The sequence below is a fragment of the Cryobacterium tagatosivorans genome, from assembly GCF_004402215.1.
In the GTDB taxonomy this organism is placed as follows: Bacteria; Actinomycetota; Actinomycetes; order Actinomycetales; family Microbacteriaceae; genus Cryobacterium; species Cryobacterium tagatosivorans.
This window is the reverse complement of record NZ_SOEZ01000014.1, coordinates 1-53,635: the sequence shown is the minus strand read 5'-3', so window position 1 is coordinate 53,635 and position 53,635 is coordinate 1. Positions and strand designations below refer to the sequence as shown.

Sequence of the window (53,635 nt, the reverse complement as noted above, 5' to 3'; positions counted from 1 at the left end):
ACCAAATCTGACAGCCGGCGATCAGAGACCGGCTTCACCCACCCTGTACGCGCCATACCGTCAACGTAACACGAAAGACCTTAACTGAACGGTATTGCGGCTAGCCACGAATCCCGCGAGGCCCGTCGCCAGGCCCGTCGCCAGGCCGGTCGCCGGCCCGCCGTCGACTCCGGCAGTCAGCCCAGCGGCACGAGCGCGGCCGGCCCCATCGGGTCCGGCACGTCCTCCGCGTTCGGCAGGCTCGTGATGAACCGGAAGAACACCAGCGCCAGCAGGGTGGCGATCCCACCCCCGATGATGAACGGCAGCGCGAGGTCGACCCGGGCGACGAGCCCGCCGAGCAGGCTGCCTAGCGGCATCGCGCCCCACAGCAGCGTGCGCCAGGTGCCGTGCACGCGGCCGAGCAGATGCCCGGGAATGATGCTCTGCCGAAGCGACATGACGAGGATGTTCCAGACCGTGATCGACCCGCTGGAGATCGCGAATGCCACCCCGACGACCCACCCGTTCGGCCAGACGCCCATCAGGACGAGGGTGGATCCGCTCAGGATCAGCATCAGTGCCATCGCCCGGCCGGCGTTCAGCCGGTTCTTCAGCGGAGCGGTCAGGACCGACCCGAGGATGCCCCCGGCCGCGCCGGCGAGCATGAACACACCGAACAGGGCCTCCGGCAGGCCGAGGGGCCCCAGCACGAACAGCACAGCGCTCGCGGTCGCGAACGAGAAGGCGAGCCCGCCGGTCGTGCTGACCAGCCAGAGCGTTACCAGCATCCGGCTCTTCACGATGAACCGGTAGCCGTCGACGAACTGGCGGTACCAGGCCACCTGCGGCGCCTCGAGCAGGGCCGCGTGCTGGCGGCCCGACGCGACCTTCGGCAGCAGCAGGGCGAGCACGGCGGCCACAGCGAAGGCCAGCGCGTTCACGCCGAGCGGGATGAGCACGGACACCGCGAAGAGCAGGGAGGTGAGCGGCCCGGACAGGAAACTCTGCACGACCAGCTCGCCGGCCTCGATGCGCGAATTCGCCCGCGGCAGGTCGACCCGGGCGACGATGCTCGGCACCACGGCCCGGGTTGCGCCGTCGTACACCGTCTCGAAGGCGCCGTAGGCGAAGATCACGATGTACAGCCACCAGATCGTCAGGCCGTCCGTGGCGCTGAGCACGCAGAGCACGACGGCCAGCAGCATCCGCACACTGTCTGCCAGCGCGAGCGCCTTGCGCCGGTCGATGCGGTCGATCAGGATGCCGGCGGGAATGGCGCAGAGCAGCCAGGGCAGCATCGCCATGGCGGCGATCCCGCTGATCAGGAGCGGGTCGTCGGTCAGCCGCGCGGCCAGCAGCGGCATCGCGGTGCGGGCGATCCCGTCACCGAGGTTGCTCGCGATGCTGGCCGTGAAGAGGTTGGCGAAGGCGGGACCGAGCCCGTGTTTCGCCGGCGCGGGCGCGTGACCGCCCCGCGCATCCGCGGCGCTCGCACCTTCTTCCCGTGCATCGGGCGCGCTCGCCCGCTCCCCCCGCGCATCCGTCGCAGCCGCCTCCCCCGGCTCGCTCACCACCTCGAGTGGATCTTCTCACGCAGGAGACGGTCGTAGATGTCCTGCACACCCTCGTTGAAGGCGAGGCCGAGGGGTTCCGCGCTTCCGGCCGCGGCGTTGGCCTGCGCCTGCGAAATCGAGCGGGCGCCGGGGATGACGCTGCTGACGCCGTCGATCTGGGCGACCCAGGCCAGCGCCGCCTGCGCCGGCGTCAGGCCGGCCGGCACGAGCGCCGCGAACTCCGCGGCGGCGGCCAGGCCGGTCTCGAAGCCGACCCCGGAGAAGGTCTCCCCCACGTCGAAGGCGCTGCCGTCGAGGTTGTAGTTGCGGTGATCGGTCTCGGCGAATTTCGTCTCGCGCGTGTACTTCCCGCTCAGCAGCCCGCTCGCCAGGGGCACCCGGGCGATGATGCCCACCCCCGCCGCGCGCGCCGCCGGGAGCACCTCGTCCAGCGGCTTGAGCCGGAAGGCGTTCAGGATGATCTGCACGGTCGCCACCCCGGGACGGGCGATGGCCGCGAGCGCCTGGTCGCAGGTCTCGACGCTGACGCCGTAGGCGGCGATCGCCCCCTCGCTGACGAGGGTGTCGAGCGCGTCGTACACCTCGTCGGACTCGATCACGTCGCTCGGCGGGCAGTGCAACTGCACGAGGTCGAGCGTGTCGGTGCGCAGGTTCTCCCGCGACCGGTCGGTCCACTCGCGGAAGTGGGCCAGCACGTAGTTCTCGGGCAGCTGCTCGGACCGGCGCCCCATCTTCGTGGCCACGGTGATGTCCTGGCCCGGGGCCTCGACCTCCAGGAAGTGCCCGATCACGCGTTCGCTGCGCCCGTCGCCGTAGACGTCCGCCGTATCGAAGAAGGTGACGCCAGCTTCCACGGATGCCCCGAGCACGGCCCGCGCGTCGGCCTCGGAGACGTCGCCCCAGTCCGCCCCCAGCTGCCATGTTCCGAGTCCGATGACCGATACGGTTCGCCCGGTCCTGCCGAGGGTTCGCTTGTCCATGACGCCAGCCTAGCCACCTCCGCGACCCGGCCGCGAGAGCGCCGCGGCACCCGCGGCGCTCAGGCGTCGGGCGGGCGCCGCGTGGAGTCCTGAACCCCGGCGGCCGACGCGGGCACCGTCGTCGATCCAGCCTCCTCGATCGCGCGGACGATTGTCCGCGCCAGGCGTGGCCGAATGAGGTGGTCGTTCGCCTCGACCCGGTACATCGTCACGTGGCGCATCCGCTCGATCACCGTCATGCTCCCCGGTGCGATGAAGGCGTCGAGCGACCCGTAGACGACCGCGACCGGGATGTTCAGGCTCGCCACGTCGCTCACCACGGTCTGCGACTCGATGCAGTGCTCGAGCGACTTCACGAACGGGGTCCAGCTTTTCGTGGTGATTTCGAAGATCCCCTTGGGCAGCAGCCGCGAGATGATCGCCGCGTTGGCGAGGGTGAAGTCCTTGTTGGCCCGCAGGAATTCGTAAGCTCGCAGGTACGCGGTCACCCGGCCGCGCACGCGGGGATCGCCGATATCGGCCGGCGAGAGATAGACCGGCGGCCCGACCAGCACGAGTCCGGACACGCGCCGGCGGTTCTTCGCGGCGTAGCGGGAGCCGATCAGGCTGCCCAGCGAGTGGCCCACGAGGGTGAACGACTCGTCGAGCTTGAGCGAGCGGATGGTCGCCTCGAGCGAGGCGACGTGGTCTTCGAGGGTGTACTCGCAGTCCTCCGGCGCGGGCGACTGGCCGAAGCCGAGGATGTCCACGGCGATCACGCGGTGACGCGGCACCAGCAGGGGAACCATGTTCCGGAACGTCTCGGACGACGAGGCGATCCCGTGCACGAGGATGACGACGGGACCTGACCCGGCATCCGTCGCGATGTGCAGGAGCGGTGCCCGGCGCCAGCCGAACACAGCCGCGAGATCCGCCCACCAGGTCATGCGTCCAGTATGGCCGGGCCGGTCGACTTTCTCGCTCCGCGCGGCGGACGGGGCGGGCGGGGCGGGCGACGCGGCGCGCGACACCGCCGGCGGCCCGAACCCCGACGCCGAATTGTGATTCGACTCCCAGAAAACATCCAGACAGCAACCCGCCGCGTGGTCATACTGTGAGGCATGAAGCGAACCCTGGCCGCCACCGCGATCGTACTCGCGGCGCTCCTCCTCGCCGGATGCACGTCATCCGGATCCAGCGACAGCTCCGGCCCGCCGGTCAGCGACGGCGGCGGCGTCACCGACGGCGGCGTCAGCGGCGAGCCGGCCCCGGACAAGGGCGTCACGGGCGGCGAGGTGATCGCCGACAACCGAGACGTGATCACCACCGGCACGGTATCGCTCACGGTGAAGGACCCGATCAAGTCCGCCCAGTCGGCCGCGGACATCACCCAGGAGGCGGGCGGGCGCGTCGACAGCCGCAGCGAGAACCCGAGCACCGACGGCCAGCCGGCGAGCGCGAACCTGGTGCTGCGCATCCCCGCCGACGAGCTCGACAACGCCGTGATCGAGCTCAAGAAGCTGGGCACGGTGAACAAGGTGTCGCTCAATGCCACCGACATCACCCAGCAGACGCAGGACATCGCGGCCCGCATCACGTCGCTGCAGACCTCGGTCGACCGGCTGCTCGGCCTGATGGCCAAGGCGACCGACACCACCGACCTGATCGCGATCGAGAGCGCCCTGTCCCAGCGGCAGAGCGAACTCGAGGGCCTCCAGGCGCAGCGCGACTACCTGGCCGACCAGGTCGACTTCTCGACGATCAGCCTCGAGCTGTACTCCGAGGGGACGGTCTCCCCGCCCAATCCGGACAACTTCTGGGACGGCCTCGTCGCCGGCTGGAACACGCTCGTTTCGGCCCTCAGCGGCGCCCTCGTGGCCGTCGGATTCCTGCTGCCCTGGCTGGCGGCGCTCGGTGCGGTCGGCGGAGTCGTGCTGCTGATCGTCTGGCTGTCAACGAGGAAGCGCAAGGCTGCATAGGCTGGGAGGCGTGAATGACTCCACGCCTGCCACTCCGTCGCCGCTCAGCGACGAGCTTCTGGCGCGGATTCGCGGGCGCGCGGCCGGGTATGACCGGGACAACGCCTTCTTCACCGAGGACCTCGCCGAGCTTGCCGAGGCCGGCTACCTCCGCGCCCTCGTCCCGGCCCGGTTCGGCGGGCTCGGCCTGACCCTGCAGCAGGTCGCCCGCGAGCAGATCCGGCTCGCGGGCCACGCTCCGGCGACCGCCCTCGCCGTCAACATGCACCTCGTCTGGACCGGCGTGGCCCGGGCCCTGCTCGAGCGCGGCGACGACAGTCTCGCCTTTCTGCTCGATGGCGCGGCCGCCGGCGACATCCTCGGCTTCGGAGTGAGCGAACCGGGCAACGACCTCGTGCTGTTCGGATCGATGACGGATGCCCGCCCGCAGCCGGACGGCGGCTACCGGTTCTCCGGCACCAAGGTCTTCACCTCGCTGTCCCCGGCCTGGACCAGCCTCGGCGTCATGGGGCTGGACTCGTCCGTGCCGGACGCGCCGAAGATCGTCTGGGCGTTCATCGACCGCAGCGACCCCGGGGTCAGCCGGAAGGACGACTGGGACACGCTGGGCATGCGGGCCAGCCAGAGCCAGAGCACCGTGCTCGACGGCGCGTACGCCCGGCCCGACCGGGTGTTCCGCCGCCTCGACCCGGGGCCCAACCCCGACCCGCTGATCTTCGCCATCTTCGCCACCTTCGAGATCCTGCTGGCGGCCGTGTACACCGGCATCGGCCGGCGAGCGCTCGAGCTCGCCGTGGACGCCGCCGGGCGGCGCACCTCGCTGAAGAACGACGGGCGCAGCCTGGACCAGGATCCGGACATCCGCTGGCGGATCGCCGACGCCGCCATCGCCATGGACGGGATCTACCCGCAGATCGACGCGCTCGCCCGCGACGTCGACGAGCTCGCCGACCACGGCGCCCAGTGGTACCCGCGACTGGCCGGGCTCAAGCACCGCGCCACCGAAAACGCGAAGCACGTGGTCGACCAGGCGCTCCGGGTGAGCGGCGGTTCCTCCTACTTCGCCGGCAACGAGCTCGGGCGGCTGTACCGTGATGTGCTGGCCGGCCTGTTCCATCCTTCCGACGCCGAATCCGCGCACTCGACGGTCGCCTCGGCCTGGCTCGGACCCCTCACTGACCCTGGACCCGCGACATGACCAAGACCTCGAGCATCGGCATCATCGACACCGCCGCCCATACCCGAGCCGTCCTGGACCTCACCATGCGGCTGGCCGAAGTCATCTTCGCCGCCGGCGCCGGCGCCGAGGATGCCACTGCCGCGATGGAGGCGATCACCCGCGCCTACGGTCTCAAGGGCACCGAGGCGAACATCACGCACACGATCATCAACCTGACGCACGAGGACCCGGCCACGCACGAGTCGATCTCGCGCAGCCGCAACGTGAAGTACCGCTCGCTGAACTACGCGAAGCTCACGGCGACATCCGAGCTGATCGCCGAGCTCCTCGAGAACCCGATGGATGTCGCGGACGCCCGGAAGGCCCTGGGCACGATCGTCAGCGCGAAGCCGCAGGTGCCGGTGCTGTTCCGCCGCATCGGCTGGAGCCTCGTCGGTGCCGGCGCGGCCGTGCTGATCGGCGGCGGACCGGTCGTCATCATGGCGGCGTTCATCGCGGCGTTCATCATCGACCTGATCACCACCATGCTGGACAACCGCCGGGTCCCCGTGTTCTACCAGACGGTGGTCGGCGGCGCGATCGGACCGATCCTCGCCGCCCTGGTGCAGCTCATCGACCCCAGCGCCAACCCGTCACTCGTCGTCGTCGCCGCGATCATCATGCTCCTGGCCGGCGTCACCACCTTTGGCGCCGTCCACGACACGCTGTCCGGGTTCTACCTGACCGGAACCGCCCGCGCCCTGGAGGCCCTGGTCGTCACCGGCGGCCTCGTCACCGGTGTCGCGGGGGCGTCGCTGATGCTCAGCCGGCTCGGCTTCGGTCTGCGCGTCGACTCGGATGTGGCCCTGACGCTGGCCAACCTGCCGTTGCTGCTGGTGGCATCCGTCGTGGTCGTCATCGGCTTCGGGCTCGCGGTGCAGGTGCCGTGGCGTGCGTTCTGGGTGGTCTGCCTGCTCGGTGCCGCAGCCGAGTTCCTCTACCTGGCCGGCGCGAACGCGGGCTTCGGCCTGGTCTGGTCGTCGGGCGCGGCAGCGGTCGGCGTCGGCCTGCTCGCCGCGGTGGCCGCGCGCCTCGTGCGCACGCCGCCGCTGGTCATCATGGTGTCGGCGCTGGTTCCGCTCGTGCCCGGGCTGAGCCTGTTCCGCGGCCTGCTCCAGGTGTCGGAGGGCGAGATCGATGGTCTGCTCAGCCTGCTGACGGCCGGCGCGGTCGCCGCCGCGCTCGCGGCGGGCGCCATCCTCGCCCAGTCGCTCGTGCAGTTCGTCTGGGGTCCGGCCCGCCGTCTGCAGCGCCGTTCCATCGGCCCGCTGATGGCGCTGCCGGTCGCGCTCGGCCGCCGCGCGGGCAACCGGATCTAGGCCCCTCTTCTTCCGCCGAACTGTGAGTTTGGCACCTTCGCGGGCCTTGCGAAGGTGCCAAACTCACGGTTCGGCGTTGGGGGGACGCGCCGTTTGGGGCGAACCCGCGTAGGGTCGAGGGGACGGATGCCGCCGGGGCTCGGTTCGAAGGGGTACACATGGCTGACAAATCACCGAAGAAGGATGCGTCCAAGAAGGTCGCTGGTAAGTCGCTGAAGGAGAAAAGGGCCGACAAGCAGGCCAAGTCGAGCGAAACCGAGAAGGCCAGAAAGCGCTGACGCTCTTCTCCTCCACTATCACCGGGTGCTGCCTCGCTAGACGGGGCAGCACCTTTGTTTTGCCGAATGCGGTCCTCCCCAAGGCCCCGTTCCCGAAAGAAACCACGAAAGGCTCCCTTGACGCTCCCCACCCAGGACACCGTTGTGCTTTACCCGTCCGGGTCGATCGGTAACGCCGCGACCGTCCTCCATGCCGCGCCCCTGCCGGGCGACCGGGTCGCCGTGCTGCTCGATGCCACCAGCGTGCACCCCGTCGACGCCGGCTGGCCCGACCAGGGCGCCGACGCGGCCGTGCTGCGGATCGGGGAGGTCGACCTCACGGTCGTGGACTGCATCGTGGGCGCGACCGACGGCGCCGAGCTGCACCTCGGCCGGGACATCCCGGTCGGCAAGGGCACGGAGGGCTGGGCGTTCGTGGTCGTGCACGTCCTGGCGGGCGGCTCTGAGCCGGCCGAGGGCGACGCGGTCGCCGTGCTGGTGGATGCCGACGCCCGGGCGCGCACCTCGGCCGGGCACACCGGATGCCACGTGGCCTCGCTCGCGCTCAACCGCGCGGTCGCCGACCGCTGGAAGAAGGAGATCCGCACCGACGGCCTCGGCAACCCCGACTTCGATGGGGTGGCGATCGACGCGTCGCTCATCCGCGAAAACGGGTCGACCGACACCTATCGGCTCGGCAAGTCGCTGCGCAAGAAGGGCTTCGTCACGGACGGCTTCGCCGAGGACCTGGCCCAGGTTGAGGATGCCGTGAACGCCGCCCTCGCCGGCTGGGTCTCCTCCGGCGCCGCCGTGCGGATCGAGTGCGACGGCAACCTGCTCACCGACCGCCGCTCCTGGGTCTGCGAACTGCCCGAGGGCACCGTCCGCATTCCCTGCGGGGGCACGCACGTGGATTCGCTGGCCGAACTCGGCGCACCGCGGGTCATCCTCTCCCTCTCGGACGTGGACGGCACCAGCATCCTCACGATGGAGACGTCCGTCGGCTGAGGCTGGGCCTACTGCGATCCGGCCGGCCAGGGTCCGCACGGTCAGCGTCAACGGACGAGCAGGGCATCCACCGGTTCGTCGCCGCGGATCTCGCGCAGCAGTTCCAGGATCCGGTCGATGACCGCCGTCGAGATACCGCGGCAGACGATGCTGTGCGGTCCCAGCTCGCCGAGCCCGCCGGCGCGCACCCGGATGACCTCCCAACCGACCTCGCCGAGCGCCGCGTCCTTCTCGCGGTCGGACGCCTCCTTCAAGCCGCGGTGTGCCGTGCCGTCCCGGCCGGGATCGTCGTACTCAATCGCGATCCTGAGCGCGGGAATGATGATGTCCGGCCACACCTCGGGCTTGCCATAGAACGTTCGACTTATCCGCACGGCGTTGACGCGGTGCGGGAGCTGGATGCGCTCGGCCAGCAGCAGCCGCAGCCGCTGCTCGGTCATGGACGTTCGCGTCTTCAGCCCCGGCTTCATGAACGGGATGCCGCCTTCGAACCGCGCGGAGGGAGCCTGCGCGTTCGCCCGGCACTTGGGGCAGCCCGGACCGGTCAGGACCTCGCGCACCGTCGCCTCGAAACGCGAATGACCGCGCTCGCAGATCCACTCGTAGGACGCGCCGATGCGCGTTTCACCGGCCAGGGCCGCCCGCCGGCTCGGGGCCGCCTTCCGCAACAGCTGTGCCCGACTGCGCTTGGTTTCGGACAGGAGCATGCAGAGCGGACAGTCGCGCTGGATGGTGATCCTCGCCTCGCCGCGCGAAGCCCCGTGCCCGCAGCGGAAGCTGACGCTGCTGCCTCCGCCGCTCCGGTTCGCATCATCGCCGTGGTTCAGATCTTCGCCGTGGCTCGCGCCGCCCATGCCTGCCCTCCTGCGTACGCGTCCACGCTAATCGCGTCCACCGACATCCGCAGGCGGGAGGGTGACGGGTGAGCCGAGGTGGAGGGCGCTTTTGCTGGAGAGGCGGATCGGGGTTTGGTCGGGGTCGATTCCGGGTGGGGGGATGAGCCAGTAGGTCGCGGCGCCTTCCCGTTTTATCTTCCAGCCCTCGTTGTGGAGGCGGAGGTGGTCGGGTTTGCAGAGGAGGACCCCGTCGGCGATGTTGGTGAGGCCGTTCTGGGCGAGCCATTCGTTGATGTGGTGGCCTTCGGTCCAGGATGGTGGTTTGGTGCAGCCGGGCCAGAGGCAGCCGCCGTCGCGGACGGCGAGGGCGGCTTTCTGGGCTGGGGAGAAGAGGCGGTTTTCCCGGCCGAGGTCGACGACCTGGCCCTGGTCGAAGGCGAATGCGGTGAAGCCGGCGCAGAGGTGCCGGTCGATGTCGGTCAGCGGGATCGGGTCGGGATGACCCTCGATGGCCCCATGCCCTTCGGTGGAGCTGTGCCCTTCGGTGGAGTTGTGGCTGTCGGTCGCGCTGTGGCTGTCGGTGTTGGTGTGGGTGGTGCTGCTGCGTTGGACGACGATCCTGGCGGTGGGTCGGGAGCCGGAGAACACGGTGCCGGGGTCGGCGGTGATGGCGATGTGGATGAGTTCGATGAGGGTTTCCGCGTGGATCTGGTCGGTGCTGCGGGGGTCGTCGATGATTTTCTGGGCGCGGGCCTTACGTTCCTTGTCGACGAAGCGGGGGCCGCCGCGGCGCGGTCCGGTGAGCTGGCCGAGGACTTCGAGGAGGAAGGTGCCGTTTTCAGGGTTGAGCTCGAAGTCGCCGTGGACCATCCCGTTGGGTTTGCGCCAGGTGCGGAGGTATTGCGCGGCGCGCATGGCGTCGGCGCGGGCGGCGATGCCGGTCTCGTCGATCTGGTCCCGGGCGTGCCGGGCCGCGGTGAACGCCTGTTCCGCGTTGAGGCCCTGGCTGGCGGCAATCCCGCGATCGCTGGTCCGGACGTCCGCGCAGCGTTCGATCAGCGCGGTCAGGGCGTCGCGGAGCATGTCCGGGGTGACGTCGGCGGCTGGTTCGCCCAGGCCCTTGCGGAGGTAGCCGGCGGTGTCGAGGCCGATCCGGCCGGCGGTGACGGCGTCGCCGAGCGGCGCGTGCCAGGGCGCCTCGAGGGCGACGGCCGGGAGGTCCCACTCGGGGTGCTCCGCGGCCTGGTCGGCGGCGTGTTTGGCGAGCTGTTCGGCGGTTTGGGCTTCGGCCATCATCGTGCCGACGTCCACGAGCCGGCGGGAGTCGACGCGGGAGCCGCCGGAGAGGGACTGCACCATCGCTTCGGGGCTCTGGTGGCCCTTGCGCCGGGCCAGGCCGGCCTGGCCGAGGGCCCAGTCGGAGCGGCGGGCGATCTCGGCCGCGGACAGGGCCGCGTATTTCGTGGTTTCGCCCACGTGCGCGGCGATGCTCTTGTGGGTGGCCTCGAGGTCGTCGTCGGTCAGGGCGGCGAACGCGGCCGCGTCCAGCCGCTCGCCGGCGAGGGAGCCGGTGAGGGACCTGAATACAGCTTCGATGCTTGCCATACTGAGATTCTCTCAACAACCACCGACATTCGTAGCTACGTTCACCCTCCGGAGACAAGAACCTGCTGCCCCGCCCTGTGGAGGACACGGCGGTAGACAAGGCGGAGGACCAGCCGCAAGACCAGCCGTTGGGACCAGCAGCGGGACCAGCTGTTGGGCGAGCCGGAGGGCAGGACGGAGCACTGCACGGGGAACAAGACGGAGCACAAGACGAAGGGCAGCAGGACGGGAAACGGCGCGTCACACCTGCCCACAGTGCCGGCCGATGTGCGATTCTGGGACAGAGACGGGCATCCAGAGACCACCCGGCCGCACAGAGTTGGAGTTCCCGTGACGATCCCCAAGCCCGCCACCGAGCCTCCGGCCACCGAACCTCCCGTCCCCCTGCAGAACGACCGCATCACGCTGCGGTTCATGGCCAATCCGCAGGACGTCGCCGCATCCGGTACCACCGTGGCCGCCGGCAGCGTGCTCGAGTGGATCGACAAAGCGGGCTATGCCTGCGCGGTCGGCTGGAGCGCCTCCTACTGCGTCACCGCCTACGTCGGCAATGTGCATTTCACCAGGCCGATCGAGCCGGGCAGGCTCGTCGAGGTGCACGCCAGGATCATCCACACCGGCCGCACGAGCATGCACGTGCCCGTCACGGTCGAGACGACGGATGTCCGCGAACGCCGGTACACGCCGGCGACGCACTGCATCCTCGTCTTCGTGGCCATGGACGACGCCCGCCGCCCGCGCGAAGTCCCGGAGTGGCGCCCCCGCTCGGCGGCCGACGAGGCCCTGCAGCGCAACGCACGGGAGAGGCTCGAACCGCGCCGGCGCATCCAGGCCGCCATGCGCGACCAGCTCTATTCGGCCGAGGGCACGACCCCCCGCACCGTCTTCCGCTTCCTGGCCGCGCCCGGCGACGTGAACTGGGGCGGCAAGGCGCACGGCGGAACGGTCATGCGCTGGATCGACGAGACGGCCTACGCCTGCGCCGCGAGCTGGAGTTCGGAGGCCGCCGTGGCCGTGTACTCGGGCGGCATCCACTTCTACCGCCCGATCCAGATCGGCGACATCGTCGAGGTGGATGCCCGCCTCATCCATACCGGACCCCGCAGCATGCACATCAGCGTCCGGGTTCGCTCCGGAAGCCCGCGCACCCCGCACGACCTGCAGCTCACCACCCAGTGCATGAGCATCTTCGTCTCCCGCGGGGCCGACGGCAGCGCGGAGCCCGTGCGCCCACTCCCCCTCGCCAGCGCGGAAGATGAGCGCCTCGACGCCCACGCCAGGGCGCTCATCGCGATGCGCGCCGACCTGCCGACCCTCCCCGTGGACCTCGCACACAGCCCCTGAGCCACAGCCCCTGGCCCACATCCCCCTGCCCGGACGCTGACTTGCGGACAAAGTACCTTCAATTTCGAAACGAAGGTACTTTCTCCGCATCTCAGCCGGGGTCCGGTCAGGGCCGAGGCAGCCACCGGTCGAGGTACATGCCCAGGCCGGTGAGCTCGGTTCCCGCCCCGCGGTAGCCGATGTGCCCGTCCAGGCGCACGAGCAGTTGCGTGGCGCGGCGGGAACTGACCGCGTGCCCCCCGCAGCGCCGTCGCGCGCGCACCCGGCCCCGTGGGCACCAGGCGGTGCACGGTGAGCGCCCTCCCCGCGGCGAGCCGAGGCGCGGGGCTGGGCTCCCAGCCGGGCCCGCACAAAAGCAGGTGCCAGCCGGGGGCGGCGATGAGGGTATGCAGGCTCGTGGGCCGGCCGCGCAGCACAATCTCGGCGTCGGGCAGCCGGTCGCCGGCCTGCGGTCCACCGCGCGGCACGCCCGGCCCGGTCACCGCCAGTGCGCCGCCGCGATAGCGGATGGCCAGCTGCGAGACGACCCGGAAGCCCAGCCGGCGCCCCAGCCGGATCCCGAGCACGATGGGCATCAGCCGCGGGGCGACCTCGGTGCGGATGAACCGCAGCAGCGGGTGGGTGGAGGTGGCCACGACGAACGCCCGGTCGGTGAACCGGAGCACCGCGCGGCCGACCGGGGCGCGCTCCGGCCCATAGGTGTCCAGGATCGCCGCCGGGGCAGCCCCCGCCAGGGTGAGGGCGAGTTTCCAGCCGAGGTTCACGGCATCCTGGATCCCGGTGTTCATCCCCTGGGCGCCGGCCGGGCTGTGGATGTGGGCGGCGTCCCCGGCGAGGAACACGCACCCCTGCCGGTAGCGGGCCGCTCCCCTGTTGTGCAGCCGGAAGTTCGTCATCCAGACCGGATCGCGCAGCCGGATCGACGGCGTGGCGAAGGCGTCGACCAGCGCCTGCACCTCGGCCAGGGTCGCCGGCTGCGAGGCCGGCGTGCTGTCCGTTCGGGGCCGCATGGCCATGACCCGCCAGGTTGCCGGCCGGCCCAGCGGGAAGAAGAACAGCATCCCCCGGCCCGACAGGAACACGTGGGCAGCCCCCGCTTCGAGCCCGTCCGCCTCCACGTCGGCCAGCACGAACGTCTGCGGGTACGCGCTGCCCGCGAAGCTGATCCCGGACTGCCGCCGAACTCCCTCCTTCCGCTCATCATCGTCGCCGCGGCCCCGCCGACACGGAGACACCCGGCCCCTCGGGGACGGACTGGCCGGCTATCTCGGCCTGGGCGATTCCGCCACGCGGGTGATCGAGCGATCGCTGCCCGTGGCCTCCGACGTGTTGAGCGCGCTGGGCTGGTTCGGCCTTCTGCTTCTCCTGGCCTCGGCCACGGCCTTCTCGCGGGCGCTCGATCGCTTCTACGCCCGGGTCTGGTCGACCAGGCGGCCGGGCCTCCGCGGCGCGTGGCGCTGGGTCGCGGTGCTGGCCGCCATCCTCCTCGGGTTGGCCGTGATCCAGTTCACCCGGTCGATCCTGCGATCGGAGGGAGGCTATGTCGTGCTGACGATCTCCGCCGAGTTCGTGCTCTGGACGCTCATCTGGCTCGCCGCCGGGTGGATCATCCTCAACCGGGCCGTCAGCATCCGTGCGCTGCTGCCCGGGGCCATGCTCTGCGGAGTCGGCCTCGCCGTGACCGGGAGCCTCGGGAGAATCTACCTCCCGATCGCCCTGACGTCGGCGGCGGAGCAGTTCGGCGCCCTCGGCATCACCATCGCCTACATCGGGTGGCTCTTCATCCTGATGTTCGTTGTCGTGGTGGGCGTGACGGTCGGACAGGTCCTCACGAACGACTACGGCCTCTTCGCCGGAGCGCGGACCGTCCTGAACGGACCGTCCTGAACGGCGCGGCCTGAACGGCAAGGCTTAAACGGAAAGGGCCCGCCGTGCGGCGGGCCCTTCCTGAAACAGCGGTGGAGCTAAGGAGATTCGAACTCCTGACCTCCTCGATGCGAACGAGGCGCGCTACCAGCTGCGCCATAGCCCCCGACTGCTACTGAAGAATATCATGCACGCGCCGGTGGTGTGCGCCGCCGACCGGGTGGGTCGACTATCCGACGGCCCGACGGCGACGGAGGACGGCATCGAGGTCGGTCATCCCGGGTGCGGTCTCGCCGACGACCCCCATCGAGGCGAATCGGTTGACGGCCGCGGGGCCGCCCGACGCGACGGACGGCTGCGCCGCGACACGTGCGGCGGCGGGGCGCGAGATCGGGGTGACCGCTGCGGCGATCCGGGCTGCACGGAGGGCTAGCTCGGATTCGGCGGCCGCCTTGCGCAGCTCGGCCGCGGCATCCACCGACGCCATCGCGGTCTGCGCGATCGAGCCCCTGGACAGGTGCAGCGGGCGCGGCAGGGGCTGCGGCGTCCAGGTCGCGTTCGCCACCGGGGTCTCGTCGAAGTGCACGGGTTCGAAACGCTGGGCCGTGAGGAATGCCGCGATCGGCGACGCCGCGACCACCCGGGCCGTACGGGCGATGCGGGCCAGCCGAGACAACGAGCCGAGCGCGGCGACGACGGCAACGCCGCCGACGGCGAGCACCGTCCACGAGCCGGACAGCAACGCGGTGACCGCGCCGCTCAGCAGCGAGACGAGGCCGGCCAGGAGCACGAGGGAGCTGAGGGCGCGCCACTTGCGCAGGCGCCGGAGGGCCAGCGCGGGCGACTCCGCCGAAGCGGAAGCTGAAGCGGCTCGCGCGGACGCCGCTGCGCGCCGGGCCGCTGCGGCGGCTTCCACCGCCTGCTTCGACTCGGCGCGGGCATCGTCCTCGGCCTGGGCGAGAAGTTTCTGTTGGGCGTTGACCGTGCGCGCGTTCGCCTCGAGCCGGACCTGCTGGGGCACTTCGGAGGTCTCGGCCATGATTCGGAGCGTCTGCTGCAGCCGAACGGCGTTCCGCTCGACGGCCAAATACTGGCGTCGACGGGACCAGGTCGGCATGAGATAGGTCACCCAGAGGGTGGCGGCGACCGCCACCATCACTCCACCGCCCAGCGCCTCGCTACTCATGGTCACTACGGTATGAGCGCGGAGCACTCCCGGGCATGATTACCAAGGGTGTGTCACCGCCCATTGGTGGGCAAAGGCCGCGCGGAGGCGGCGAGGTCCGCGGGCGACACGAGGGCGGCATCCGGGGGCACGAGCCCCTCGCGCCAGCGGCGCAACACCCCCTGCGGCAGCTCCTCGGCGACGAGGGCGAAACAGAAATGGTCGCGCCAGTCCCCGTTGATGTGGATGAAGCGGCGCCGGAGTCCCTCGTAACGGAAGCCGAGCTTCCCGACCACACGCAGCGAGGGGGCGTTCTCCGGCCGGATGCAGATCTCCATCCGGTGCAGCCCCAGTTCGGTGAAGCAGTAGTCCGTCGCCAGCGCGACCGCAGTCGGAGTGATCGACTTGCCGGCGAATTGCTGGCCCACCCAATAGCCGATCGTGGCCGACGATAGCGATCCCCAGGTGACCGACGACACGTTCAGCTGCCCGGCGAGCTCGCCCTCGTACTCGAGGACGAACGGCAGCCCGTGCCCGGCCCGGGCGTTGAGCAGCAGGTTGCGGATGCTCGCCCGCGTGTCGAAGGACATCGGCGCGTACGGGTTGGTCGCCTCCCAGGCGCGCAGCCACGCCCGGTTCTCCAGGAGCTCGCGCTCGAGGTTCTTCGAGTCGCGCACCCGGATCGGGCGCAGGGTGACGGGTCCCTCGTGGAGGGTCGGGATCGCGAATGGCACTGCTAGCCTGTCTGGTCGTGGGCCGCGGCCCGGTGGTTTGCGCCCACTGTAGCCGTCGTGGCTACTCCATGCGGCCGGCGAAATCGCGCAGCCAGGGGCGAAGCTCCGGGCCCAGGTCGTCGCGATCCACGGCGAGCTGGATGATGGCCTTGATGTAGTCGAGGCGGTCGCCGGTGTCGTAGCGCCGGCCGCGGAAAATCACTCCGTACACTCCCCCGGTCTCCTCCGGGCTGACGGCCATTTCCTGCAGGGCGTCGGTGAGCTGGATCTCGTTGCCCTTGCCCGGCTTGGTGTGCTCGAGCACGTCGAAGACCTCGGGGCGGAGCACGTAGCGTCCGATGATGGCGAGGTTCGAGGGGGCGTCGGCGGCGCTGGGCTTCTCGACCAGGCCGGTCACCCGCACGACGTCGGGATCATCCGTCGTCTCGATCGCCGCGGCGCCGTACATGTGGATCTGCGACGGGTCGACCTCCATCAAGGCGACGATGCTGGCGTTGCGCCGCTGTTGTTCGTCCAGCATCTTGTCCAGAAGAGGGTCGCGAGCGTCGATGATGTCGTCGCCCAGGAGCACGGCGAAGGGTTCGCGGCCGACGTGCATCTTCGCGCGCAGGATGGCGTGGCCGAGGCCCAGCGGGTCACCCTGGCGCACGTAGTGCATGTCGGCCAGGTCGGTGGACTCGTTGACCTTGGCCAGCTTGGTCAGGTCGCCCTTACGCTCGAGCAGGTCCTCCAGCTCGGTCATCCGGTCGAAGTGGTTTTCCAGCGAGTTCTTGTTGCGCCCGGTGATCATCAGCACGTCGTGCAGCCCCGCGGCGACGGCCTCCTCGACGACGTACTGGATGGCCGGCTTGTCGACGACGGGCAGCATCTCCTTCGGCATCGCCTTGGTTGCCGGCAGAAAACGCGTACCGAGTCCTGCTGCGGGAATAACGGCCTTAGTAATCGGGGTGCCCATGGGGTCAAGGGTATCGGCATCTAGGATGACTTTATGGACTCCGACATCCCTCACCGAAAGCGGGCGCTCCGCGCCGAGTTGCGGGAGCGCCGTCAGAACCTGACTTCCGTGGAGCGCGACACCGCAACCGCGGGCCTCACCGAGAACCTCCAGAGCCTCGCCATCGACCTCTCGGCCCGGTCGATTTCCTGTTACCTCTCCTCCCTCACCGAACCCAGCACCCGTCCCTTCGTGAACTGGGCGGAGGCCGACGGCATCCGTGTCCTGTTCCCGGTGTCGCGCGAGGACGGGCTGCTTGACTGGACCGTCGGTGAAGACAACGGCGAGACCGAGGGCCTCGCCGGGGTTCCGGAGGCCGCCGGCACCCTGCTCGGCCCGATCGCCATCAACGACGTCGACCTCATCATCGTTCCCGCCGCCGCCGTCGACAGTACCGGCATGCGGATGGGCTGGGGTCGCGGTTACTATGACAAAACCCTCGGATCCATGGACAAGTGCCCTCCGGTCTACGCCGTCGTGTTCGACAACGAGTTCGTCGACGAGGTACCCCGCGAGGTGCACGACCAGCCGGTCAACGGACTGGTCACTCCCACGAGAATCATCTCGTTCCAGAACGACTAAGACCACAAACCCTCAAGACCACTGGCCAGCCTTCGCTCGCCGTTCCATCAGCTGGAGATTGACGTGCCCACCTACTCGTACCGTTGCACGGAGTGCGACACCGCCTTCGACATCCAACAGTCCTTCACCGACGACTCGCTGACCGTGTGCCCCACCTGCCAGGGCAAGCTCCGCAAGGTGTTCTCCGCGATCGGGGTCAGCTTCACCGGGTCCGGCTTCTATCGCAATGACGCCCGGGCGGAAGCCGGCGCGTCCCGGGCCACGAAGTCCGGCGGCAAGAAGTCCGCCGAGAAGGGCTCGGACGGCTCGGCCGTGGGCACCTCCTCGGAGAAGCCGGCAAAGGCGGCCAAGGCGGCGGGCGAGAAGTCGTCCGGAGCGCCAGCCGCCAAGGAGAGCAAGCCGTCCGCTAGTGTCTCAGCAACGAAGTCGAATACGGGCTCCTCTGCCCCGAAGAAATCGTAAGGGACAATCGGTCATGCTCAAGGGATTCAGGGACTTCATCATGCGCGGCAACGTCATCGACCTCGCCGTCGCTTTCGTCGTTGGTGTTGCGTTCACCGCCGTGGTCACGGCGATCGTCGAGGGGATCTTCAACCCGCTGATCGCGACGCTGTTCAACGCGGAGAGCCTGGCCAAGTCGATGGTGGTGGAGCTGCCGGGCGGCGCGAAACTGTCGTTCGGGCTGGTGCTCGCGGCGATCATCACGTTCCTGCTGGTTGCGGCCGTCGTCTACTTCGTCTTCGTGATGCCGATCAACAAGATGAAGGAAACCCAGGAGCGCCGCCGCAAGGCGGGCCTTCCGGCCGGCGCCGACGCCGTCCCGGCGACCGAACTCGACCTGCTCACCGAGATCCGCGACCTGCTGGCGTCTCGCCAGAGCGAAGACCCCCGGCAGACGCCGTAACCCGCGGGCTCCCGCCCACCGGCTACCAGTGCGGCGGGCGGTCCCGCCGGAGCCGGTCGTCGTTCTCGCCGCGCGAGCCCTCCGCTGACGGCGCAGTCCCGCCCTCCTCGCGCTCGATCGGCACGTCCGGGCTGGGGTCCGTGTTCGGCGCGGGCAGCAGCCGGGCGCGCCGGGCGCCGCGCTGGCGCACGATCGGCTGCCGAGGCCCGGCGGTGTCGTCCTCGGCGCTCGCCCGGATTTCGGCGCTCGCGTCCTTGTCGGCGCCGGTGTCACTCATGGGAACAGGCTAGCCGGTCAGGCGCGGGGCGGAGTGACCGCGATCGGAGCCGTCGCGGCATCCGCGGCGGGTTCCGCCCGCTTGACCCCGGCGAGCGTCGCCACGCGCTGGGCGACGGCATCCGGGTTGCTGAAGAGCTCGAAGCTGTGCACCCGCAGGTAGTGCCAGCCGAGGCGGCGCAGCACCTCGGGGCGCAGCCGGAGCGACTCGCGCAGGCTGGCCCGGCCGACGACGGCATCGGTTTCGACGACGACCGCACGGCCGGCGTGCGAGGCGGCGAGCGCGAGCTTGCCGCGATGGCCGAGGGAGACCGTCAGGCCGAGCCGTTCGAGCCGGCCGGCCAGGTCGACGAGCATGGATTCGCTCGGGTCGGGCGCCTGGTTCTCCCTGGCTCGTGCCTCGGTTTCGCTGAGGACCTGGGAGAGCGCGAGGATGCCGTGGCGCTGGCGGTCCGCGTCGATGTCCTCGGGGCGGAAGCAGGAGACGATGTCCATCGCGCGCCTGGCGCGGGTCATGCCGATGGCCAGCAGGCGTTCCCCGCCAGGCTCGCCGAGGGAGCCGAAGTTGGAGAGCAGCCGGCCGTGCGGGGTGCGCCCGTAGCCGATCGAGAAGATGACCCGGTCGCGGCTCTGCGCGACGGCCTGCTCGAGCGTGAGCACGGTGAACGGCTCGGCCCGGTCCTTGAGGATGAAGTCGGAGAGGTCGGTGCGCTTGGAGAACGCGGCGAGCACGGCCTGGTGCACGCGCACGGAGTGCCGGGCGCTGGCGGTGATCACCATGAGCGACTCGCGGGGGCGCTTGACGGCGTGGTCGAGGACCAGCTCGACGACCTTGGCGACCTCGGCGTCGACGCTTTCGATGGCGCCGCTGTCGGCATCCGGCATGCCGTGGCCGCCGGCAACGTAGCTGAGGCTGAGGCTGCCGTGGCCGAGGAAGCTTCCGGCCCAGGGCAGGGAGTCGATCCGGCCGCCGTAGAAGCGGTGGTTGACGATCTCGGCGAGGTCTTCTCCCCCGGCCCGGTAGCTGCGGGTGAGGGTGAGCGTCGGCAGCAGTTCGCCGAGGCGGGCGAGGGCCGAGTCGGCGTGCAGCGCGTCGACGTTGTGCGGTTCGGTGTCGCCGGCGTCGCCGATGCCGGTCTCGAACGGTGACGGGGTCTGGGTGACCGGGTCGCCGAAGGCCACAACCTGCTTGCCGCGGCGAATCGCCCCGACGTTCTCGGCGAAGGTGGTCGCACCGGCGTCGACGAGCAGCACGGTGTCGAAGCTGAGCCGGTCGTCGAGGTCGGCGACCTCATACGGCGAGGCCAGCCAGACCGGCGCCAGCACCCGGCCCAGGTGGGGCGCGGCGTCGTGCAGCCTGGTCGGCGTGGCGCGGCCGGCACGGAGCAGCCGGCGCAGCTGGTCGGCCTCGTCGGGCCAGTCGACGACGCCGATCTTCCAGGTCTCGGCGAGCAGCCAGGCCACCAGCTGGCCGGTGGCGGAGGCGTGCGCCTCGTCGACGAGCCGGAAGTCGGCCTCGAGGCGGTCGAGCACCTGGGTGTTCGCGTTCAGGAGGGCCTTGTTGTCGCTCAGCATCGCCTCGAGCACGGACTGCCACCAGGCGAGTTCGAGTTCGTCGGCGACATCCTTCTCCGACACGTGCCGCTGGGCCAGGTCGGTCATCAGCGGGTCGAGGTTGTGTTCGCGCAGGGTGGCGAGCAGCGCGGTGCGCTCGTGCAGGTTCGCGAGCACCTCGCTCTCCGCGGCCAGGCCGGCGACCGTGTAGATCAGCTGCTTGATCGGGCGGTTGACCAGCTGGCGGGTGGTGCCCGCCGTGCCGAGCGGGACGTCGAGCAGGCCCAGGTCTTCGGCGACGCGCTGGTAGGCCACGTGCACGTCGTTGATGCCGACGGGCACCTCGGGGGTGGAGCCGGCGACGACGTAGCGCTGCCAGAGGGTGCGCTGCTGCTGGATGCGGCGGAGGCTCTCGTTCATGTCGCTGACGTGCACGCCGGGCCGCAGGTACTCGTCGGCCAGCTTCCGCAGCCGGCGACGGCTGCTGGAGGGCATGTCGGGCGAGTCGCGGCGGGCCGACGTCGCGGCGATCAGCTCGGTGAGCGGCCGGTCGTAGACGGCCGGCTGGAACCGGTCGAGCGTCTCGCGGATGTCGAGCAGGAGCCGCAGGTAGATGCCGAGTTCCGCGATGGTCTCGAAGGGACGCAGGCGGGTCTGCCCGACGAGCCCCGACGCGCGCTCGAGCAGGCGCGGCAGTTCGATCTGGTTGACCCGCTTGGCCAGCTGGTGCGCCGACGACGCCTCGGCGGTCGAGGTGAAGGTCGCCCCGTACCAGGGCGAGTCGCCCGGGCCGTAGCGGAACTCGCCAAGCGCCGCCGCCTTGATCAGGGTCGCTGCGGCGGCCCCGCGGTTGTACGCGAGGCGTTCGAGGGCGCCGCGGTCCAGCCGCGCGGTCGTGGAGGGCGGGGACGGGAGCTGGGCGAGGCGGGCGAGTTCGCCGAGCGCGTCGAGCACTGATACGCCGAGCGCGGAGTCGCGCCGGGACAGGGCAGAGCGGTAGTCGAGGAGCACCTTGCGGAGGCGGACGAGCGCGTCGTCGACGTCGCCGACCCGGGGCTGGGTGGCCTTCTCGTTGCGCGTGATGGACTGCACGAGGTCGCGCCGCAGGTTGCGCGGGGTGACCGCGACGCCGGGCAGGCCGACCTGCACGAGGCGGTGGGCGATGCCGTCGAGGCTGGACCGGCGGGCGCTGACCACGAGCACGCGCCTGTGCTGGGAGATCAGCGCGCCGATGGCGTTGACGATCGTCTGCGTGCCGCCGGTGCCCGGCAGCGTCTTGACGACGAGCGAATTGCCGGCGGCGATCTGCGCGATGACGTTTTCCTGCTCCGGGTCGGCGTCGAGCAGCAGGATGTCGGTGGCCGGCGGGCGCACGTCCTGGCCGATCGGCACGACGGGGTTGTAGGCCGTCTCGATGGCGCGGCGGGCGGACGGGTTCCCGGCGACCGCGTCGAGGAGCGGGTGGTCCAGCCGGGTGATGTCGGCGGCGAGCGACCGGCCGACATCGGCGAAGGAGGAGACGACGAGGCGCGGGACGACGTTGAACCACGGCAGGTGCGAGGTGAGGCCGCGCAGGCGGTCGATCACCGGTTGGGGCTTGAACGCGCCGTTGGTCACGGCGAGGGCCACGAAGGCGTCGGCGTCGAGGGTGATCTGGAACTGGTCGTGCAGGGCGCGGGCGAGTTCCGGATTGAGGAACGGCTGGCCCTTGAGCTTGAGCTCGAAGTCGCGCCCGTAGCGCCGGATCGCCAGTGGGCGCAGCAGGATGGGCGCGCTGAACTCGGTCTCGTCGTTCTTCCACTGGGCGAGGCCGATGGCGAGGTTGACCGATTCGATCCCGCGCATGGAGCGCAGCTCGATGCCCTTCTGGGTGATCTCGTTGGCGGCCAGCCGGGCGTTGCGCAGCGCGAGCTCGTCGCGGATCAGGTTGGAGAGCAGCGTGGTCTTGCCGGTGATGAACTGCGGCAGTCCGCCGGGGTGCGTCGCGCTCAGTTCGATCCGTGTGCGCGGGCCGTCGTTGAAGTGCAGCAACGGGGACCTGCCGCCGACCGCGGCGAGTTCGTCGCGCCAGCGCTGCCAGGTCGGTTCGGCAATATTGCCGGCCACGAGGGAAGGATCGCCCAGGCTCACGGTGTGCGGGGAGGTCGAATTTTGCGCGTCGGGGCCGGACGCATCCGTGTACTCCGACAGGATGCCGTCGTCATCTTGTTTTTTATCGAGGCGCCACACAGGGACACCCTAATTGGGACTGGGCGGGTTTGCGGGTAGGCGCCCCCGAGTTTCGCGTGATCACGGGCGATCAGAGCCAATTGCGCTTCTTGAAGACGATGTAGAGGCCGAAGCCCATTCCGACCATGAGCGCGACGGCGAACGGGTAGCCCCATTCCCAGAGCAGCTCGGGCATGTGCCGGAAGTTCATGCCGTAGATCGTGCCGATCAGCGTGGGCGCGAACAGGATGGCCGCCCAGCCGGAGATCTTTTTGACCTCTTCGCTCTGCGCGAGGCTCGTCTCGGAGAGGCTGCGGGTTTCGTCGTTCTGGCGCTGGTTCACGAGGGTGCTGTGCACCGTGAGCGCGTTGGACAGGAGTTCCCGGAACGCGTCCCCGCGCTCCACCACGCGGATGGTGTGGTCGAGCACGTCGCGCAGGTGGTGCCGGATTTCCACGTCGACGTTGTATTTCTCGAATCCGCGCTGGAGGGATTCCATCATGCCCACCAGCGGCTGCGTCGCCCGCTGGAACTCGATCACCTCGCGGGAGAGCGCGTAGATGCGGCGGGACACCTCGGGGTCGCCGGTGAAGAGCTGGTCCTCGATCTCGTCGATGTCGTTTTCGAGCCCGGCGACGACGGGCCCGTACTCGTCGACGACCTGGTCGAGGATCGCGTAGAGCACGGCCTCGGGCCCGAGGGCCAGCAGCGCCGGATTCTCCTCCATGCGGCGGCGCACGACGGCGAGGTTGGGCGACTCGGCGTGACGGATGGTCAGCACGAAGTCGGGCCCGATGAAGAGGTGCACCTCGCCGAATTCGACGCGTTCCTCCGCGTCGATGTATCGTGCCGGGCGCAGCACAAGGAAGGCGATGTCGTCGAAGCGCTCGAGCTTGGACCGCTGGTGGCCCTTGAGGGCATCTTCAACCGACAGGTGGTGCAGGCTGAACTCTTCGGCGACCGAGCGCACTTCCTGCTCGGTCGGCCGGTACATGCCGATCCAGGCGAAGCCCGCGTTGGCCTTGAGGACCTCGTAGGTCTCGTCGAGCGTGACCGGCGTCGCCACCCGTCGACCGTCCACGTAGATCGCATTGTCGATCAGCGCCATGGGTTCTCCTTCGCTTGCGATAACCAGTGTCGCAGGGGCGGGAGGAACTGTGGCGCAGGCCGGTCGGGCCGGGCATGCGAAAGGGGGCCAAACCCGAATTGGCCCCCCTCGCAATTCCTGGCCAGGGCGACAACCCGAATGTCTCCTGAACCGGCGATGCAGCTCGAGGAGCGTGCATCGTGTTCCATAGTCTGCGGCAGCGCCGACCGCTCCGGTAGTCAGCTCTTTGGGGGACCGCCGCGCGTTGCGGATCGGCCGCCGCCGCGCGTCAGCCGAGCGCCGATCGAACGCCGGTCGAGCCTCAGCCGCGGCGGAGGGCGCCCGCCAGCCGGCCGGGGTCCAGCGCGAACAGGTCGCGGGATCCGGCGGTTGCGGCGCCGAGCAGGCCCGCGCACTGCGGCAGGAGCTGTTCCGCGTAGAACCGGGCGAGCACGAGCTGGGTCTCCGCCATCTCGGCGTCGCCCGTGGCGGGGCCGGCCAGGGCCGAGCGGGCCAGCAGCCATCCCCCGACGCAGAGCCCCCACATGCGCAGGTAGGGCGTGGAGCCGGACAGCGCGGAGTCGGGGTCGGTGCTTCCGGTGGCGAGCATCCACGCTGTGGCCGTTTCGAGGGCGTCGAACTGCCGGCCGAGCTCCATCCGGATCAGGTCGAATTCGTCGCCGGCCTGCGCCAGCTCCGCCTCGACCTCGCGCATGGTCGCGATGAACTCCATCACCGAGGCGCCGCCGCGCACGCCGAGCTTGCGGCCGACGAGGTCCGCGGCCTGGATGCCGTTGGTTCCCTCGTAGATCGGGGTGATCCTCACGTCGCGGTAGTGCTGCGCGGCGCCGGTCTCCTCGATGAAGCCCATGCCGCCGTAGACCTGCAGCGCCAGGGAGGTGAGCTCGGTGCCGAGGTCGGTGCCGAACGACTTGCAGATCGGGGTGAGCAGGCCGACGATCTCGACGGCCCGCGCGACGGCCCGCTCGTCCTGCTCGTGGCTGGCGTGGTCCATCTGCACGGCGTTGAAGAGCATCATCCGGCGAAGCGCCGCGAGGTAGGCCCGCTGGGTCATCAGCAGCCGGCGCACGTCGGGATGCTCGATGATCGCCGAGTCCTTCCCCTCGGCACCGATCGCCAGGCCCTGCCGGCGGTCCTGGGCGAAGTCGAGCGCCTGCTGGTAGGCGCGCTCGCCGATCGCCAGGCCCTGGGTGCCGACGGAGAGCCGGGCGCTGTTCATCATCACGAACATGATCCGCATGCCGAGGTTCTCCTCGCCGATGAGGTAGCCCGTCGCGCCCTCGTAGGAGAGCACGCAGGTCGGCGAGCCGTGGATGCCGAGCTTGTGCTCGATCGAGAGGCAGGTGACCGGGTTGTGTTCGCCGAGCGATCCGTCCACGTTCACGAGGAACTTGGGAACGATGAAGCAGGAGATGCCCCGGGTGCCGGCGGGGGCACCGGGAGTGCGGGCGAGCACGAGGTGCACGATCTGCTCGGCCAGGTCGTGCTCGCCGTAGGTGATGAAGATCTTCTGGCCGGTGATGGCGAAGGTCCCGTCACCGTTCGGCACGGCACGCGTGGCGAGCGCCCCGACATCCGACCCGGCCTGCGGCTCGGTGAGGTTCATTGTGCCGGTCCACTCGCCGCTGATCATTTTCGGCAGGTAGCGCTGCTTCTGCTCCGCGTCGCCGTAGTGCAGGAGCGCGTCGATGGCGCCCTGGGTGAGCAGGGGGCAGAGGGCGAAGGCCATGTTCGCGGAGGCCGTCATCTCCTGGATCGCGAGGTTCACCGACCAGGGGAATGCGCCGCCGCCGAATTCCTCCGGGAACGGGACCGAGCCCCATCCGGCGTCGACGTACTGGCGGTAGGCCTCCTTGAACGGGGCGGGCGTGACGACGGAACCGTCGGGCTCGCGCCGGGCACCTTCGACGTCGCCGGGCTGGTTGGTCGGCGCCACGACCTTGGCCATGAAGTCGCCGCACTGCTCGAGGAGGTCGACCACGGTGTCGAGGTCGGCATGCTCGTAGCCGGGCAACCGGGCGACGCCCGGGTAACCCACGACATGCTCGAGGACGAAGGCGAGATCGGTCAGGGGAGGTCTGTAGGTGCTCACGGTCGTCAGCGTAGCCCAGCCTCCAACTTCCGCCGCAAGGCGTTGTAGGAAGTGTCCAAATCACTGGCGTTGAAGTGCCCCTGGAGGGATTCGAACCCCCAACCGTTTCCTTAGGACGGAAAAGGGAAACGGTAGCCTCGGAAATCCCGCAGATGCCCGCCAGATAAGGGATACAGAGGGCATCGATCGGATGCGACGTCCCGGAATCGCCCCCCTCACAGCGCCTATTGTCCCCACGTTAAGGACTGGTAAACGCGGGATGAAGCTGTCCCCGCGCATGGAACAGGCATGAACCCTCAACACGACCCCGGGTCGTTTGGGTTGCGTCCCCGTGAGTGGTGTGGTTTCCCCGCTCGTGAGCGTTGCTTCGTCAACGTAAAGAGCCACCGTGCGATGGTCAGTGAGTACCGACTAAAGCAACTCACGAAGGACACCACACGATGGCTCTAGACCAGTCTGCCCTGCTCAACCTGCTGGGAGAACTCAAACTCACCGATGTCACCGATCGCATCCGCGTCGCGACCGAAACTCTCTATCAAGAACTGATCGATGCGGAAGCGAGCGCGTTCATCGGCGCCGCCCCGTTCGAGCCCTCCGGCGACCGCACCACCTACCGCAACGGCACCCGGCCGAGGACCTTGTCGACCACGGCCGGGGACCTCGACTTGAAGATCCCCAAGCTGCGCGCCGGGTCGTTCTTCCCCGCCCTGCTGGAGCGGCGCCGCCGCGTGGACCAGGCCCTGTTCGCGGTCGTGATGGAGGCCTACGTGCACGGCGTTTCGACCCGCAAGGTCGACGACCTCGTCAAAGCGCTCGGCGCTGACACCGGCATCTCCAAGTCCGACGTGTCCCGGATCTGCGCGGGCCTCGACGCGGAAGTAGCAGAGTTCCGCGACCGGACCCTGGCCGCGCAGGACTTCCCCTACGTGTTCCTCGACGCCACCTACTGCAAGGCCAGAGTCGGGCACCGAATCGTGTCCCAAGCCGTCGTCGTCGCCGTCGGAGTGGCCGCCGACGGGCGCCGGGAAGTGCTCGGCTTCGACGTCGGCGACAGCGAGAACGAAGGCTTCTGGACCAGCTTCCTGCGGTCGCTGAAGACCCGCGGCCTGGGCGGGGTGAAGCTGGTCATGTCTGACGCCCACACCGGGCTCAAGAAGGCCATCGGGACCGTGTTCCAGGGCGCCGGCTGGCAGAGATGCCGGGTCCACTTCATGCGCAACGTCCTCGCGGTGGTGCCGAACGGGTCCCAGGAGATGGTGGCCTCGATCATCCGCACGATCTTCGCCCAGCCCGACCGCGAGCACATCGAGAAACAGTTCCGCGAGGTCACCACGATGCTCGGCCGGTCCCATCCGAAGGTCGCCGCGATGCTCACCGATGCCCAACCAGACCTGCTCGCGTTCGCGGCTTTCCCGCGTCGCCACTGGCGCCAGATCTGGTCGACCAACCCGCTATCTGTTAACCGGCTCTCGAACGACACGTCCCTCTCGACACTTCCGATGACGAGGGTTCCGCGATCGTTGGGGTGGAAGCTGGTGGAGATCGACGGACAAAGGAGTTCAGGCTATGACCGTTTCAGCGAGGAAGCTCGAGGGTGCGTTCCGCATCGTGGGCGATTGGGGCGACGCCGCATCGGCGAATGCCTTTCTCGGTCACCTCGATGCTCGGGCGTTCAGCCCGAGCACGGTTCGCTCCTACGCGTTCGATATCGTCAACTTCGCACGGTTTCTGTTGGCGAGGGGCAGCACCCTTGTCGAGGTCTCGCCGATGATGGTCTTCGAGTGGATCGATTGGCAGGGCGTTCATTCACACGGCACATCTGACCGGGTCGAGGAAGCTTCGGGCGCAGTGCGCACTGCGGCAGCGTCGACGGCCAATCGCCGGGTCGCGGCGGTGAGGGCGTTGTTCGAATACTTGGTGATGGCCGGCGCTTGCCCCAGCAATCCTGTCCCGTCTCCGCGACGGCGCAGTAGCCCGGGCGCCTCGACCCGCTGCCTGCTGGGTCATCTGGGCGCCGGTCGCTCACGCGGTGGGGGACGGCTGGTGCGTCAGCCCCAGTTGCTGCCGGAATCGCTGCCCGTTAGCGACGTCGACCGTTTCCTGCGTTCGTTGGATACGCACCGCGACCGCGCGATCGTGTTGGTGATGCTGCTGGGCGGTTTGCGGGCCGCGGAAGTGCGCGGGCTGCAGCTATCCGACGTCGACCTCGGGCGCTGCCGGCTGCGCGTCGTGGGCAAAGGATCCAAAGAAGGGCACATCCCCGTCGATGGCGCTTTCTTTACCGAGGTCGCCGCCTACCTCCGTCACGAGCGCCCCACCGGGGTGAATTCATCGGAGTGTTTCCTCGTGTTGAGAGGGCCAACCACGGGACAACCGTTGACGGAAGCGGGGCTGCGCGGGGTGTTCCGCCGCCACCGGGAGGCATCGGGGGCGACCCGGGTGCGTCCCCACCGGTTGCGGCACACCTATGGCACCGAGCTGGCCTCGGCCGGTATCGACCTGTTGGCACTGCGGGAGCTGATGGGCCACGTTTCCCCGGACACCACCGCCCGCTACGTCCACCTGAGTATCGAACACCTCGCCGCCGAATATGGCGCCGCCCGCGCAACCCTTGCCGCCAACGCCCGATGACGATCATCATGACCACCACATCCCTGCCTCCAGTGCTGACGCTGCGAGACGGCTACCTCGACAATCTGTCGGTTCTCGGCCTGGGGCCCAGGGCTATGCGGGACCGCGCTCGGATCGTTGACGCTTTCCTCGGCAATCACCCAGACCTGGTCGAGTGGATGAACCTCCCGGCGTTGTCTCGCTGCGAGGAGCTGGCTCGCACCGGCGCCTGGCCCGTCATCGTCTATGCCGTCGCCCATAACGGCCTGCTACTGGACTTGGAACTGATTGGGGCGAAGAACCTCACAGGCATCGGCGCCGCGATCGAGACGCGCGACCCGGATGGATTCGCCCGGATGCGCGCCGCCGGCAACCGGCTCGGATGGACATCGAAATGGGTCGAAACCCTTCTCGGTGAAGGCCTGGCCGTGCTCCTAGCCTGGACGGGAGGAACAACGGCGCAGCTCACCACCGACATCATCGACGCGTTCGAAACGGGACTCATCGCCACGACGACACTGACGCCGTCGATGCTCCGCGCCTACCGCGCACGGTTGGCAGGGCTGAGAGCGATCCTGTTCGACACCAAAGTGATCGACACTCCACCTCGGCGGCGGCCCACCGCGTCGAGTTACGAGGAACGCTTCGCGGCGGTGGAGATGGCGCCCTCGTTGCGCAAAACATTCCTGCGTTACGTCACCGTCCGCTCCGCAGTGGCCCGTCCCAGCACGGTGGACTGCCTGATCAATGACCTGCTGCCGTTTGCGGAATACCTCACCGCCCACGCGCCGGAGATACGACACCTCCATCACCTGCGACGCCACCACATCGAGGCCTACCTGATCTGGAACCGCCACCGGTCCTGGCGCGGACGCCATGCCGCCGCCGGCGCAGGCCGCACCGTCTCGACCGCTGTCGCGCAGGCGGCGGTATTGACACTGCGGAACATGCTCGACGACATCACCGACTGGGGCTGGAAAGACGTCCCCACTCGCCGGCTGGTATTCCGGGCCGACATCCCCAAGCTCGGTCAGCCGCTGCCGCGCGCTCTCGCCCCCGACATCGACGCGGCGCTGATGGCAGCCGTTGACGCCCTCGACGATCCCTTCGCCCGCGTCGCGGTGACGGTGTTGCGCCACACCGGATTGCGCATCGGTGAGCTCCTCGACCTGGAACTGGGAAGCGTCTATGACTACGGCCCCGCCGGCTCCTGGCTGAAAGTCCCCCTCGGCAAACTCGCCACCGAGCGGATGGTCCCCCTGGACGCGACCGCGCTGGCCGCCCTCGACCAATGGACTGGGCAGCGCGGTCCCTCACGGGCGCTGCCCCACCCCCGGACCGGCACGGTCACAGACTTCCTCTTCACCAACCACGGCCGACGACTGGGTCCGACCCGGATCCGCAACGGCCTGATCGCTGCCAGCACCGCTGCGGGACTCCGCGGCACCGATGGGGCTGACTGTCGGTGACGCCGCACCAACTCCGCCACACCTGGGCCACCGAGCTCGCCAATGCCGGGATGAGCCTGCAAGCGCTGATGGCGCTGCTGGGCCACGCGACCGCCCAAATGACCGTCCGGTATGCCACCCTCGCCTCGCCGACGCTGCGAGTCGCCTACGACGACGCCGTCGGCAAAATGCGCCGACAATTGACTCTCACTCCGGTCGGCCGCCCGATCGTTCCCGACAAAGTGGCCTGGCTCAACAGCGAGATGATCAAAACCCGTGTCGCCCACGGATATTGCTCCCGGCACGAAAGCGCCGGCGCCTGTTCCTATGCGAACATCTGTGAGAACTGCGCCAACTTCACGACCGGCCCCGAGTTCACCGACGCTCTCGCCGAGCAACTCGACGACGTCCAAGCGCTCACAGCCGATGCCGAACAACGCGGCTGGGACGGTGAAGCAGCCAGACACGCCACCACCGCGGCAGCCCTCACCAGCCACCTCCGCCAAGTCCGACGGTGACACCGAAAATCCCAATCCTCTTGACCTGACAACGAGAGCCGGTTAATGGAACGGGTCAACAAGGAGATCAAACGCCGCACCGACGTCGTCGGTGTGTTCCCCAACGCCGCGACCCTGCTGCGCCTGGCCTGGCCGGGTCGGTTCTGATCGAGCAGCACGACGAGTGGGAAGCCGGCGAACGCCGCTACTTCTCCGAGGCCTCGATGCTCGAGCTGGCCGTCATGAACAACCCCGTCGAGGTCATCGACGAGGCGGTGATCCTCCCAGAACTCGCCGCAGCCTAAACTAGAACAACTGACCCGCACGGTGTTGAGAAACTCCACCACTCAGCGGGACGTGACCGTCGTTTGCGAAACTGTTCGTGAAACTGCCCCAAAGAAACAAAAAGAAATCGCTCCTGAGAATTCTCAGGAGCGATTTCTGGTTTCTGCGACTTTCGCGTCAGTTCCTGACCGCGAATTGTCGTTCAGGGAGGGGTTCCAGTCGGTTTTGGCGGTTTTTGCGCGCGTTGGATTGTCTTGAGTGCTGGGTGGTTTGCCCTCTCGGGCGGTGATGTGGCAATTCGCGTTGGCATCACGTGTCCTGACGCTTCGCGATGTCCCGCAAGGCGGCCCGAATCGCGCGATTTGAGTGAGGTAGTCCACGCGCGTCCACGGACGAGAGTGCCTTGCTTCTCGAGAGGCCTTCTTCGGTTGACGAGCAATTCAAATTGACCGCATCGTTCACCAGGCCGACGTGATCAGTCTCAAGGGCAACAGTTACCGGCTCAAGCAACACCAACCGTATTCCACCGCCCTTGATCTCCCGCCAACTCAGGATCGTGGCAGGTCCGGATCGACGGGCGAACAGCGCGTTGTCACGCAGAAGACCGTAGCCAAGTGTTATCGCCTCATTCGGACATCCTGCGCTCTCGCTGCCGGGTCCCACTTCAGAGCTCCTTCGACGACGAAACGATGCTTTCGATAGAAGGCCTGGGCGCGGTCGTTCTGCTCCACGACCCAGAGCGACGCCGACTGGTGAAACAGGACGGATTCCAGCAGCCGGGCGGCCACTCCGGAGCCGTGGCAGCTGACGTCGGTGTTCAGAACATACAACTCCGTATCGGCAATAGGCTCGGCGTCATGCGAGGGCCCCGCCGAGGCGAATCCCACAATAGCGCCGCCTCGTTCGGGATCAACCGCGACGATCGTTCGCCTCCCGTCATCCGTGCCAAGGATCCTCCGCCAGTTGGCGATCCATTCGGCGGCGTCCAGGCCTGCCAGGAAATTCGGGTCCATACAGGCCTGATAGGTGAACCGCCAGACAGCGATGTGAAGTACTCCGAGGGCATCCGCATCCTCAAGCACGGCCGGCCGGAGGTTGAATCGGTTCTGATCCGTCATTCAGGGATCCTGTCAGAAGCGAACGCACCAGGGATGACGGCCACCCTGACCTCGGGCGTAAACGTCGCGGAGAGGTCGAAGGGCCACAACCCTGTGGGCAGGTTTCGGAACGGAAAGCTGGAGAAATCATTCGACGCCACACCCGGCGCATCAACACAAATGATGTCCCCGACCAGAGGCTCGAACGCTGCGCGAAAGTGGTTCTTAACCTTCATGACCAGCAGGTCATAGCCGGTGACGTCCAGCCCGACGTGTCCGAACAGCTCCGGGTCGTTCGCGGTGATCGGTCGCCCCGTCACCAGAATGTCGGTCCCCTGGGCGCGCAGATACGCGGCGCCTTCGACGTCGACCTGTAGTCCGGTGTTCATCGGCCCAGTGTTGCGGAACCGCCCGTCGCTGACGCGAATGATGTCAACCTCGAGGTCGAGCGGCGGACCGAATTGGGGCGAGATTTTCCCGCCCAGGCGGATGCCGATCGTGGCGCCCTCCCCCGCGGCCCGGCACTGCTCGACGACCTGCGCATCGCACAGGGCGCCAATCAGCGACTTCGGCACGCGCGCCTTAAGCACCTCGGCGACGAGGGCGGTCGTGTCAGCGCTGCCGCCGCTCAGCGGGTTGTCGGCGATGTCGGCCAGGACGACCGGCCGGCGATGCCCGGGCTGCACCGCCAGCGCGACAGCGGCCGCTGCGCCGGGCAGTTCGGTGACGAACTCCTCGCGCAGCGACCACAGCAGTGATGAAAGGCTTCGGCAGCTCTCCTCGCCCACCGCGCGGTCGGTGGCCAGCACTACGACGCTCGCACCGGCACCTTCAATGTCCGCGTAGGGATACCCGCCGAAGATGCTAGCCGCGACGATACCGCCCCTCTTTTCCCAGTCCTGGGCCGCGGTTACCGCCTTGTGCATCGGGCCTTCCGCCGTGCGCATGTTGACGCTCGGCAGGAGCGCCGGCAGCTTGGCGAAGCATTGGTAGTACGTGATTCCGTCCCGGACCTGGCGCATCAGCGCGGTCGCCGCCCGCAGGCCCTGCTCATAAGCGTCGACGTGCGGGTAAGTCTGGAAGCCGAAGCAGGATGCCCGCTGGTCGATGAGCCCGCGGGTCACGTTCCCGTGCAGGTCCAGCGTCACGGCGATCGGGAACGCCGCCCCCTGCTTCCGCCGGATGTGCTCGATTAGGTCAGTCTCCGGGTCCTGGTAGTCATCGACGACCATGGCCCCGTGCAGCGCCAGGAGCAGTCCGTCGAGGTCACCCGCGCCCGCGAGGGCCGTAAGCATGTCGCCGCGAATCTGCTCGTAGGCCTCGGTCGTCACCTGTCCGGCCGGCGAGGCCGCCGCCGCGACCAGCGGCACCGGGACGAACTCGGTTCCCTCGAGCGCGTCGAGGAAACCGCCGAGCTCCGTCTTTGTACCGCGGTAAGCCTCGATCAGGTCATCGCCGCTCAGCAGCGCCTCCTGGCGGAAGGCGTCGAGATCGGTTCGGAGCGGGCTGAACGAGTGCGACTCGTGATAGAAGAAGGCGATCCCGACCCGGCGCGTGCTCATGCGGGCCCGCCGCTCGTTTCCCAGGCGCGCTGGACTTTGTCGTGGCCTCGCTGCACGTTGACATCGAACTGGAACTCCATGGTGCGGCGGGCGCCCACGAGGTCGAGTGCGCCTTGGGCCGCGGTGCATCCGCGCCGAGTGGACAGCCCGAGGTCCTCGATGATGCTCAGCGCGACCAAGGCGCCCTGCTTCTCGGCGATCTTGGCACTTTCGACTCCAATCGTGTTGCCGGCGACGTACATTCCGTCGAGCTGGGTGCGCAGGGTGTCGCTGTGCACGGGAACCGTACCCCCGAGGTCGGGCGAGCGGAGGAAAGCACAGTCCAGGGTAGCCAGGAGTTCGTTGAGCGGGATGAGTCCGTTCGCAAGGCACACGGCGTCGACGGCCAGTTCACGTTCGCTGCCGGCCACCGGCGTCCCGTCGGCCGTGACGTTGACCACGACCGCGCCGGTGACCTGATCCGTTCCCTGGATGGCCACCAGGGCGGTGCGCAGGTGGAGCGGGATGCCCCACATCCGGACCGTCCGGGGAATCAGGCGCGAGGCGAGGGCCTGGACCCAGGACCACCCGAGGAAGCGTCCGGCCAGCCGCATGTACATCGCCGGTGCGAGCTTCGCCATCGGGGCGAGGCGGCCGAGCGTGGCTCGAGGGGAACTGCCTTCCACAGCCGTGGGCGGCAGGACGATGCCCATAACGTCGACGCCGGCCAGTTGCATGGCCCTGGCGATCGTCAGCGAGAGCACGTCCATGCCGACGACCAGCACGCGGCGACCCGGCTTCACCCGATGGATGTTGGTGAGCACCTGGGCCGCACCGATGGTCATCGCGCCCGGCAGCGTCCAGCCGGTGACGGGCATCGGCCGCTCGACGGCACCCGTCGCGACGAGGACCGCGCGCGACGTGAGGTGGCTTGGGCCGCCGTTCCGGCCTGCCGGGTACGTCAATCGCACCGTCCAGCCCGGTTCCAGTCCCCACGCCACGACATCCGTTATCATCCGTGCGCCGGCGGCAACGGCGTCCTTCTCGCCCTGTTCGGCCAGTTCCCAGCCCTTCCACCAGCTGGAATCCGTGGGATCCTCGTGCAGCTGGCCGCGCAGCTTTCCGCCCATGGCGTGGTTCTCGTCCACGACCATGACGCGGCCACCCGCGGCGGCGACATCCCGTGCGGCGGTGAGGCCGGCTGGTCCGCCGCCGATCACGACGAGGTCGAAGGCTTCGGTTCCCGCGGGGGTGCTCATACTTCCGTCCGCTCTGACGTGAAGGAGTCGCCCTCGGTCGCCGGGGTCAGGCACGCGCGCACCTGGGTGTCGTTGTTCAGCCAGACGCGGCATTCGTAGCAGTGGCCGATGCCGCAGTAGATCCCCCGGGGCTCGCCGGCTACCGGCGAAACGCGGAGCTTCCGGACGCCGTTGGCGAGCAGCGTCGCCGCCACGGGCTCTCCCTCGCGGGCCGTGTAGGGCTCCCCGTTGAAGGTGAAGCCGACCTCGTCGGCCGGAAGGTCAGGCAGGACGGGATGACCGACGATTCTCATTACTGCTCCCTTTCGATGACAAGATCCTGCAATGAGACGGGACGAACGGGGAGGTGCACCGTCATGGCGCTGTTGCTCCGCAGGACGCCCTCGTCCGTGACACCGACCATCGCTTCGACCGCCGGCCGGCAGACGCGACCCTGGCAGGGTCCCATTCCGGCGCGCGTGCGCATCTTCACTTCTTGCGCGTTGCAGGCGCCCGCGTCGATCGCGGCCCTCACTTCGGTGGCCGTGACGTCTTCGCACCGGCAGATCATGTGGTCATTCATGGCTGTTTCCTTGCTTCACGTTGAATCTGTCCGGACCGAACTCCCCGACCACGGCGTTTACCGCCGCCGGCAGTGGGACGCTGTCCGAACCTGAGCGGATGAGGTCGACGGTGAGTCGGCCCATGGCCGCGCACAATCCGAAACCGTGCCCGTTGTAGCCTGCCGAGATCCACAGGCCGGCCATGGCGGGCGCCGGGCCGAAGAGCGGAAGATGGTCGGCGGTCAGTTCCACCGTTCCGGCGAAGGCCCGGATGATGGGGGCTCCGGCCAGGCCGGGGAAGAGCTCGGACATGTGCTTGCCCAGGAACGACAGTGCCTCGTAGGAACTCGTGACGTTGTAGCCGTCCTGCTCCCAGGGGCCGCCGCCGCCGACCATGATGTTTCCGGCGTGGGTGCGGCGTGCGTACACCCGGTTGCCGGAGACGAAGGGGAAATTCTCCAGGCCCGCGATGCGTTCGGTCACCATGAGCTGGGAGCGTCGGGGACGGACGGCCAGGTTGCAGCCGGCCGATTCGCTGAAGCCGGCCAGCCAGGGGCCGGCGCAGAGGATGACGTGGTCAGCTTCGGTGACACCACGCTCGGATCGGACTCCCCTGGCATGGCCGCCGCGCTCGATCACAGATTGCACCGGGCAGTGGTCGTGGATGATCGCGTCGGCCGCGCGCAGTTCGGCGATGATCGATGTGACCGCGGTGAACGGGTAACCCTGCCCATCCGTGGTGCCCATGAGCGCCCCCGCGTTGTCCGGGTTCACCCCGGGCAGCATGGCGACCGCCTCCTCCGGTGAAAGCATTCGGGTGGGGAGCCCGGCCAGCGCATAGTGGCGTTCGGCCAGGTCGAGGAGGCTGCGCTCATGATCGTTCAGCGCGATCATGGCGTGGCCGGGGCGCTGGAAGTGGCTGTCGATGCCCCTGGTCGAGAGGTCCTCCCACAGGTCCATCGACGCGCGTGCGAGGGCAACCTCGTCGATCGCCCGACCGAAGGCGTAGATCCCACCGGCATTCCGGCCGGACGCCGCCGCGCCTAGGGACTGGGCCTCGAACAGCTCAACCTGGGCACCCGCGCGGGTGAGATACAGCGCGGTCATCAGCCCAATCACACCGCCACCGACCACCACCACACGTTGCCCGGCCATGGTGCCCGCCGTGTCGGCTGCCAGGTGCGCGGTGAGGTTCGCGTAGTCGGACGCCGCGCGTGCGGACTCCTCCTCCGTGGTCGCCAGCGGATCCATGGACAGCATGGTCAGGCGATTTTCGAGTACAACAGACATCCGGGCCTCTCAGAAACTCATGTAGACGGACTTCAATTCCGTCATGACGTCGAATGCATGCGTCGACACCTCGCGGTGGCCGTTTCCGGATAGGCGCATTCCGCCGAAGGGAACGCCGGACTCGGCCGCGGACGTTCCACTGTTGACGTAGACCACACCGGACTGGAGATCGGTCGCCGCGCGGTGCGCATAGTGGAGACTTTGCGTGTAGATGGCGGACGACAGGCCGTAGTCCGTGCTGTTGTTCGCGGCCACCGCCTGCCCGTAGTCGTCGACGTCGATCACGGCAACGACCGGGCCGAACACCTCGGTCTGGGCGATCGTGTCCGTTGCCCTGACGTCGCCGAGCAGGGTCGGTGCGTAAAAGCTTCCGTTCGGGTAATCAGGGAGCGCCAACCTGGAGCCTCCGGTGAGCACCTCGGCTCCGGCTCGGACGGCTGCCGAGACCAGCGCGGCTACCCGGTCCAGCTGGACGGACGTAGCCAGCGGACCGAGGTTGACTGCCGCATCCGTTCCATGTCCGAGCTTCAGTTGTTCGGTGCGGCGCAGGAGTTCGGCCAGCAGCGGCTCGCGCACGGACCGCTGAACAATCACGCGGCTCGCCGCGGTGCAGCGCTGGCCGGACGTGGCAAATGCGGACTGCATGATTCCGCTGGCGGCGAGGGCAAGGTCCGCGTCCTCGAGGACAATGATCGCGTTCTTGCCGCCGAGTTCCAGTGAGACCGGAGTCAGGGTTCGGGCACAGGCCTCGGCGATCTTGATACCCACCGCGGTGGAGCCGGTGAATGCAACGGCGTCGACGCCGGGGTGGGTGGACAACCGGCGACCGGCGTCAATTTCACCCCCGGAGAGGAGATTGACGACTCCCGCCGGCGTGCCTGCCCTCAGAAGCGCCTGCGTGAAAAGGAGCGCGCTCCCGCTGGTATTCGGTGCAGGCTTCCAGACGACACAGTTGCCGGAGACAAGGGCAGCGAAGATCTTGTAGGCGGCGAGCGCGATCGGGAAGTTCCACGGTGTGATGCAGGCGACGACGCCGACGGGTTCCCGCACGGTGAGGATCGTGCGATTCGCAGACGCAGAGGGCAGCACCTCGCCGAGGGCCCGGAGCCCCTCCCCTGCCATGAAACGGCAGCTGGCGATCGTGGCGTCGACCTCCCCCAGCGACTCGGCGAGCACCTTACCCATTTCCAGGGTCATGGTGCGGGCGAGTTCGTCCTTGACGGCCTCCAGCTCCTGGGCGACCCGGTGCAGCAGCCGCCCTCTCGAGGGTGCGGGCTCGCGACACCAGGTAGGGAAGGCCAGCCGCGCAGCGTCGACGGCTGCATCGACGTCGACGGCGGAAGAGGCGCCATATTCCTCGAGCGCTTCGCCGGTGGCCGGGTCCCGCGTCACGAAGCGAGTCATCTCGCTCGCGTCCACCCAGGCGCCGCCGATGAGATTCGTTTGTGTCGATGTTGTCATGTCAATTCCTAACTCACGTGCCGAAGGAATCCGCGGAGCCGTTCGCTCCGCGGCGAGTCGAATAATTGGTCCGGCGTACCCTGTTCCTCGATGATGCCGTTATGCATGAAGATGACCCGGTCGGCCACCTCGCGCGCAAACTTCATCTCGTGGGTGACCACGACCATCGTCATGCCCTCGGCCGCCAGTTGTTTCATCACCTGCAGAACCTCGCCGCGCAGCTCCGGGTCCAGGGCTGATGTGGGCTCGTCGAAGAGCATGGCTCGGGGATTCATCGCCAGCGCGCGGGCAATGGCCACGCGCTGTTGCTGGCCGCCGGAGAGCTTGCGCGGATAAACGGGTGCCTTCTCCGCCAGTCCCACCTTGGCCAGCAACCCTGCTGCCAAGGCTGCTGCTTCCTTCTTCGGCATCCCCAGGACCTGGATGGGTCCCTCCATGACGTTTTCCAGCACGGTCATGTGCGGGAACAGGTTGAACTGTTGGAAGACCATGCCGATTTCGCGCCGGATCTCGCTGATCGCCCGCTTGGACCCCTTAAGTTCGGTTCCGTCGACGAGAATCGTGCCTGAGGTGCTCTGCTCGAGTCGGTTCAGGCAGCGGAGGAGAGTGCTCTTCCCCGATCCGCTGGAGCCGATGACCGCGACCACCTCACCGGTTTTCACTTCCAGGGAGACCCCTTTGAGGACCTCGAGTGCATCGAAGGATTTGTGGAGGTCGATGACCTGGATGGCTGTTTCCGACATGCTCTTCCTATCGCTCGCTCTTGGACATGCGGAACTCGATCTTCTTGAGCCCCCAGGTCATCCCGGTGGTCATGACCAGGTAAATCACCGCAGCCACGATGTAGAACTCCATGTATGCGTAGTTCGTGGCAGCGAATCTCTGGGAGACCATCATCAGCTCACTCACCGTCACCAGCGAGGCAAGCGAGGACTCCTTGAGCATGGAGACGGCCTGGTTGCCCAGCGCAGGGATGCTCAGGCGGAAGGCCTGGGGCAGGATGATCCGGCGCATGACCTTGGCAGAACTCATGCCCAGGGATTCCGCCGCCTCAACCTGCCCGGTGGGAACGGCCAGGATGCCGCCGCGGAGGATTTCCGCGACGTACGCTCCGGTGTTCGCACCCAACGCCACTACGGCTGCCAGCATGGCGCCGAGCTCGATCCCGAATTGGGGTAGCCCGAAGTACACGATGAACAGCTGGACCAGCACCGGGGTTCCCCGGATAGACCACACATAAAAGTCCGCAACCCAGACGAGGGGTTTGATTGGACTCATTCTGGCGAGTGCCGCAATGAGTCCGAGCACCAGGCCGAGCGCCGTGGCCAGCACCGAAATTTCGATGGTGATCAAGGCGCCCTGCAGGAGGAACGGGAGAAACGGTAAGACGAGGTTGAAGTCAAGCAAGGGTGTCTCCCACTAGCGAATGTCGGTTCCGAACCATGTGGTGCTGATCTTGGCGTAGGTGCCGTCGGCTTGGATCTTCGTGATCGCGGCGTTGAGTTTCTTGAGCAGGTCGGCGTGGTTCTTGTTGACCGCGATGCCGGCTGCTGCGTCGATCAGCGGCGTTCCGACGGGCTTCATGTCGTAGCCGCCGACCTTGATTGCGTTGCCGCCCACCGGTCCGTCAGTCAGGAGGCCATCCAGGCGACCGTTCTTGACGTCCTCGAACGCCAGCAGGTCCGACTTGTAGGTGACGACATCCGCACCGAGTGCCCTGGCCTTCTCCTCGAAGGTTGTGCCGATGGCGACGCCGATCTTCTTGCCCTTGATCTGGGCAGGGTCGGTGATCGAGGTGTTGGTGGGGGCGAACAGCTGGGAACCGGTGTGGTAGTACGGCTCCGTGAAGTCGACCTTCGCCTTGCGCTCATCGGTGATCGCCATGCTCGAGATGATGATGTCGTACTTGTTGGCCAGCAGCCCACCGAGGATGCTGTCCCACGGGGTGGCCACGTACTCGACCTTGACGCCCATGTCCTTGGCCAGGGCCGTGGTGATGTCAACGTCGAAGCCGACCAGCTTGTTGCTCTTGTCGTAGTAGTTGAAGGGCGGGTACGCGCCCTCGATGCCGACCTTGAGCGTGCCCTGTGCCTTGTCTGCGGCAGGAGCGGCGGCGCTGCTGCTGCAGCCGGCGACGCTGCCGACCAGCAGAACGGCCATGAGCGCTGCAATCGATGTACTTCTGATGTTCATTGTGCATTCCTTTCGTTGATGATCTGGCTGCTTACTTCGACGTCGACATCGGTCAACGTTTTCTCCAGGATGTCGACCATCAATTCGATGTCGACGCGCTGGATCGTCAGTGGTGGCGCGATGAGGAGATGCTGGCCGCGGATGCCGTCGATGCGGCCCTTACCCGGGTAGAAGATGGCGCCGTTCTGCATGGCCATCTCATTGAAGGCTTCGGACGTGATGTGCCGCCGACCCGGAACGTCGAGCAGATCGAAGCCGAGGAGTAATCCCCTGCCTCGCACCGGCCCCATGCGAGGCTGGCGCGACTGAAGGTCGTCCAGCAGCCCTCGCAGGTGGCGGCCCTGGGTCACCACGTTTTCGAGCACCGCGTTGTCTGTGTAATAGGTCAGCGCGGCATTGCCGGCGGCCAGGCAGACGGGGTGGCCACTATAGGTGTAGCCGTGCCGGAATACACCATCGCTACGCTCCCGGATGATGTCGACGATTCGGTCGTGCACGATCATGCCGGACAGCGGCGCGTAGCCGCCCGTCACACCTTTACCGAACGTAATAATGTCGGGGGTGACGCCGAAGTGCTCGACAGCGAAGTTCTTGCCCGTGCGACCGAATCCCGTCATCACCTCATCCACGATGAGCACGATGTCGAACCTGTCACACAGTTCGCGCACCTGACCCAGGTATTTCGTCGGCGGAACAACCGCTCCCTGCTGACTGCCGACTATTGCTTCGCAGATGAACGCCGAGATATTCTCGGCGCCGACGCGGGCAATGACCTGTTCGAATTCGGCGATGTAGTCAAACTGCTCGTCGGGGCCCCCGTCATGAGGACACACCGGTTGGAGAGACTCGTTTTGCGGGGCTGAGACGTGAGGGTACGGCGCCAGCATCGGGCTGAAGCTTGTCCGGCGCCCGACGTCCCCGCCGGCGCTCAACGCCCCCAGCGTATTGCCGTGGTAGCTCTGCCACCGGCCGATGACCAGGTGCTTGCCCGGGCGCCCACTGTCGAGGTGGAACTGGCGTGCCAGCTTCATGGCGGCCTCGTTGGCCTCTGATCCGCCGGAGGCGAAGTAAACGGTTTCCAGGCCGTCCGGGGACAGGTGGGCAATCCGGCGCGCGGTTTGCGCCAGGACCGGTGTCTCGAAGCGCAAAGTGTGTGCGAATGCGACCTGACTTGCCTGCGCGGCCATCGCGTCGACTATTTCTTGGACGCCGTGGCCGAGATTGGCGGCGACTGCCCCCGAGGACGCATCCAGGTAGGCGTTGCCGTCACCGTCGAAGATGTACACCCCTGCTGCTCGCACTGCCAAGGGGTACTTCTTGAGGAGGTTTCGGTGGAACACATGGTCCCGGGCAGGTCCTGGGGAAGTCGTCGCAGCCGTGCTCACCGTCTCTGGCTCCTTCGTCAAAGTTGTGCGTAAGGCGAACGCATTGTCACCATAGCGAACAGACTAGGGCCGAGTGCGAGTGGCGTCAACAAACATTTCATATCGAACTATTACTCACTAGTTGAGCGAAAATAGGAGGATAACGCCGAGCTAAACCGAGGGCGTGACCACCTTGACTCTTGGAGCGGGACAAGAATACAGTTCATATGTCGTACAGTCGTGCGACAGGCGAACACAAATATCACTTGTGTGTGAACACCGGAGTTGGCATGATTCATGCGTTCATCTACGACGCCATACGGACACCTTTCGGTAGGTCCGGCGGCGCGCTGGCCGGCCTGCGCCCCGACGACCTGGCTGCTCACGTGATCCAGGCATCCCTCTCTCGGGTGCCGACGTTCGATCCCGCACTGATCGACGAAGTTATTCTGGGCAACGCCAATGGCGCCGGCGAAGAGAACCGCAATGTGGCCCGGATGGCAACCCTGCTGAGCGGGCTCCCGACTTCGATTCCCGGCACCACGGTCAATCGCCTCTGCGGCTCCAGCCTCGACGCCGCTATCATCGCCGCTCGCCAGATCGGCGTTGGAGATGCGGACGTCGTGCTCGTCGGTGGCACGGAGTCGATGAGCCGGGCTCCGTGGGTCTTGCCGAAAACCTCGGAATCGAAATCGGCAGGCGACCGCCAACTCGCCTCGACGGCGCTGGGCTGGCGCCTGGTCAACCCAAAAATGCCCTCCGAATGGACGGTGTCCTTGGGTGAAGCAACGGAACAGCTCCGGGAGAAGTACGACATCAGTCGGGAACGCCAGGATGCCTTCGCAGCCCGATCGCACCAACTGGCCGACTCGGCCTGGAACAACGGTTTCTTTGACGATTTGGTAACGACAGTCCCGGGCACGGAGCTGACCCGGGACGAGTCGATCCGGCCCGGAAGTACTGTGGAGAGGTTGGCGACCCTGGGCACGGTGTTCCGCCCCGTCGGCCCCGGGCCGTCTGCCGGCACGATCACGGCGGGGAACGCATCACCGCTGACCGACGGAGCTTCTGCCGCCTTCCTTGGAAGCGAAGCGGCCTCCGACATGCTGGGCATGTCCCCTCTCGCGCGTATCGCCGGGCGCGGAGCGGCCGCAATCGATCCCCAGTTATTCGGTTTCGCTCCGGTCGAGGCGGCCAACCGGGCTCTCTCCCAGGCCGGTGTCGCCTGGTCCCAAGTGGGCGCCGTTGAGATCAATGAAGCCTTTGCCGCCCAGTCCCTGGCCTGCATCGACGCGTGGGACATCGACCCGATGATCGTCAATCAGCACGGCGGAGCGCTGGCCATCGGGCACCCGCTTGGGGCCTCTGGCACGCGGCTCCTCGGCACGCTAGCGCGCAGCCTGCAGGCCAGCGGCGAACGGTGGGGCGTGGCGGCCATCTGCATCGGCGTAGGCCAAGGCCTGGCCGTTGTGTTGGAAAACGTATCTGCCCGGCAAACGCCGGCAAAAAGGATGAGCGCATGCTGACCGTCCATGACAATGCCGACCAGGCCGTGTCGGGCATCAATGACGACGCCATCGTCCTCATTGGCGGCTTCGGCAAGGCCGGCCAGCCGGTCGAACTCATAGAGGCCCTGCTTCGGCGAGGCAGCCGCAACCTGACCGTCGTTAGCAACAATGCGGGCAATGGCACCGATGGTCTGGCCGCTCTGATCGGCGCCGGACGGGTCGCCAAGATCATCTGTTCCTTCCCCCGCCAGTCGGATTCGAAATTGTTCGACGCCAAGTACCGGGCCGGTGAGATCGAACTGGAGCTCGTGCCGCAGGGAAACCTGGCCGAGCGGATCCGATCCGCCGGGGCGGGAATCGGAGGCTTCTTCACCCCGACCGGGTACGGCACGATACTGGCCGCAGGCAAGGAGACGCGTATCATCGGCGGCCGCGGTTTCGTGCTCGAGAGTCCGATCAGGGCTGATTTCGCCCTCATCAAGGCGCTCAAGGCGGATGCCGTCGGCAATCTCGTCTATCGAAAGACCGCACGAAACTTTGGTCCCGTGATGGCCTCTGCCGCGACCTGCACAATCGTTCAAGTCTCGGAAATGGTGGAGACGGGCGACCTGGACCCGGAAAACATCGTCACTCCCGGAATCTTCGTCAACGGCATTGTCGTTGTCGGACCCTCGGTCAGATCCAAGCCTTCGACGGAGCCCGGACTGTGACTGAAAGATTGACCCGCAATCAGCTCGCCCAGCTGGTTGCCAGCGACATCACATCGGGCGCCTACGTCAATCTCGGTATCGGCCAGCCCACGCTGGTGTCGAACTATCTCACGGCAAGCCAGAACGTCACGCTGCATACCGAGAACGGAATGCTTGGCATGGGGCCCGCAGCGGACGGCGAGGAGATCGATGAAGATCTGATCAACGCTGGGAAGATTCCGGTTACCGAACTCCCTGGCGCTTCCTACTTCCACCACGCCGACTCGTTCGGCATGATGCGTGGCGGACACCTGGATGTCTGCGTGCTGGGTGCGTTCCAGGTTTCGGTCGCCGGGGACCTGGCGAATTGGCACACCGGCGAGCCGAATGACATTCCGGCCGTCGGCGGGGCCATGGACCTGGCCATCGGCGCCAAGGACGTCTTCGTCATGATGAACCTGCTCACGCGTGACGGGCGCAGCAAACTCGTGCATACTTGCACGTATCCGCTCACGGGTGTCGAATGCGTCACCCGCGTTTATACGGACCTGGCCGTTTTCCTCGTCACCCCTGACGGAATCAGAGTGCGCGAGACGTACGGCTGCACGTTCGAAGAACTTCTTCAGTTGGTTGATTTGCCCCTGCTGGCACCTCAACGTGAGCCTGAAAGTAGGCTGAACTCATGATTGAGAGGACCACCGTCGTGGAAGAGTCAAGCGTGCAGCGTACCAGCGACCAGTTCGTTCAATCCCTGGCGCGTGGACTCGCCGTAATCCGTGCTTTCGATGCTGACCACACGCACATGACGCTCACCGAGGTAGCCAAACGGACAGACTTGACTCGCGCCACAACCCGCAGATTCCTGATGACCTTGGAGGAGCTGGGCTACGTCCGTTCTGACGGAAGGAACTTCTCGTTGACACCGCTGGTGCTGCAACTCGGCTACGCCTATCTCTCCGGTTTGAGCCTCTCGCAGGTAGCTCAGCCGCACCTGCAGGATCTTTCCACGAGGCTCTCGGAATCCACGTCGGCTGCGGTTCTGGACGGCGCGGACATCGTTTACGTAGCCCGCGTGTCGGCCAGGCGCATTATGACGGTCGGGATCAATGTCGGCACGCGGTTCCCCGCCTATGCCACCTCGATGGGACGCGTGTTGCTCGCCGGTCTGTCCAAAGCAGAACTGGACGCTTACCTTAATTTCGTACCTCTCATCGCCCTCACGCCGCGGACCATTTCAACTCGCGGGGCTCTCCTCGACGAACTCGACAAGGTCAGAGCCCAGGGTTGGGCCATGGTTGATCAAGAACTCGAGGTCGGCCTCATGTCGATGGCCGCTCCAATCTACGACGGATCAGGCCGTGTTGTTGCGGCGGTCAACGTCTCGCTCCCAGCCCAAAACGGCATGAGCGGCAGAGAGTCAATCGACACAGTCCGAGAGGCGCTGATGCATACGACGGAGGCGATTTCCACGGACGTCACCCTCATCGGAGACGGTGCGGCGAATGGGCCGGGTAGAATCTAGCGTGCCGCATATCCGGCGCTGAGTCCGGCTTCCTGTGCCGAGCGCGCCACCGAGCTGAAAAGGGTCCACCACCAGTATTCGGATCGACGCGCGACTCCGCCAAACTGGGCTTACTTCCCGACCACGTAGTAAATCGCTTGGCCGAAGCTCGTTTGTTGTTGCAGACTCGAAGACGCAGATGGAGTCGCTACAGACCCGGTCGGCTCTGGGGCGAACGTATCGACCAAGGGAACCTAGGGCGTCACTCTCACCAAGGGTCTCTTCCATAAGCGCGTCACGACTCAAACGACTCGAACGACTCGAACGCAACACAATCGCCTCATCCGCGCTGACAGCGTCGCTGTTCTCGAGTCGATCTACCTCGTCGAGGTACTTCGACCAGAGGTGCGCGCTCGGTTGCATGCCCGCAAATGCGGCTGCCAGAAGGATTTGCCGCGGAGCGTCGGGCGCGGTAGCGGGCAAGGTTCAGCACACTCGCGCGCACCCCGCAAGATTCTCGGCACCTCCCGGACATGGTGTCTCCTATGCCGCCCGCTCTTCGCTGCACCGCGGGGCCTTCGACTCCATCTGCTCCATCACCAGCTTGATGGCCACGGGCTGGCGGTCTGGCGGGTAGCCGTACTTCACGAGCAGTCGTTTGATCGAAGAGCGCAGCTCGGCGGGCACGTCATCGCGCACGGTCCAGTCGGTGCGCACATCGCGGCGCAATACGGCAACCAACTCGCGGGCGATTTGGGCAGCACTCCCTCGCCTGCACTTCGACCGCTGACTCGTTCTGCGCCACCGCCTCGTAGAACGCCAGCTCCTCATGGCTGAGCGGCGGCGCGAAGCCGAGGCCGCGATTGGCCTCGGCGGCGACTTCGCGGGCCAGGGCGATGAGTTCGGCGATTACCTCGGCGGAGGTGAGCCGCTGATTCGTGTACTTGTTCATGAGCTCCGTGATCCGGTCCGAGAAGGCGCGCTGGCGCACGAGGTTGTTGCGCGTCGAGCGCGCCGACTCTTCGGTGAGCAGCTTGCGCAGCGCCTCGATCGCGAGCTGGGGGTTGCGGGCCTGCTGCGTCTTGCGATGAACGCCGGGCTGAGATCGTCGAGCGTCGGCTTCGGCATGCCGGCCGCCTCGTAGATGGCGAGCACGCCGCCCGATGATGTGGCGGATGCGATCAGTTCCCCCGTGCAGGGGCTGAACGTCCTCTGGCACCGACTCCCCCTGGCCTGCCGGTCGGCGGCATCGAACTTGGCCATCCAGGCCCGTACTTCTTTGTACAGTTGGATTTCTGGCCGGCGCTCCTCGAGCTCCTGCGACCCGGCCCCCCGAGCACAGCGCCCAGGCGCGGGACAGCTGCCCCTAGTACCGCCGGTACGCGGCCGCCAGGGCCTCAGCGCCCTCCTCAACCTGTTCCGGTCCTGCCCGGCGAGCATCCCCCGCAACATGTCGACAAGTGACAGGGTCAACACGATGGCGTCGTCGACGTTCCGTCCCGTGGGTTTCCCGTCCTGGTCGGTCTTCGTGTATTCACTGAGCGCCTTAGCCAGGTTGTCGGCGAGCGGAGGGTACGCAACAAGCAGACCGTCCACCTTGCCGCGGAAAGTACGGTTCACCCGCGCAAGGGTCTGTATGAGCAGCGCACCCTTCAGCGGCCGGTCGAGATAGAGCGTGTGCAGCGGCGGCGAGTCGTACCCAGTGAGCATCATGTCCTTGACGATCACCAGCTGCAGTTCGTCGTCGACATCCTATGTCGCCCCTTGATCACAGCGTTGGCCGAATCGCGGCGCACGTGGTGAATGACTATCGGCTTGTCCGATGCCGTGCCCGAGTAGACGACCTTGATGACGCCCTTCTCGAGGTCGTCGGAGTGCCAGCCGGCCGCAGCGCCGCGAATGCCGGGTACAGGTTCGCGCAGATACGAACGTAACGCCTCCGGACCCCGCGCCCACGTAGGTGCGGACTCCGCTGCTGCCATTCAGGCTCGCGCGATGAGGACTCCTCCGTCGCCGTAACCCGATATGGCGATGTCACCCCGCCGACCGAGTCGGACGTCGGGTTGTGGCGCGATTGAGGCGTTCGCTCCCTGCGGCTGAGCCCGTTGGGGAATTCGATGCCGGCGAGCACGGACGATCCCCGAAGGGCAGTTGGAAATGTTCGTTCTGTGAACTCTTGATCGCTAGGTGAATTCACACCTCCGAGCGGACGAGCATCCGCTAATTGCTCGTGTCACATCATTCTTCGGACTTGCATGGGCACGAACAGGTCACTGCTCAGGGCGTGGAATCGAGAGGCCCAAACTGGGTGTTGACATCGATCTCGATCTGATCATATTCTTGTTCGTATTAGGGATGCATGTTCGCATGCCGCACAACTGCAAGGGGGCGGATCTGTGGGAGACGTGGTTATGCCAGCTGAAATAGCCCGCAAAATCTCGGTGAGTACACACTTACCGTCATCGATGGTTCAGCTCTATTGGCGTGGCCGGCGAAGCCCCGGGCTCGGGGCCCCCCATGATCAGAGTCTTTCATCGGAACCCGCAGCTTCCCGTGGCATTCTGCGCGCACCTAGATCGTGGGCGTGCGACAAGATTCCCTGCGAATTGTCGACGTGATGGCTGACCGGGAAGTCTGCTCTCCCGCGCCCCGTACCTTCGCCACTCAACCTCCAGCGCCAACATCGGCTGGGGTCCGACGTGCAGGACAAAACCCTGTCTCGGGCCAACGCCAATCCGGCCACAGCTTGGGCCCGCCACAGGAAGCCATAAAGTCCAGCAGTAGGTCAATCGCAAATGCAAAAGCCAGGCCAAACAGAATTTGGGAGAGTCACATGAAGACAAAGCACACGTCGCATCTATTCGCCTTGGGAGCCATCGCGATGCTGACGGCAGCGACCATGGCCGGATGCGCATCCGGTGTTAGCGGAACTGCCCTCGCTTCGGATGGATTCCCCGCGAGCGCCAAGGCGGCTAAAGACAACGGAGCCATCAAGATTCTCGAGTGGGAGGGCTATCAGGACAGCAAATTCCACCCATCGTTTGCGAAAGAATTCTCAGCCACGAAGCTGGAATACCAGTACGCTTCCGCCAGCCCACAATTCCTCGCGAAGGTCCAAACGGGAGGTGCGCAGGTAGACCTGGCGCATCCCTGTGGAAACGGAGTGGCTGATTGGGTGCGGGCCGGACTTCTCGCCCCTATCGACGTCAGCCGGCTCTCCAATTGGAAGGACGTCAACAAGCAGCAGGCGGATCTGGGCAAGATCGACGGTAAGTATTACTACCTTCCCTGGGACTGGGGATACGAATCGCTGATAGTCAACACCGCAAAGGTTCCCGGGGGCGAGGGCCCATCGAGCTGGGCTGACCTATGGGATCCGTCATACAAGGGCCAGATTTCCATGGAAGATTTTGGTGAAGGTGCCATCAAGTTCACTTCTCAGGCGCTTGGCCTTCCTTATCCGAACTTGAGCGCCAAGGAACTGCAGCAGGTCAAGGACAAACTGACCGCTCTGGGGCCCAACATCCGGACACTCTGGAGCAACAGCACTGATCTGGTTCAGCAGATGACCAGCGGTGATGTCAGCATCGGATACGGCTGGAATGACCAGTACGCAAAGATAAAGGATGCCGGCACGCCCGTTACCTACGTCAATCCCGCTGAGGGGCGTAACGGTTGGTCGTGCGGCTATGTGGTGTTGAAGGACACGAAGCACTATGATCTGGCGCTCAAGTTCCTTGATTCCGCGATCTCGAAGGAATCGTGCGTCGCGGCAATCAACGACTTCAGCCTCGGCTGTTCGAACGACGCGGCAGTCCCGGCGGCGGACCCAAAGACGGTGAAAGCTCTCCAGCTGGACTCGAAGGACATCATCGCGACGACGCATTTCGATGAGGCCCTTACGCCGGCGCAACGGACTTCTTTCAACCAGCTCTGGACTGAGGTTAGCGCTGGGTATGGAGGTTAGTCTCGCAAGGCGGCCAGGCCGGGCGGCGGCATCAATGACCACCGACCCCAACCGCCGCCAGCGCTTTGGGACCCGCCTGGCCGCGGGGCCCCTGCTGTGGCTCATCGTCTTCCTCGTGGGGCCTCTCGCCATACTCATCGCGTGGTCATTCCAAGCCCCAAGTAATACCCTTCGGTTCGAGTCATCGTCGCTGGGTGGCTATTCCAGCATCCTCGGAGTCTCCTCATATTGGGAGCTCCTGGCATGGACGATATTCACAGCTGTCGTCGTGGGGGTTCTGTCAGTCATTTTCGCGTTCCCAATTGCATACCTGCTCGCGTTTGTCGCTGATCGTCATCGTTTTCTGCTTTTCGGGCTCGCTTTCGTACCATTCCTGACGAGCTACGTTTTGCGCATTTTTGCTTGGAGACTGATCCTTGGGGAGAACGGACTCCTCAACCAGACGTTGATGTCGCTGGGAATAATCGATACGCCCCTGACCGCGCTGCTCTACAGTCGGCTGACCGTCATCATCGTGCTGACCTATGTATGGATACCGTGGGCCGCGCTGCCGATATTCGTACGACTCGATTCCCTGCCGCGGCCGCTTCTGGAAGCAGCCGCCGACTTGGGCGTGTCACCCATGCGAACGGTTGCCCGGGTTGTGCTTCCTATCGCCCTGCCAGGTATCTATACCGCGTTCTTCCTGGTTTTCATCCCAACACTCGGTGATTTCGCGACTGCCGCCTATGTAGGTGGCACCAACGGCATCATGATTGGGAATCTCATTCAGGGCTTCCTGAACAACCTCGATCTTCCCTCCGGCTCCGTACTGACCGTTGTGCTGTTGGCAGTGGCGGCAATCCTCATGTTGCTGGCCGTCCGGATTATGCGAATCAAGTCGGTGACAGATGTCCAGCTTTGACTTCGGGTCCGGCAGACACACGACCCTGTGGACGTATTTCTGGGTCTACATAGCTGTCCTCTATCTCCCGCTGGCTGTACTGGGGATCTTCTCGTTTCACAACTCGGACCATCTGGGACTGCCCTGGCAAGGTTTTTCGACGAAATGGTATGAGGTAGCCCTGCACTCGAGCGGGCTTCTGGACGCGTTGAGGACCAGCCTTGTCGTTGCCACATTGACTGCAGTCATTTCCACGGTTATAGGTGCAGCAGCCGGAATCGCGATAGTTCGTTTCCGTTTCCCCGGTCGAGGACTGCTGGCAGCACTGGGTTTGGCACCCCTTGCCGTGCCGTACCTGGGCCTTGCAGTCGCGCTCTTGCTGACTTTCGTGACGTTGGGGATCAAGCCGTCATTGGCAACCGTCGTGATCGGTCATTCTGTGATCGCGATTCCCTATGTGCTTCTGCTTGTCGCGACGCGGGCGGCCGCGCTGTCGGAGAGCATTGAAGAAGCGGCAACTGATCTCGGCGCAACATGGCTGCATGTCATTCTGCGGGTTCAGCTTCCGGCGGTACGACCGGCATTGATCGTCGGCGCGGTGACAGCATTCCAGGTGTCATTCGACGAGCTGTACCTCTCATACTTCCTCACCGGCTTCCAGCCCACATTGCCTGTGTACTTCTTCTCGAGCCTTCGGAACGGCGAGCTCGTGCCACCGGCTCTCGCCCTCACCACGGCCGTGTCCGTCGTGCTTGTGTCAATTCTCGTTATTACATGGGTCGTTGTCGGAAGACATCTGACCAAAGGACTCAAGACTGTGCCAAGGAAGGTTTCGTCATGACGGAAACTCAAACGCTTGCCCACAAATCCACCCGCCAGGAGCGGGGAGACGTCGTCGAACTGCGGGAGGTAACCAAGTACTACGGCGCGACGGCTGCCGTGGACAACGTGACTTTGGCCGTTGGTGCCGAGTTCTACTCATTGCTTGGCCCGAGCGGTTCGGGGAAGACCTCGCTGCTGCGGATCATTGCGGGCTTTGCCGGAATTGACCGCGGCCAAGTTGTTATCGCAGGGAAGGACGTCACCAGGGTCCCCCCCTACCGACGCCCGTGCAACACGGTGTTTCAGCAATATGCCCTCTTCCCTCACCTTTCAGTGGCAGGGAACATTGCCTTCGGGCTCAAGGAGGAGAAGCTGTCCAAGATGGAAATCCAGTCCAGGGTCGGCTCGGTTCTTGATCTTGTGCAGCTGGCGGGTGCCGAGAAGAGGTCTCCGCGTGAATTGTCGGGTGGCCAGCAGCAGCGTGTCGCCCTGGCCCGCGCCCTTGTCAAACGACCGAAAGTCCTTTTGTTGGACGAGCCCCTTGCCGCGCTGGACGCGAAGCTTCGTAAGGGTATGCAGATTGAGTTGAAGCGTCTCCAGCAGGAAGTGGGCATTTCATTCGTGTATGTCACCCATGACCAGGAGGAAGCCTTGGTTATGTCCGATCGGATCGCCATTATGCGCGGCGGGAAAGTCCAGCAAATCGGGGAACCGCAGCATATCTACGACAATCCTGCCTCAGCGTTCATCGCCGATTTCATCGGGCAGAGCAACTTGCTTGCTGCCGAGGTCCTGGGAGTCCACATGGGCGGCATAGCCATACGCCTCCAACCGGGGGCGCTGGCAACAGTGTCTGGACCGCCCGCGAAGATTGGCAGCAAGGGCCGTTTGATGGTCAGGCCCGAGGATGTCAAGATTGCGAGGCTGGATGCGTCCGAACCGGGCGACGGGCTCGTTGGCCGGGTCAAAAGCCAGGCGTTCCTGGGCTCAAGCACGAGGTTCGAGATCGCTCTGCCGGACCATTCTCAGATGATCGCAGTCCGGGACAGAAGCCACACCGAGAGGTTGGACCCCGGCGACGAAGTCTCGATCTCGTGGCCTCCTCGCGCTGCCAGATTTTTCCCAGACGAGGTGAGCGCGCCGTGAGCCCTCTCATTCGTGTTCAGGGGAGCCACGCCGAAGTCGGGACACAGATCGGTGTCGCATGCAGGGCTGCGATCCGGCGAGTGACAACTATTAGCGCGGAGCAACTGCCGGCCGGGCGTTCCCTCGGGGACCAACTCGCCCTCGCATCGAAGTACCGGTTGGCCACGCAGGAGTTGTTGCCGTGGTTGTTGACAGAATTGGACGCCACGGCCGACGAAGCAGGTGTCGATCGCGACATACTCTTCGCTGTATCCGTCGAAGAGATCTGGCCCGGTCGGGATACTACAGCGAGAGTGCCTACACCGGCGTTCCGTGGTTGTACTGACCTGGCGGCAACGTCGCCAGCGACGCTGGGCCAGCGGACGCTCATTGGTCACAACAATGACCTGCCTTCCAGCACCCAACAGGACGTCAGCGCAATCGAGTGGCGAGTGGACGGGCAGCCGACTGTCTTTAGCTTGGGTGTTGGACCGTGGCTCAGTGCCGCTTGGAATGACACCGGGCTCAGCATAACCGGCAACGAGTTGGCAGCGAACGACGAACGTATCGGAGTGCCCCGGCTGCTGCTGATGACCGCCGTCACAAGAGCGAGTTCGCTTAAAGAAGCTCAGGCACTGGCCATCCACGCATCGAGAGCGTCATCATACAACTGGCTGCTCGCTGACGCTGACGGGCTCGTGGTCGAGTTGGAGGGGTCGGCAACGGCCGTGGCGGAGCTTCGAGTGGACGACCGCGGGCTCTTGCACCATGAGAACCACTATGTTGACCCTTCGATGCATGCCTTCGAGCGAAGCGCCCACCACGCGGATCGGTCGAACGTTCGGAGGGAACGCGTCAGCCAACTCCTCAGCGCGTTGGAGCCGGGCGCAGTCACGCCCGCGCACTTGCGAGCGATTCTGTCGGACCACGAAAACGCACCAGAGTCGATTTGCAGGCACGCAGCATCTGAGCACGACATGGAAACCGTTTTCTGGGCGATTGCTGACCCTAAGGCCCGTCAAGTCACCTACGGTCTACGACCGCCCTGCATTCCCGGCGCCGAGACGTACCTGTTTGATTGAGGTTGGCGCGCGCAGGGAGGCGCGTCTTGCCTGGAGCATGGGAAGGGCCTGCGAGGCGGCTCGGAAGGGAAGCTGTCACAAGGGTCAGCTGTCGAACAATGTCTCAGCACGCTGTCTATGCACGAACGCGAGAAACTCCACCACGCAGCGGGACGTGACCCAGGCCGGGATTCTGGGCGACGTGGATTTCGCTGCCGCCAAGGCGAGGGCGCTCGGCCTGTAGAACCGCCGGTCACGTTTCTCGACGATGTTCGGGTCGCGGTTGAGTTTCGTCAGCATGCTCGCGACGTCACCCCGCGCGTTCGTCGTGCCTCGGGACCACATCGCAGCAGCCGCATGGATCTCACACACACAAACTGGCTTGGCGGAACCAGGAAAGCGCAATGCTCCGGTCGAAAGACCACGAGTCTCCACGAGTCGGGCTCCCACCCCGGCATCCGTGGCACGCGGGTGTGCCGGAATGGTGACATGGGAACGGCTCAGTTGAGGGCGGTATCGATCGGTTGCATGAAGTGGAGGAAAATCAGGTGGGCCGCGGAGGAAAATGCAATCCGTGATCCTGCTGGATTCGCGCCCTGGCGGGTTTCGCGAACAGCCCGACCCCGCCTCCTCCAGCTCTTCCGCATTTACGACTACACGCGAGGTGATCTTTTTTCGCCCAACACACGGTCACGACCACGGATGCCGTCCGGGCCGACGCCGCGCGGGTCTTACTTTCCTTGCTTGGCTGGTGCGTATCTGGAGGGGCAGGCGAGCCGGGCGGGTCAATGTAACGCTTCCAATACACTCGAACGAGGTTACAAGACAGGACTAGGGCGTGTCTCCTAATCGAATCGTGATTCGTTTGGGAGGCTGGAGGAATGTCGCGTACTGCTCTGCTGACCGATGACCAGTGGACTCGGATTG

Annotated in this window: 47 protein-coding genes, 2 tRNA genes and 4 pseudogenes; 23 read left to right on the top strand and 30 right to left on the bottom strand. The window is 66.6% G+C overall.

From position 1 onward, the window contains the following. Positions 1 to 176: 176 nt before the first annotated feature. Genes E3O23_RS02955 through E3O23_RS02945 form a run of 3 tightly spaced genes read right to left on the bottom strand, consistent with a single transcriptional unit; the run spans position 177 to position 3,462 of the window. Positions 177 to 1,553: an MFS transporter gene (locus E3O23_RS02955; protein WP_166790386.1), complete on the bottom strand. Its 1,377-nt coding sequence runs from the start codon at positions 1,551 to 1,553 to the stop codon at positions 177 to 179. Next, positions 1,550 to 2,536, bottom strand: a complete 987-nt coding sequence (locus E3O23_RS02950) for an aldo/keto reductase (protein WP_134488024.1) — start codon at positions 2,534 to 2,536, stop codon at positions 1,550 to 1,552. The genes E3O23_RS02955 and E3O23_RS02950 overlap by 4 nt, the downstream gene beginning before the upstream one ends. Before the next feature lie 59 nt (positions 2,537 to 2,595). Next, positions 2,596 to 3,462 carry an alpha/beta fold hydrolase gene (locus tag E3O23_RS02945; protein WP_134488022.1) on the bottom strand — a complete coding sequence of 289 codons (867 nt, stop codon included), beginning with the start codon at positions 3,460 to 3,462 and terminating at the stop codon, positions 2,596 to 2,598. Positions 3,463 to 3,636: 174 nt separating this feature from the next. Here E3O23_RS02945 and E3O23_RS02940 point away from each other — a divergent pair, with 174 nt between their 5' ends. The 4 genes from E3O23_RS02940 (at position 3,637) to E3O23_RS02925 (ending at position 8,297) form a co-directional block, all read left to right on the top strand. After that, entirely contained in the window at positions 3,637 to 4,494 is an 858-nt protein-coding gene (locus E3O23_RS02940; RefSeq protein ID WP_134488020.1) for a DUF4349 domain-containing protein, read from the top strand. 10 nt (positions 4,495 to 4,504) lie between these two features. After that, positions 4,505 to 5,692: an acyl-CoA dehydrogenase family protein gene (locus E3O23_RS02935; protein WP_134488018.1), complete on the top strand. Its 1,188-nt coding sequence runs from the start codon at positions 4,505 to 4,507 to the stop codon at positions 5,690 to 5,692. Then, the gene (locus E3O23_RS02930; RefSeq protein WP_134488016.1) at positions 5,689 to 7,032 is read left to right on the top strand and encodes a threonine/serine exporter family protein; all 1,344 of its coding nucleotides are present in this window, start codon (positions 5,689 to 5,691) and stop codon (positions 7,030 to 7,032) included. Before E3O23_RS02935 ends, E3O23_RS02930 begins: the two co-directional genes overlap by 4 nt. Positions 7,033 to 7,427: 395 nt before the next feature. Further along, complete coding sequence (locus tag E3O23_RS02925) at positions 7,428 to 8,297, top strand: alanyl-tRNA editing protein (protein ID WP_134488014.1); 870 nt, start codon at positions 7,428 to 7,430, stop codon at positions 8,295 to 8,297. A 47-nt stretch (positions 8,298 to 8,344) separates the two neighbouring features. On the opposite strand, the gene E3O23_RS02920 is transcribed toward E3O23_RS02925, so the two are convergent. Continuing rightward, the gene (locus tag E3O23_RS02920) at positions 8,345 to 9,151 is read right to left on the bottom strand and encodes a hypothetical protein (protein ID WP_134488012.1); all 807 of its coding nucleotides are present in this window, start codon (positions 9,149 to 9,151) and stop codon (positions 8,345 to 8,347) included. Between the two features lie 27 nt (positions 9,152 to 9,178). Beyond that, positions 9,179 to 10,738, bottom strand: coding sequence for an HNH endonuclease signature motif containing protein (locus E3O23_RS02915; protein ID WP_134488010.1), 1,560 nt, complete (start codon positions 10,736 to 10,738; stop codon positions 9,179 to 9,181). A gap of 330 nt (positions 10,739 to 11,068) precedes the next feature. Here E3O23_RS02915 and E3O23_RS02910 point away from each other — a divergent pair, with 330 nt between their 5' ends. After that, positions 11,069 to 12,082 carry an acyl-CoA thioesterase gene (locus E3O23_RS02910; protein WP_241983292.1) on the top strand — a complete coding sequence of 338 codons (1,014 nt, stop codon included), beginning with the start codon at positions 11,069 to 11,071 and terminating at the stop codon, positions 12,080 to 12,082. A 106-nt stretch (positions 12,083 to 12,188) separates the two neighbouring features. On the opposite strand, the gene E3O23_RS18335 is transcribed toward E3O23_RS02910, so the two are convergent. Then, on the bottom strand, positions 12,189 to 12,344 hold the full coding sequence (locus tag E3O23_RS18335; protein ID WP_198415111.1) for a hypothetical protein: 156 nt from the start codon (positions 12,342 to 12,344) through the stop codon (positions 12,189 to 12,191). A 448-nt stretch (positions 12,345 to 12,792) separates the two neighbouring features. After that, a pseudogene (locus E3O23_RS18820) lies at positions 12,793 to 13,212 on the bottom strand (FAD-dependent monooxygenase); the annotation flags it as partial. 163 nt (positions 13,213 to 13,375) lie between these two features. On the opposite strand from E3O23_RS18820, the gene E3O23_RS18815 reads away from it, so the two are divergent. Continuing rightward, on the top strand, positions 13,376 to 13,969 hold the full coding sequence (locus E3O23_RS18815; protein ID WP_166790385.1) for a hypothetical protein: 594 nt from the start codon (positions 13,376 to 13,378) through the stop codon (positions 13,967 to 13,969). 72 nt (positions 13,970 to 14,041) lie between these two features. Here E3O23_RS18815 and E3O23_RS02895 read toward each other — a convergent pair. From E3O23_RS02895 to galU, 4 genes are all read right to left on the bottom strand, one after another. Next, positions 14,042 to 14,114, bottom strand: a tRNA-Ala gene (locus E3O23_RS02895). A gap of 63 nt (positions 14,115 to 14,177) precedes the next feature. Continuing rightward, on the bottom strand, positions 14,178 to 15,134 hold the full coding sequence (locus tag E3O23_RS02890) for a hypothetical protein (RefSeq protein WP_134488006.1): 957 nt from the start codon (positions 15,132 to 15,134) through the stop codon (positions 14,178 to 14,180). Between the two features lie 53 nt (positions 15,135 to 15,187). Continuing rightward, positions 15,188 to 15,847 carry a GNAT family N-acetyltransferase gene (locus E3O23_RS02885; RefSeq protein WP_134488004.1) on the bottom strand — a complete coding sequence of 220 codons (660 nt, stop codon included), beginning with the start codon at positions 15,845 to 15,847 and terminating at the stop codon, positions 15,188 to 15,190. A 61-nt stretch (positions 15,848 to 15,908) separates the two neighbouring features. After that, complete coding sequence (galU, locus tag E3O23_RS02880; RefSeq protein WP_134488002.1) at positions 15,909 to 16,802, bottom strand: UTP--glucose-1-phosphate uridylyltransferase GalU; 894 nt, start codon at positions 16,800 to 16,802, stop codon at positions 15,909 to 15,911. Between the two features lie 33 nt (positions 16,803 to 16,835). Between galU and E3O23_RS02875 the strand changes: the two genes are divergently transcribed. From E3O23_RS02875 to mscL, 3 genes are all read left to right on the top strand, one after another. Next, positions 16,836 to 17,423, top strand: coding sequence for a 5-formyltetrahydrofolate cyclo-ligase (locus tag E3O23_RS02875; RefSeq protein ID WP_134488000.1), 588 nt, complete (start codon positions 16,836 to 16,838; stop codon positions 17,421 to 17,423). Between the two features lie 63 nt (positions 17,424 to 17,486). Beyond that, positions 17,487 to 17,885, top strand: a complete 399-nt coding sequence (locus E3O23_RS02870; RefSeq protein ID WP_134487998.1) for an FmdB family zinc ribbon protein — start codon at positions 17,487 to 17,489, stop codon at positions 17,883 to 17,885. A 13-nt stretch (positions 17,886 to 17,898) separates the two neighbouring features. Then, positions 17,899 to 18,327: a large conductance mechanosensitive channel protein MscL gene (mscL, locus tag E3O23_RS02865; protein WP_134487996.1), complete on the top strand. Its 429-nt coding sequence runs from the start codon at positions 17,899 to 17,901 to the stop codon at positions 18,325 to 18,327. Positions 18,328 to 18,349: 22 nt separating this feature from the next. Here the strand turns inward: mscL and E3O23_RS02860 are convergent, their stop codons facing one another. The 5 genes from E3O23_RS02860 to E3O23_RS17975 form a co-directional block, all read right to left on the bottom strand. Then, positions 18,350 to 18,604, bottom strand: a complete 255-nt coding sequence (locus tag E3O23_RS02860; RefSeq protein ID WP_134487994.1) for a hypothetical protein — start codon at positions 18,602 to 18,604, stop codon at positions 18,350 to 18,352. A 17-nt stretch (positions 18,605 to 18,621) separates the two neighbouring features. Further along, positions 18,622 to 22,386 (bottom strand): ATP-binding protein, encoded by a 3,765-nt coding sequence (locus E3O23_RS02855; protein ID WP_134487992.1) that lies wholly within the window; start codon positions 22,384 to 22,386, stop codon positions 18,622 to 18,624. Between the two features lie 70 nt (positions 22,387 to 22,456). Continuing rightward, complete coding sequence (locus E3O23_RS02850) at positions 22,457 to 23,473, bottom strand: magnesium and cobalt transport protein CorA (RefSeq protein WP_134487991.1); 1,017 nt, start codon at positions 23,471 to 23,473, stop codon at positions 22,457 to 22,459. Positions 23,474 to 23,774: 301 nt separating this feature from the next. Further along, the gene (locus tag E3O23_RS02845; RefSeq protein WP_134487989.1) at positions 23,775 to 25,565 is read right to left on the bottom strand and encodes an acyl-CoA dehydrogenase; all 1,791 of its coding nucleotides are present in this window, start codon (positions 25,563 to 25,565) and stop codon (positions 23,775 to 23,777) included. A 75-nt stretch (positions 25,566 to 25,640) separates the two neighbouring features. Beyond that, positions 25,641 to 25,746, bottom strand: a tRNA-OTHER gene (locus tag E3O23_RS17975). Positions 25,747 to 26,005: 259 nt separating this feature from the next. Between E3O23_RS17975 and E3O23_RS02840 the strand changes: the two are divergent. The 5 genes and pseudogenes from E3O23_RS02840 to E3O23_RS02825 form a co-directional block, all read left to right on the top strand. Next, positions 26,006 to 27,019: pseudogene (locus E3O23_RS02840) on the top strand (IS256 family transposase); the annotation flags it as partial. A gap of 112 nt (positions 27,020 to 27,131) precedes the next feature. Further along, on the top strand, positions 27,132 to 28,196 hold the full coding sequence (locus E3O23_RS02835; protein WP_134487987.1) for a tyrosine-type recombinase/integrase: 1,065 nt from the start codon (positions 27,132 to 27,134) through the stop codon (positions 28,194 to 28,196). 8 nt (positions 28,197 to 28,204) lie between these two features. Continuing rightward, on the top strand, positions 28,205 to 29,644 hold the full coding sequence (locus E3O23_RS18665) for a tyrosine-type recombinase/integrase (protein ID WP_198415108.1): 1,440 nt from the start codon (positions 28,205 to 28,207) through the stop codon (positions 29,642 to 29,644). Positions 29,645 to 29,694: 50 nt separating this feature from the next. Further along, positions 29,695 to 30,141 (top strand): hypothetical protein, encoded by a 447-nt coding sequence (locus E3O23_RS18660; protein ID WP_255453280.1) that lies wholly within the window; start codon positions 29,695 to 29,697, stop codon positions 30,139 to 30,141. 48 nt (positions 30,142 to 30,189) lie between these two features. Then, positions 30,190 to 30,425 (top strand): annotated as a pseudogene (locus tag E3O23_RS02825) (transposase); the annotation flags it as partial. Between the two features lie 597 nt (positions 30,426 to 31,022). Here the strand turns inward: E3O23_RS02825 and E3O23_RS02820 are convergent. Genes E3O23_RS02820 through E3O23_RS02770 form a run of 11 tightly spaced genes read right to left on the bottom strand, consistent with a single transcriptional unit; the run spans position 31,023 to position 41,089 of the window. Then, on the bottom strand, positions 31,023 to 31,523 hold the full coding sequence (locus E3O23_RS02820) for a GNAT family N-acetyltransferase (protein WP_134487985.1): 501 nt from the start codon (positions 31,521 to 31,523) through the stop codon (positions 31,023 to 31,025). Beyond that, positions 31,520 to 33,064, bottom strand: coding sequence for a M81 family metallopeptidase (locus E3O23_RS02815; RefSeq protein WP_134487983.1), 1,545 nt, complete (start codon positions 33,062 to 33,064; stop codon positions 31,520 to 31,522). Before E3O23_RS02815 ends, E3O23_RS02820 begins: the two co-directional genes overlap by 4 nt. Beyond that, the gene (locus E3O23_RS02810; RefSeq protein ID WP_166790384.1) at positions 33,061 to 34,302 is read right to left on the bottom strand and encodes an NAD(P)/FAD-dependent oxidoreductase; all 1,242 of its coding nucleotides are present in this window, start codon (positions 34,300 to 34,302) and stop codon (positions 33,061 to 33,063) included. The genes E3O23_RS02815 and E3O23_RS02810 overlap by 4 nt, the downstream gene beginning before the upstream one ends. Further along, entirely contained in the window at positions 34,299 to 34,595 is a 297-nt protein-coding gene (locus E3O23_RS02805) for a (2Fe-2S)-binding protein (RefSeq protein WP_134487979.1), read from the bottom strand. Before E3O23_RS02805 ends, E3O23_RS02810 begins: the two co-directional genes overlap by 4 nt. Next, on the bottom strand, positions 34,595 to 34,864 hold the full coding sequence (locus E3O23_RS02800; protein WP_134487977.1) for a (2Fe-2S)-binding protein: 270 nt from the start codon (positions 34,862 to 34,864) through the stop codon (positions 34,595 to 34,597). Before E3O23_RS02800 ends, E3O23_RS02805 begins: the two co-directional genes overlap by 1 nt. Then, entirely contained in the window at positions 34,857 to 36,134 is a 1,278-nt protein-coding gene (locus E3O23_RS02795; protein ID WP_134487975.1) for an NAD(P)/FAD-dependent oxidoreductase, read from the bottom strand. The genes E3O23_RS02800 and E3O23_RS02795 overlap by 8 nt, the downstream gene beginning before the upstream one ends. 9 nt (positions 36,135 to 36,143) lie before the next feature. Continuing rightward, positions 36,144 to 37,595 (bottom strand): aldehyde dehydrogenase family protein, encoded by a 1,452-nt coding sequence (locus E3O23_RS02790; protein ID WP_134487973.1) that lies wholly within the window; start codon positions 37,593 to 37,595, stop codon positions 36,144 to 36,146. Between the two features lie 8 nt (positions 37,596 to 37,603). After that, positions 37,604 to 38,338, bottom strand: coding sequence for an amino acid ABC transporter ATP-binding protein (locus E3O23_RS02785; RefSeq protein WP_134487971.1), 735 nt, complete (start codon positions 38,336 to 38,338; stop codon positions 37,604 to 37,606). 7 nt (positions 38,339 to 38,345) lie between these two features. Beyond that, complete coding sequence (locus E3O23_RS02780; RefSeq protein ID WP_134487969.1) at positions 38,346 to 39,002, bottom strand: amino acid ABC transporter permease; 657 nt, start codon at positions 39,000 to 39,002, stop codon at positions 38,346 to 38,348. Positions 39,003 to 39,014: 12 nt separating this feature from the next. Beyond that, the gene (locus tag E3O23_RS02775) at positions 39,015 to 39,788 is read right to left on the bottom strand and encodes a transporter substrate-binding domain-containing protein (protein ID WP_134487967.1); all 774 of its coding nucleotides are present in this window, start codon (positions 39,786 to 39,788) and stop codon (positions 39,015 to 39,017) included. After that, a complete protein-coding gene (locus E3O23_RS02770; RefSeq protein WP_255453282.1) occupies positions 39,785 to 41,089 on the bottom strand; it encodes an aminotransferase family protein in 1,305 nt (434 codons plus the stop codon). The genes E3O23_RS02775 and E3O23_RS02770 overlap by 4 nt, the downstream gene beginning before the upstream one ends. A 353-nt stretch (positions 41,090 to 41,442) precedes the next feature. On the opposite strand from E3O23_RS02770, the gene E3O23_RS02765 reads away from it, so the two are divergent. From E3O23_RS02765 to E3O23_RS02750, 4 genes are read left to right on the top strand one after another with little or no spacing between them, the layout of a single operon-like run. Continuing rightward, the gene (locus E3O23_RS02765; protein ID WP_134487963.1) at positions 41,443 to 42,678 is read left to right on the top strand and encodes a thiolase family protein; all 1,236 of its coding nucleotides are present in this window, start codon (positions 41,443 to 41,445) and stop codon (positions 42,676 to 42,678) included. Next, a complete protein-coding gene (locus E3O23_RS02760; RefSeq protein WP_134487961.1) occupies positions 42,672 to 43,370 on the top strand; it encodes a 3-oxoacid CoA-transferase subunit A in 699 nt (232 codons plus the stop codon). The genes E3O23_RS02765 and E3O23_RS02760 overlap by 7 nt, the downstream gene beginning before the upstream one ends. An 8-nt stretch (positions 43,371 to 43,378) precedes the next feature. Continuing rightward, on the top strand, positions 43,379 to 44,035 hold the full coding sequence (locus E3O23_RS02755) for a 3-oxoacid CoA-transferase subunit B (RefSeq protein WP_277613870.1): 657 nt from the start codon (positions 43,379 to 43,381) through the stop codon (positions 44,033 to 44,035). Beyond that, entirely contained in the window at positions 44,032 to 44,871 is an 840-nt protein-coding gene (locus E3O23_RS02750; RefSeq protein WP_134487957.1) for an IclR family transcriptional regulator domain-containing protein, read from the top strand. Before E3O23_RS02755 ends, E3O23_RS02750 begins: the two co-directional genes overlap by 4 nt. A 522-nt stretch (positions 44,872 to 45,393) precedes the next feature. Here E3O23_RS02750 and E3O23_RS18430 read toward each other — a convergent pair. Together E3O23_RS18430 and E3O23_RS18425 are read right to left on the bottom strand one after the other, a co-directional pair. Beyond that, positions 45,394 to 46,560: pseudogene (locus E3O23_RS18430) on the bottom strand (type I restriction enzyme endonuclease domain-containing protein). Between the two features lie 14 nt (positions 46,561 to 46,574). Next, on the bottom strand, positions 46,575 to 46,832 hold the full coding sequence (locus E3O23_RS18425; protein WP_241983291.1) for a hypothetical protein: 258 nt from the start codon (positions 46,830 to 46,832) through the stop codon (positions 46,575 to 46,577). Between the two features lie 851 nt (positions 46,833 to 47,683). Between E3O23_RS18425 and E3O23_RS02740 the strand changes: the two genes are divergently transcribed. From E3O23_RS02740 to E3O23_RS02720, 5 genes are read left to right on the top strand one after another with little or no spacing between them, the layout of a single operon-like run. Then, on the top strand, positions 47,684 to 48,817 hold the full coding sequence (locus tag E3O23_RS02740; RefSeq protein WP_166790383.1) for an ABC transporter substrate-binding protein: 1,134 nt from the start codon (positions 47,684 to 47,686) through the stop codon (positions 48,815 to 48,817). A gap of 34 nt (positions 48,818 to 48,851) precedes the next feature. Then, positions 48,852 to 49,721 carry an ABC transporter permease gene (locus E3O23_RS02735; RefSeq protein WP_166790382.1) on the top strand — a complete coding sequence of 290 codons (870 nt, stop codon included), beginning with the start codon at positions 48,852 to 48,854 and terminating at the stop codon, positions 49,719 to 49,721. Next, complete coding sequence (locus E3O23_RS02730; protein ID WP_134487951.1) at positions 49,708 to 50,541, top strand: ABC transporter permease; 834 nt, start codon at positions 49,708 to 49,710, stop codon at positions 50,539 to 50,541. Before E3O23_RS02735 ends, E3O23_RS02730 begins: the two co-directional genes overlap by 14 nt. Continuing rightward, entirely contained in the window at positions 50,538 to 51,668 is a 1,131-nt protein-coding gene (locus tag E3O23_RS02725; protein ID WP_134487949.1) for an ABC transporter ATP-binding protein, read from the top strand. Before E3O23_RS02730 ends, E3O23_RS02725 begins: the two co-directional genes overlap by 4 nt. After that, complete coding sequence (locus tag E3O23_RS02720; protein WP_134487947.1) at positions 51,617 to 52,729, top strand: C45 family autoproteolytic acyltransferase/hydrolase; 1,113 nt, start codon at positions 51,617 to 51,619, stop codon at positions 52,727 to 52,729. The genes E3O23_RS02725 and E3O23_RS02720 overlap by 52 nt, the downstream gene beginning before the upstream one ends. 84 nt (positions 52,730 to 52,813) lie before the next feature. On the opposite strand, the gene E3O23_RS02715 is transcribed toward E3O23_RS02720, so the two are convergent. Next, the gene (locus E3O23_RS02715) at positions 52,814 to 53,008 is read right to left on the bottom strand and encodes a hypothetical protein (protein ID WP_134487945.1); all 195 of its coding nucleotides are present in this window, start codon (positions 53,006 to 53,008) and stop codon (positions 52,814 to 52,816) included. Positions 53,009 to 53,635: the final 627 nt, after the last annotated feature.

Bases quoted from the DNA above. Each gene is read 5' to 3' on its own strand.
- E3O23_RS02805 (WP_134487979.1), bottom strand. From the start codon at position 34,595: ATGAGAATCGTCGGTCATCCCGTCCTGCCTGACCTTCCGGCCGACGAG.
- E3O23_RS18665 (WP_198415108.1), top strand. From the start codon at position 28,205: ATGACCACCACATCCCTGCCTCCAGTGCTGACGCTGCGAGACGGCTAC.
- E3O23_RS02785 (WP_134487971.1), bottom strand. From the start codon at position 38,338: ATGTCGGAAACAGCCATCCAGGTCATCGACCTCCACAAATCCTTCGAT.
- E3O23_RS02835 (WP_134487987.1), top strand. From the start codon at position 27,132: ATGACCGTTTCAGCGAGGAAGCTCGAGGGTGCGTTCCGCATCGTGGGC.
- E3O23_RS02750 (WP_134487957.1), top strand. From the start codon at position 44,032: ATGATTGAGAGGACCACCGTCGTGGAAGAGTCAAGCGTGCAGCGTACC.
- E3O23_RS02860 (WP_134487994.1), bottom strand. From the start codon at position 18,604: ATGAGTGACACCGGCGCCGACAAGGACGCGAGCGCCGAAATCCGGGCG.
- E3O23_RS02915 (WP_134488010.1), bottom strand. From the start codon at position 10,738: ATGGCAAGCATCGAAGCTGTATTCAGGTCCCTCACCGGCTCCCTCGCC.
- E3O23_RS02765 (WP_134487963.1), top strand. From the start codon at position 41,443: ATGATTCATGCGTTCATCTACGACGCCATACGGACACCTTTCGGTAGG.
- E3O23_RS02725 (WP_134487949.1), top strand. From the start codon at position 50,538: ATGACGGAAACTCAAACGCTTGCCCACAAATCCACCCGCCAGGAGCGG.
- E3O23_RS02775 (WP_134487967.1), bottom strand. From the start codon at position 39,788: ATGAACATCAGAAGTACATCGATTGCAGCGCTCATGGCCGTTCTGCTG.
- E3O23_RS02950 (WP_134488024.1), bottom strand. From the start codon at position 2,536: ATGGACAAGCGAACCCTCGGCAGGACCGGGCGAACCGTATCGGTCATC.
- E3O23_RS02795 (WP_134487975.1), bottom strand. From the start codon at position 36,134: ATGTCTGTTGTACTCGAAAATCGCCTGACCATGCTGTCCATGGATCCG.
- E3O23_RS02850 (WP_134487991.1), bottom strand. From the start codon at position 23,473: ATGGCGCTGATCGACAATGCGATCTACGTGGACGGTCGACGGGTGGCG.
- E3O23_RS02890 (WP_134488006.1), bottom strand. From the start codon at position 15,134: ATGAGTAGCGAGGCGCTGGGCGGTGGAGTGATGGTGGCGGTCGCCGCC.
- E3O23_RS02800 (WP_134487977.1), bottom strand. From the start codon at position 34,864: ATGAATGACCACATGATCTGCCGGTGCGAAGACGTCACGGCCACCGAA.
- E3O23_RS18425 (WP_241983291.1), bottom strand. From the start codon at position 46,832: ATGGCAGCAGCGGAGTCCGCACCTACGTGGGCGCGGGGTCCGGAGGCG.
- E3O23_RS02945 (WP_134488022.1), bottom strand. From the start codon at position 3,462: ATGACCTGGTGGGCGGATCTCGCGGCTGTGTTCGGCTGGCGCCGGGCA.
- E3O23_RS02930 (WP_134488016.1), top strand. From the start codon at position 5,689: ATGACCAAGACCTCGAGCATCGGCATCATCGACACCGCCGCCCATACC.
- E3O23_RS02920 (WP_134488012.1), bottom strand. From the start codon at position 9,151: ATGGGCGGCGCGAGCCACGGCGAAGATCTGAACCACGGCGATGATGCG.
- E3O23_RS02790 (WP_134487973.1), bottom strand. From the start codon at position 37,595: ATGACAACATCGACACAAACGAATCTCATCGGCGGCGCCTGGGTGGAC.
- E3O23_RS02735 (WP_166790382.1), top strand. From the start codon at position 48,852: ATGACCACCGACCCCAACCGCCGCCAGCGCTTTGGGACCCGCCTGGCC.
- E3O23_RS02875 (WP_134488000.1), top strand. From the start codon at position 16,836: ATGGACTCCGACATCCCTCACCGAAAGCGGGCGCTCCGCGCCGAGTTG.
- E3O23_RS02820 (WP_134487985.1), bottom strand. From the start codon at position 31,523: ATGACGGATCAGAACCGATTCAACCTCCGGCCGGCCGTGCTTGAGGAT.
- mscL (WP_134487996.1), top strand. From the start codon at position 17,899: ATGCTCAAGGGATTCAGGGACTTCATCATGCGCGGCAACGTCATCGAC.
- E3O23_RS02940 (WP_134488020.1), top strand. From the start codon at position 3,637: ATGAAGCGAACCCTGGCCGCCACCGCGATCGTACTCGCGGCGCTCCTC.
- E3O23_RS02760 (WP_134487961.1), top strand. From the start codon at position 42,672: ATGCTGACCGTCCATGACAATGCCGACCAGGCCGTGTCGGGCATCAAT.
- E3O23_RS18660 (WP_255453280.1), top strand. From the start codon at position 29,695: ATGAGCCTGCAAGCGCTGATGGCGCTGCTGGGCCACGCGACCGCCCAA.
- E3O23_RS02730 (WP_134487951.1), top strand. From the start codon at position 49,708: ATGTCCAGCTTTGACTTCGGGTCCGGCAGACACACGACCCTGTGGACG.
- E3O23_RS02810 (WP_166790384.1), bottom strand. From the start codon at position 34,302: ATGAGCACCCCCGCGGGAACCGAAGCCTTCGACCTCGTCGTGATCGGC.
- E3O23_RS02715 (WP_134487945.1), bottom strand. From the start codon at position 53,008: ATGCTGACGAAACTCAACCGCGACCCGAACATCGTCGAGAAACGTGAC.
- galU (WP_134488002.1), bottom strand. From the start codon at position 16,802: ATGGGCACCCCGATTACTAAGGCCGTTATTCCCGCAGCAGGACTCGGT.
- E3O23_RS02740 (WP_166790383.1), top strand. From the start codon at position 47,684: ATGAAGACAAAGCACACGTCGCATCTATTCGCCTTGGGAGCCATCGCG.
- E3O23_RS02815 (WP_134487983.1), bottom strand. From the start codon at position 33,064: ATGAGCACGCGCCGGGTCGGGATCGCCTTCTTCTATCACGAGTCGCAC.